The sequence below is a fragment of the Sphingomicrobium aquimarinum genome, assembly GCF_039655735.1.
Classification (GTDB): Bacteria; Pseudomonadota; Alphaproteobacteria; order Sphingomonadales; family Sphingomonadaceae; genus Sphingomicrobium; species Sphingomicrobium aquimarinum.
Genome location: NZ_JBBYXH010000002.1, coordinates 622,736 through 678,289, shown reverse-complemented (window position 1 = coordinate 678,289; position 55,554 = coordinate 622,736). Strand labels below are relative to the sequence as shown.

Annotated in this window: 56 protein-coding genes and 1 pseudogene (2 of these 57 only partly in view); 29 read left to right on the top strand and 28 right to left on the bottom strand. The window is 62.7% G+C overall.

Translation table 11 applies throughout. The features are described 5' to 3' along the window. Together WJS89_RS09470 and WJS89_RS09465 are read left to right on the top strand one after the other, a co-directional pair. Nucleotides 1-870: the 3' portion of an alpha/beta fold hydrolase gene (locus WJS89_RS09470; protein WP_346340691.1), read on the top strand. Its footprint begins 36 nt before the window's first position; 870 of the gene's 906 nt are visible here — the last part of the coding sequence; the start codon falls outside the window, past its left edge; it ends in the stop codon at nucleotides 868-870. After that, entirely contained in the window at nucleotides 867-1,361 is a 495-nt protein-coding gene (locus WJS89_RS09465) for a hotdog fold thioesterase (RefSeq protein ID WP_346340690.1), read from the top strand. The genes WJS89_RS09470 and WJS89_RS09465 overlap by 4 nt, the downstream gene beginning before the upstream one ends. Here WJS89_RS09465 and WJS89_RS09460 read toward each other — a convergent pair. The 3 genes from WJS89_RS09460 to WJS89_RS09450 are packed head-to-tail and all read right to left on the bottom strand — an operon-like array spanning nucleotide 1,291 to nucleotide 5,457. Continuing rightward, nucleotides 1,291-2,751 (bottom strand): efflux transporter outer membrane subunit, encoded by a 1,461-nt coding sequence (locus WJS89_RS09460; protein ID WP_346340689.1) that lies wholly within the window; start codon nucleotides 2,749-2,751, stop codon nucleotides 1,291-1,293. The two genes, WJS89_RS09465 and WJS89_RS09460, sit on opposite strands and share 71 nt — an antisense overlap. A 10-nt stretch (nucleotides 2,752-2,761) precedes the next feature. Further along, nucleotides 2,762-4,333, bottom strand: coding sequence for an MDR family MFS transporter (locus tag WJS89_RS09455; protein WP_160734468.1), 1,572 nt, complete (start codon nucleotides 4,331-4,333; stop codon nucleotides 2,762-2,764). Continuing rightward, on the bottom strand, nucleotides 4,330-5,457 hold the full coding sequence (locus tag WJS89_RS09450) for an HlyD family secretion protein (RefSeq protein WP_346340688.1): 1,128 nt from the start codon (nucleotides 5,455-5,457) through the stop codon (nucleotides 4,330-4,332). Before WJS89_RS09450 ends, WJS89_RS09455 begins: the two co-directional genes overlap by 4 nt. 125 nt (nucleotides 5,458-5,582) lie before the next feature. On the opposite strand from WJS89_RS09450, the gene WJS89_RS09445 reads away from it, so the two are divergent. Beyond that, entirely contained in the window at nucleotides 5,583-6,074 is a 492-nt protein-coding gene (locus WJS89_RS09445) for a MarR family winged helix-turn-helix transcriptional regulator (protein ID WP_054523095.1), read from the top strand. After that, entirely contained in the window at nucleotides 6,025-7,665 is a 1,641-nt protein-coding gene (locus WJS89_RS09440; RefSeq protein WP_346340687.1) for an ABC1 kinase family protein, read from the top strand. The genes WJS89_RS09445 and WJS89_RS09440 overlap by 50 nt, the downstream gene beginning before the upstream one ends. A gap of 399 nt (nucleotides 7,666-8,064) precedes the next feature. On the opposite strand, the gene WJS89_RS09435 is transcribed toward WJS89_RS09440, so the two are convergent. The 8 genes from WJS89_RS09435 to WJS89_RS09400 form a co-directional block, all read right to left on the bottom strand. Beyond that, nucleotides 8,065-9,012, bottom strand: a complete 948-nt coding sequence (locus WJS89_RS09435; RefSeq protein ID WP_346340686.1) for a cation diffusion facilitator family transporter — start codon at nucleotides 9,010-9,012, stop codon at nucleotides 8,065-8,067. After that, the gene (locus tag WJS89_RS09430) at nucleotides 9,009-9,647 is read right to left on the bottom strand and encodes a cation diffusion facilitator family transporter (RefSeq protein ID WP_346340685.1); all 639 of its coding nucleotides are present in this window, start codon (nucleotides 9,645-9,647) and stop codon (nucleotides 9,009-9,011) included. The genes WJS89_RS09435 and WJS89_RS09430 overlap by 4 nt, the downstream gene beginning before the upstream one ends. 1 nt (nucleotide 9,648) lies before the next feature. Next, on the bottom strand, nucleotides 9,649-10,014 hold the full coding sequence (locus WJS89_RS09425; protein ID WP_346340684.1) for a SpoIIAA family protein: 366 nt from the start codon (nucleotides 10,012-10,014) through the stop codon (nucleotides 9,649-9,651). A 22-nt stretch (nucleotides 10,015-10,036) separates the two neighbouring features. Beyond that, on the bottom strand, nucleotides 10,037-13,300 hold the full coding sequence (locus WJS89_RS09420; RefSeq protein WP_346341200.1) for an efflux RND transporter permease subunit: 3,264 nt from the start codon (nucleotides 13,298-13,300) through the stop codon (nucleotides 10,037-10,039). 58 nt (nucleotides 13,301-13,358) lie between these two features. Next, entirely contained in the window at nucleotides 13,359-14,504 is a 1,146-nt protein-coding gene (locus WJS89_RS09415) for an efflux RND transporter periplasmic adaptor subunit (RefSeq protein ID WP_346340683.1), read from the bottom strand. An 11-nt stretch (nucleotides 14,505-14,515) separates the two neighbouring features. After that, nucleotides 14,516-15,769: a TolC family protein gene (locus WJS89_RS09410; protein WP_346340682.1), complete on the bottom strand. Its 1,254-nt coding sequence runs from the start codon at nucleotides 15,767-15,769 to the stop codon at nucleotides 14,516-14,518. A gap of 486 nt (nucleotides 15,770-16,255) precedes the next feature. After that, entirely contained in the window at nucleotides 16,256-16,651 is a 396-nt protein-coding gene (locus WJS89_RS09405; RefSeq protein ID WP_346340681.1) for a DUF3703 domain-containing protein, read from the bottom strand. Next, entirely contained in the window at nucleotides 16,644-17,264 is a 621-nt protein-coding gene (locus WJS89_RS09400; protein WP_346340680.1) for a cation efflux transmembrane domain-containing protein, read from the bottom strand. Before WJS89_RS09400 ends, WJS89_RS09405 begins: the two co-directional genes overlap by 8 nt. Before the next feature lie 67 nt (nucleotides 17,265-17,331). Between WJS89_RS09400 and WJS89_RS09395 the strand changes: the two genes are divergently transcribed. Continuing rightward, entirely contained in the window at nucleotides 17,332-17,730 is a 399-nt protein-coding gene (locus WJS89_RS09395; protein ID WP_346340679.1) for a MerR family transcriptional regulator, read from the top strand. Nucleotides 17,731-18,078: 348 nt separating this feature from the next. Here WJS89_RS09395 and WJS89_RS09390 read toward each other — a convergent pair whose 3' ends face one another. Next, nucleotides 18,079-18,636: an antitoxin Xre/MbcA/ParS toxin-binding domain-containing protein gene (locus tag WJS89_RS09390; RefSeq protein ID WP_346340678.1), complete on the bottom strand. Its 558-nt coding sequence runs from the start codon at nucleotides 18,634-18,636 to the stop codon at nucleotides 18,079-18,081. Between the two features lie 173 nt (nucleotides 18,637-18,809). Further along, the gene (locus tag WJS89_RS09385; RefSeq protein ID WP_346340677.1) at nucleotides 18,810-19,106 is read right to left on the bottom strand and encodes a hypothetical protein; all 297 of its coding nucleotides are present in this window, start codon (nucleotides 19,104-19,106) and stop codon (nucleotides 18,810-18,812) included. Nucleotides 19,107-19,541: 435 nt separating this feature from the next. Between WJS89_RS09385 and WJS89_RS09380 the strand changes: the two are divergent. The 8 genes and pseudogenes from WJS89_RS09380 to WJS89_RS09345 form a co-directional block, all read left to right on the top strand. Continuing rightward, nucleotides 19,542-19,658 (top strand): annotated as a pseudogene (locus tag WJS89_RS09380) (DUF2312 domain-containing protein); the annotation flags it as partial. Between the two features lie 61 nt (nucleotides 19,659-19,719). Beyond that, nucleotides 19,720-20,040 (top strand): heavy metal-binding domain-containing protein, encoded by a 321-nt coding sequence (locus WJS89_RS09375; RefSeq protein ID WP_346340676.1) that lies wholly within the window; start codon nucleotides 19,720-19,722, stop codon nucleotides 20,038-20,040. A 74-nt stretch (nucleotides 20,041-20,114) separates the two neighbouring features. Next, nucleotides 20,115-20,867: a YebC/PmpR family DNA-binding transcriptional regulator gene (locus WJS89_RS09370; RefSeq protein ID WP_346340675.1), complete on the top strand. Its 753-nt coding sequence runs from the start codon at nucleotides 20,115-20,117 to the stop codon at nucleotides 20,865-20,867. Nucleotides 20,868-20,872: 5 nt separating this feature from the next. Further along, nucleotides 20,873-21,346, top strand: a complete 474-nt coding sequence (gene ruvC, locus WJS89_RS09365; protein WP_346340674.1) for a crossover junction endodeoxyribonuclease RuvC — start codon at nucleotides 20,873-20,875, stop codon at nucleotides 21,344-21,346. Nucleotide 21,347: 1 nt separating this feature from the next. Continuing rightward, entirely contained in the window at nucleotides 21,348-22,352 is a 1,005-nt protein-coding gene (locus tag WJS89_RS09360) for a glycerophosphodiester phosphodiesterase family protein (protein ID WP_346340673.1), read from the top strand. After that, nucleotides 22,349-22,948: a Holliday junction branch migration protein RuvA gene (ruvA, locus tag WJS89_RS09355; protein ID WP_346340672.1), complete on the top strand. Its 600-nt coding sequence runs from the start codon at nucleotides 22,349-22,351 to the stop codon at nucleotides 22,946-22,948. Before WJS89_RS09360 ends, ruvA begins: the two co-directional genes overlap by 4 nt. Further along, nucleotides 22,949-23,983 (top strand): Holliday junction branch migration DNA helicase RuvB, encoded by a 1,035-nt coding sequence (gene ruvB / locus WJS89_RS09350; protein WP_346340671.1) that lies wholly within the window; start codon nucleotides 22,949-22,951, stop codon nucleotides 23,981-23,983. Further along, nucleotides 23,983-25,119, top strand: a complete 1,137-nt coding sequence (locus tag WJS89_RS09345) for a DUF3089 domain-containing protein (protein WP_346340670.1) — start codon at nucleotides 23,983-23,985, stop codon at nucleotides 25,117-25,119. Before ruvB ends, WJS89_RS09345 begins: the two co-directional genes overlap by 1 nt. On the opposite strand, the gene WJS89_RS09340 is transcribed toward WJS89_RS09345, so the two are convergent. Genes WJS89_RS09340 through WJS89_RS09330 form a run of 3 tightly spaced genes read right to left on the bottom strand, consistent with a single transcriptional unit; the run spans nucleotide 25,116 to nucleotide 26,256 of the window. Next, on the bottom strand, nucleotides 25,116-25,322 hold the full coding sequence (locus WJS89_RS09340) for a helix-turn-helix transcriptional regulator (RefSeq protein WP_346340669.1): 207 nt from the start codon (nucleotides 25,320-25,322) through the stop codon (nucleotides 25,116-25,118). The genes WJS89_RS09345 and WJS89_RS09340 overlap by 4 nt on opposite strands. Then, on the bottom strand, nucleotides 25,319-25,798 hold the full coding sequence (locus tag WJS89_RS09335; RefSeq protein ID WP_346340668.1) for a hypothetical protein: 480 nt from the start codon (nucleotides 25,796-25,798) through the stop codon (nucleotides 25,319-25,321). Before WJS89_RS09335 ends, WJS89_RS09340 begins: the two co-directional genes overlap by 4 nt. Next, on the bottom strand, nucleotides 25,798-26,256 hold the full coding sequence (locus WJS89_RS09330) for a hypothetical protein (protein ID WP_346340667.1): 459 nt from the start codon (nucleotides 26,254-26,256) through the stop codon (nucleotides 25,798-25,800). The genes WJS89_RS09335 and WJS89_RS09330 overlap by 1 nt, the downstream gene beginning before the upstream one ends. A 186-nt stretch (nucleotides 26,257-26,442) precedes the next feature. On the opposite strand from WJS89_RS09330, the gene ybgC reads away from it, so the two are divergent. From ybgC to pal, 6 genes are read left to right on the top strand one after another with little or no spacing between them, the layout of a single operon-like run. Further along, nucleotides 26,443-26,892: a tol-pal system-associated acyl-CoA thioesterase gene (gene ybgC, locus WJS89_RS09325; RefSeq protein ID WP_346340666.1), complete on the top strand. Its 450-nt coding sequence runs from the start codon at nucleotides 26,443-26,445 to the stop codon at nucleotides 26,890-26,892. A 47-nt stretch (nucleotides 26,893-26,939) separates the two neighbouring features. Beyond that, complete coding sequence (gene tolQ, locus WJS89_RS09320; protein ID WP_346340665.1) at nucleotides 26,940-27,596, top strand: protein TolQ; 657 nt, start codon at nucleotides 26,940-26,942, stop codon at nucleotides 27,594-27,596. Continuing rightward, a complete protein-coding gene (gene tolR, locus WJS89_RS09315; RefSeq protein ID WP_346340664.1) occupies nucleotides 27,597-28,049 on the top strand; it encodes a protein TolR in 453 nt (150 codons plus the stop codon). Next, nucleotides 28,046-28,855 carry a hypothetical protein gene (locus WJS89_RS09310; protein ID WP_346340663.1) on the top strand — a complete coding sequence of 270 codons (810 nt, stop codon included), beginning with the start codon at nucleotides 28,046-28,048 and terminating at the stop codon, nucleotides 28,853-28,855. The genes tolR and WJS89_RS09310 overlap by 4 nt, the downstream gene beginning before the upstream one ends. Nucleotides 28,856-28,863: 8 nt before the next feature. Continuing rightward, complete coding sequence (gene tolB, locus WJS89_RS09305; protein ID WP_346340662.1) at nucleotides 28,864-30,201, top strand: Tol-Pal system beta propeller repeat protein TolB; 1,338 nt, start codon at nucleotides 28,864-28,866, stop codon at nucleotides 30,199-30,201. A gap of 22 nt (nucleotides 30,202-30,223) precedes the next feature. Next, entirely contained in the window at nucleotides 30,224-30,739 is a 516-nt protein-coding gene (gene pal, locus WJS89_RS09300; protein WP_346340661.1) for a peptidoglycan-associated lipoprotein Pal, read from the top strand. 58 nt (nucleotides 30,740-30,797) lie between these two features. Here the strand turns inward: pal and WJS89_RS09295 are convergent, their stop codons facing one another. Together WJS89_RS09295 and panC are read right to left on the bottom strand one after the other, a co-directional pair. Next, the gene (locus WJS89_RS09295) at nucleotides 30,798-31,109 is read right to left on the bottom strand and encodes an SEL1-like repeat protein (RefSeq protein WP_346340660.1); all 312 of its coding nucleotides are present in this window, start codon (nucleotides 31,107-31,109) and stop codon (nucleotides 30,798-30,800) included. Between the two features lie 117 nt (nucleotides 31,110-31,226). Then, nucleotides 31,227-32,060, bottom strand: coding sequence for a pantoate--beta-alanine ligase (gene panC, locus WJS89_RS09290; protein WP_346340659.1), 834 nt, complete (start codon nucleotides 32,058-32,060; stop codon nucleotides 31,227-31,229). Between the two features lie 60 nt (nucleotides 32,061-32,120). Between panC and WJS89_RS09285 the strand changes: the two genes are divergently transcribed. Then, nucleotides 32,121-32,906, top strand: a complete 786-nt coding sequence (locus WJS89_RS09285) for a division plane positioning ATPase MipZ (protein WP_346340658.1) — start codon at nucleotides 32,121-32,123, stop codon at nucleotides 32,904-32,906. Continuing rightward, nucleotides 32,906-34,273: a phosphoglucomutase/phosphomannomutase PgmG gene (pgmG, locus tag WJS89_RS09280; protein WP_346340657.1), complete on the top strand. Its 1,368-nt coding sequence runs from the start codon at nucleotides 32,906-32,908 to the stop codon at nucleotides 34,271-34,273. Before WJS89_RS09285 ends, pgmG begins: the two co-directional genes overlap by 1 nt. 4 nt (nucleotides 34,274-34,277) lie before the next feature. Here the strand turns inward: pgmG and WJS89_RS09275 are convergent, their stop codons facing one another. From WJS89_RS09275 to WJS89_RS09265, 3 genes are read right to left on the bottom strand one after another with little or no spacing between them, the layout of a single operon-like run. After that, the gene (locus tag WJS89_RS09275) at nucleotides 34,278-35,390 is read right to left on the bottom strand and encodes an NAD(P)-dependent alcohol dehydrogenase (RefSeq protein ID WP_346340656.1); all 1,113 of its coding nucleotides are present in this window, start codon (nucleotides 35,388-35,390) and stop codon (nucleotides 34,278-34,280) included. A 25-nt stretch (nucleotides 35,391-35,415) separates the two neighbouring features. After that, nucleotides 35,416-36,084, bottom strand: coding sequence for a hypothetical protein (locus tag WJS89_RS09270; protein WP_346340655.1), 669 nt, complete (start codon nucleotides 36,082-36,084; stop codon nucleotides 35,416-35,418). Further along, complete coding sequence (locus WJS89_RS09265) at nucleotides 36,084-37,085, bottom strand: ligase-associated DNA damage response exonuclease (protein ID WP_346340654.1); 1,002 nt, start codon at nucleotides 37,083-37,085, stop codon at nucleotides 36,084-36,086. The genes WJS89_RS09270 and WJS89_RS09265 overlap by 1 nt, the downstream gene beginning before the upstream one ends. 58 nt (nucleotides 37,086-37,143) lie before the next feature. On the opposite strand from WJS89_RS09265, the gene WJS89_RS09260 reads away from it, so the two are divergent. From WJS89_RS09260 to pdeM, 4 genes are read left to right on the top strand one after another with little or no spacing between them, the layout of a single operon-like run. Beyond that, nucleotides 37,144-37,329 (top strand): hypothetical protein, encoded by a 186-nt coding sequence (locus tag WJS89_RS09260; RefSeq protein WP_346340653.1) that lies wholly within the window; start codon nucleotides 37,144-37,146, stop codon nucleotides 37,327-37,329. Beyond that, nucleotides 37,326-39,740, top strand: a complete 2,415-nt coding sequence (locus WJS89_RS09255) for a ligase-associated DNA damage response DEXH box helicase (RefSeq protein ID WP_346341199.1) — start codon at nucleotides 37,326-37,328, stop codon at nucleotides 39,738-39,740. Before WJS89_RS09260 ends, WJS89_RS09255 begins: the two co-directional genes overlap by 4 nt. A gap of 11 nt (nucleotides 39,741-39,751) precedes the next feature. Further along, entirely contained in the window at nucleotides 39,752-40,207 is a 456-nt protein-coding gene (locus tag WJS89_RS09250; RefSeq protein WP_346340652.1) for a hypothetical protein, read from the top strand. 26 nt (nucleotides 40,208-40,233) lie between these two features. Next, entirely contained in the window at nucleotides 40,234-40,896 is a 663-nt protein-coding gene (gene pdeM / locus WJS89_RS09245; protein ID WP_346340651.1) for a ligase-associated DNA damage response endonuclease PdeM, read from the top strand. On the opposite strand, the gene pabB is transcribed toward pdeM, so the two are convergent. After that, nucleotides 40,873-42,654 (bottom strand): aminodeoxychorismate synthase component I, encoded by a 1,782-nt coding sequence (gene pabB, locus WJS89_RS09240; protein ID WP_346340650.1) that lies wholly within the window; start codon nucleotides 42,652-42,654, stop codon nucleotides 40,873-40,875. The genes pdeM and pabB overlap by 24 nt on opposite strands. Nucleotides 42,655-42,787: 133 nt before the next feature. Here pabB and WJS89_RS09235 point away from each other — a divergent pair, with 133 nt between their 5' ends. The 3 genes from WJS89_RS09235 (at nucleotide 42,788) to WJS89_RS09225 (ending at nucleotide 46,599) form a co-directional block, all read left to right on the top strand. After that, a complete protein-coding gene (locus WJS89_RS09235; protein WP_346340649.1) occupies nucleotides 42,788-44,728 on the top strand; it encodes a S9 family peptidase in 1,941 nt (646 codons plus the stop codon). After that, a complete protein-coding gene (locus WJS89_RS09230; protein WP_346340648.1) occupies nucleotides 44,725-45,951 on the top strand; it encodes a dipeptidase in 1,227 nt (408 codons plus the stop codon). Before WJS89_RS09235 ends, WJS89_RS09230 begins: the two co-directional genes overlap by 4 nt. A 165-nt stretch (nucleotides 45,952-46,116) precedes the next feature. After that, the gene (locus WJS89_RS09225; protein WP_346340647.1) at nucleotides 46,117-46,599 is read left to right on the top strand and encodes a hypothetical protein; all 483 of its coding nucleotides are present in this window, start codon (nucleotides 46,117-46,119) and stop codon (nucleotides 46,597-46,599) included. A gap of 144 nt (nucleotides 46,600-46,743) precedes the next feature. Here the strand turns inward: WJS89_RS09225 and WJS89_RS09220 are convergent, their stop codons facing one another. Further along, entirely contained in the window at nucleotides 46,744-47,868 is a 1,125-nt protein-coding gene (locus WJS89_RS09220) for a hypothetical protein (protein WP_346340646.1), read from the bottom strand. A 260-nt stretch (nucleotides 47,869-48,128) separates the two neighbouring features. Here WJS89_RS09220 and WJS89_RS09215 point away from each other — a divergent pair, with 260 nt between their 5' ends. After that, nucleotides 48,129-48,674: a recombinase family protein gene (locus WJS89_RS09215; protein ID WP_346340645.1), complete on the top strand. Its 546-nt coding sequence runs from the start codon at nucleotides 48,129-48,131 to the stop codon at nucleotides 48,672-48,674. A gap of 136 nt (nucleotides 48,675-48,810) precedes the next feature. On the opposite strand, the gene WJS89_RS09210 is transcribed toward WJS89_RS09215, so the two are convergent. The 5 genes from WJS89_RS09210 to WJS89_RS09190 all read right to left on the bottom strand — a co-directional run. Then, nucleotides 48,811-49,554, bottom strand: a complete 744-nt coding sequence (locus tag WJS89_RS09210) for a M48 family metallopeptidase (RefSeq protein ID WP_346340644.1) — start codon at nucleotides 49,552-49,554, stop codon at nucleotides 48,811-48,813. Further along, nucleotides 49,554-52,598: a type I restriction endonuclease subunit R gene (locus WJS89_RS09205; RefSeq protein WP_346340643.1), complete on the bottom strand. Its 3,045-nt coding sequence runs from the start codon at nucleotides 52,596-52,598 to the stop codon at nucleotides 49,554-49,556. The genes WJS89_RS09210 and WJS89_RS09205 overlap by 1 nt, the downstream gene beginning before the upstream one ends. After that, nucleotides 52,595-53,767, bottom strand: a complete 1,173-nt coding sequence (locus tag WJS89_RS09200) for a restriction endonuclease subunit S (protein ID WP_346340642.1) — start codon at nucleotides 53,765-53,767, stop codon at nucleotides 52,595-52,597. The genes WJS89_RS09205 and WJS89_RS09200 overlap by 4 nt, the downstream gene beginning before the upstream one ends. After that, nucleotides 53,757-55,256 carry a type I restriction-modification system subunit M gene (locus tag WJS89_RS09195; protein WP_346340641.1) on the bottom strand — a complete coding sequence of 500 codons (1,500 nt, stop codon included), beginning with the start codon at nucleotides 55,254-55,256 and terminating at the stop codon, nucleotides 53,757-53,759. Before WJS89_RS09195 ends, WJS89_RS09200 begins: the two co-directional genes overlap by 11 nt. Before the next feature lie 92 nt (nucleotides 55,257-55,348). Then, nucleotides 55,349-55,554, bottom strand: partial view of a recombinase family protein gene (locus WJS89_RS09190; protein WP_346340640.1) — the end only. 1,450 nt of this gene lie beyond the right edge of the window; 206 of the gene's 1,656 nt are visible here — the last part of the coding sequence; its start codon lies beyond the right edge, outside the window; the stop codon is at nucleotides 55,349-55,351.

Genomic DNA, 55,554 nt, shown 5'->3' with positions numbered 1-55,554 from the left:
GCGATTTCTCTTACAGCCGAGGCTGAGGGGGATGCCTACGCCATACCCGTCCTTCTTGCGCACGGCGGCGGGCAGACACGGCGCGCGTGGAGAAGGGTGGTCAGCGAGCTGGCTCAAGCCGGCTTTCGCGCAATCGCCTTCGACATGCGCGGTCACGGAGACAGCGATTGGTCGCCATGCGGAGCTTATGAAATGCGCGACTTCGCGGCGGATCTGGTCGCTGCAGCGTCGCGCCTGGACCAGAAGCCAGCGCTGGTCGGCGCTTCACTGGGCGGGCTCGCCGGACTGATTGCCGAAGGGGAGCTTGCTCCAGGTAGCTTTGCTTCGCTCACATTGGTCGACATTGCCCCGCTTATGGAACCCAGCGGTGTGATGCGCGTGGTTGGTTTCATGGAAGAGCATGTCGATAGCGGCTTCGCCTCACCAGAGGAGGTGGCCGACGTGATCGCTCGCTACATGCCGCATCGTCCCAGGCGGGGCGCGAGCGATGGTCTGAAAAGCTATCTGCGGCAGAAGCCGGATGGGCGCTTCTATTGGCACTGGGACCCTGTGTTTATCCGTAATATAATGTCAGCCAGACAAGGCGACCCAGACAGCCAAGAACGTCAATCGGCAATGCTGAGCCAAGCTGCGGCGAATCTCACGCTTCCGCTTCACCTCATCCGAGGCGGCTCTAGCGACCTTGTTTCCGAAGAGGCCGTTTTGCATCTGCGACAACTCGCCCCCCATGCAGAATACACCGATATTGCCGATGCCACGCACATGGTCGTGGGCGATGCGAACGATGCCTTCTCCGCCGCTATCGTCGATTTCCTAGGGCGCCATCACTCATCCGATACGGCTCAGCCACAGGGGACGAGGGAGCTATGATCGATCGAGAGCGCTTGCAGGAAATGCTGCATATCGCGCCGTTTCACCGATGGCTTGGGCTGGAGATTGCAACATGCTCCGACCAGGGAATCGAGATCACCATGCCTTGGCGCGAAGAGATCGTGTCGAACCCTATGATTGGGTCGGCGCATGGAGGGGTCCTGGCTTCACTGGTCGACCTCACCGGGCTTTATACTCTGCTTGCGGGGGGCGTCGCGGCGAGAGCGACGGCCGATCTGCATGTCGATTACCACCGTCCTGCAACCTCAGGACCTCTCACTGCTCACGGACAGATCGTGAAGATCGGGCGACAGATTTCGGTGGCGGAAACCCGGGTTCTCGAGCCCGACGGCAAGTTGGTCGCCAGCGGCAGGGGCGCTTACTTCTCGTCAACCGGATCAATTGATCAGCGCGGCGGGACTATTGATCTCGAACAGGCTCTTGCCACCCAAGGCCCAGCGACTTCTGCAGCGCAATCCACGACAGCGTAAGGGCGCCTCTTGCCCGGACGAGGTCTCCTGAGGCCTGCTGCTGTTCTCGCAGGGCCCGGTTGAGGTCAGCCTTCGAGATCGCTCCTGCGGCAAAACGTTGGCGGTTCAGGTCTGCCGCGACGTCAGCCTGCTTCTTGATTTGCATACTGGCAGCGAGCGCAACACGCTGCTGGCCGAAGCGAGCCAAGGCACGTTCGGCGTCTTGCAGTGCCAGAAGCACCGTCTGCTGGTAATTGGCGACTGCTTCGTTGCGCGCTGCCCCGGCTTGGTCGATCGCAGCGTCTACCCTGCCGAAATCCAGAAAATTCCACTGGAGGCGCGGAATCGCGAGTGCGGAGAAATCGCCGACATCGACAACGTCGTCCAACGAGGATCCGCCGAGGCCCAGGATCCCTGTGAAGGACAATTTCGGGAACCGCGCCGCCTCGGCCACCCCGATCCGCGCCGTCGACGCGGCAAGAGACCGTTCGGCCGCCCTTATGTCAGGCCGACGCGCCACCAGGTTTGCCGGATCGCCGATCGCGACCTGCTCTGGCGGCATGGGAATGGAATGCGCAGTCGTGAGCGCTGCATCAACTGATCCCGGCACCTGTCCGGTCAGTATAGCGAGTGCATCAGACAGGACTGCGATATCCGCTTCAGCTTCGGCAAGTTGTGACTTGAGCATCTGCAGTTCGGCATTCGCGGTGCCTACCGGGAAAAGCGGCAATGCACCGCGCTGATAGCGTTGGTATGTCAGCGCCAGGATCTCTTCCTGCAACGAAATCTGCGCCTCAAATTGTTCTGCGCGGAATTGGGCCTCCCGCAAATTGACGTAGGTGCTGGCCACTTGGGCAGTCAACTGGACCTTTGCGTCCTCTGCATTGGCCACCGTTGCAGCAGCTTGGGCATTGCTGGCTTCAATGCGCCTGCGCGAGCCACCGGCGAACTCCAGCTCCCAGTTGGCGTTAAGGCCCACATTGAAAAAGCTGAGCGAGTCATCGGTTTCTGCGTCGGAATTGGTTTGCTCTGACGGGGGGGGCGCCCCGCCTTGAATGTCGAGACCAGGAAGCCGGCCCTGCACGGTGGTGGCCTGTGCCCCAAGCGATGGCATTCGACCCGCACGGTCTTGCCTGATGGATGCCCGTGCCTGGGCAATGCGCGCCTGCGCTGCGGCGAGCGAAGGGTTGCCGGACAGCGCAGCCTCCACCAGCCGCGTCAACTCGGGATCGCCGAGCAGCAGCCACCATTGAGCGACAACCGGATCAGATGCGCTCACATCACTGCCAGCGCGCACAAAGCGAGTGCCCGTGTCTGCTGACACAACTTCCGGGGGGCCTGCATAATCGGGCCCTGCCGTGCATCCAGCTAGCAAGGCGATAGTGATAATCGGAGGTAGCAAGTGGCGCATCGTGTAGGGCTCAGTGCATCGAAAGGGAGACATTTTTTGGAAGCGGCCTCAGGAAGAGGACCAGCGGAACCGTCGCGAGGGTCAGAATCCCCATAACCAGGAACACATCATTGTAGGTCATTATGAACGCCTCGCGTTGGAGGGTGCGGCTCAGGACGGCCATCGCCCCCTCCATGCCGCCGAAGTTTCGCGCCAGCCCGTCGAGATAGTCCTGTAGCGAAACGCTGTTCGCATTCAGGGTCTCTTCCATCCGCCGGCTATGATGCCAGATCCGCTGGTCCTGGAACGATGCCAGTGCCGAAAGAGCGAAAGAGCCACCGAGATTGCGGGCCGCGTTGAAAATGCCCGAGGCATCGCCCGCGTCTTCCTTGGCCACCGACGCAACCGTTGCCTGATTCAGGAACATCATCGCAAGTATCATTCCGGCCCCGCGGATAAGCTGACTTTCAGTGAAGACAGCGCCGCCGGATTCGGCGGTCAGACTCGTGCTGACAAAGCAGCTGATCGCCATCAGCAGCATTCCGGTGCCGACGGCAATGCGGATGTCCACCTTGCGGATCATCAGGGGCAGAACCGGCATCAGGAGAAAGGCCGGGACACCCATCCAGAAGATGACCAGTCCCGTCTGAAAAGCATTATAGTCAGAGATGATCGCGAGGAACTGGGGGATAACGTAGGTTGAACCATACATCACCATGCCCAGGGCGAGCGCCATGATCGCGACGCTGGCGAACTGTCGATTGAACAGGAGCCGAAGTTTCAAGACCGGCTTGCGTGCTTTCACTTGTCCGTAAATCAAACAGGCAAAGCCGATAATGGTCACCATCGTTAGCAAGCGAATGAGAGAGGATTCAAACCATTCCTCGCGGTGGCCCTCCTCAAGGACGACCGTAAGTCCGCCCAGCCCCAAGATAAGCCCGACAATGCCCGCCCAATCGGCGTCCGTGAGATATTCCCACTTGGGCTTCTCGTGAGGCAGCCCGATAAACAGCAAGAGCAGCAGGATTGCGCAGACTGGCACATTGACGAAAAAGGCATAGTGCCAGCTCAGGTTCTCGGTCAGCCAGCCGCCGATCAATGGCCCCATCACGGGGCCAAGAACCACAGTCATGCCGAACAGGGCCATTCCGATTGGCTGTTGGTGCGGCGGCAATCGTTTAGCCACAATAGTCATTGCGGTCGGAATGAGGACTCCGCCCATGAAGCCCTGGCCCGTTCGGCCAATGATCATGGTCGTAAGGTCGGTGGCTACACCGCATAGCACCGAAAATGCGGTGAACGCGCTGACCGCGATGATGAGGAGGGTTCGCAGACCGAACAGCCGTTCCAGCCAAGCGCTCAGCGGAATGACGACGATTTCAGCAACGAGAAATGACGTAGCAATCCAGGTGCCTTCGGCGCCTGTGGCACCGATCTCGCCCTGAATGACGGGGAGTGCGGAATTGACGATTGATATGTCCAGCGTCGCGAGCATGGCGCCGAGCGCGCCCGCGGCCACAGCGACCCAGGCAGTCACGTCTGCGTTCTTTCGGCTCCCGGCCGGCCCGATCGAAGTGTCCTGCGCTGCCAGTATCTCGGTCATTGAGTCCGACTCGAGATCTCTTCCAATTCGCCGGCAGCATTCCGGGTGTCGACCGTAGCCACTACCGACATGCCGGGAACGAGCAGACGCCGCACTTCAGGGGGAGCATCGATAGCGATGCGGACGGGTATCCGTTGAACGATCTTGGTAAAGTTGCCGGTGGCATTTTCGGGGGGGAGGATGGAAAATTCCGCGCCCGTTCCCGGCGATATGCTGACCACTCGTCCCGCGATCTCAAGGCCTGGCAGGGCGTCAACTTCGAGCCTGACGCTCTGGCCGGCCCGGATGAGGCCGACCTGCGTTTCTTTGAAGTTCGCGGTCACGTAGATCGCGCTCACCGGAACCACCGTCATCAAACGTTGACCCGGTTGCACGAACTGGCCCACCCTCACCGAGAGATCGCCGACGCGGCCGGCCTTGCTGGCGCGCAGCAAGGTCGATTCAACCGTAAGGTCGGCTGTTTCCAGCTGAGCGCGGGCAGCGTCCGCCTGCGCCTGGGTCTGGCTGATCTGCTCGAACAGGGTCCCCCGGCGAGCGGTCGCGGCAGCCACCGCCGCCTGCGCAGCGGCGAGTTCGGCCCGCGCCTGCCGCGCCTGCGCCTCATACTGGTCTAGCTTTTCCCGCGGTTCGGCTCCTGTCGTGGCAAGGGGCCGATATCGCGCCACCTGGTCGTTCGCGAGGTCCAGTGCTGCGCGCGCGGCGGCGAGTTGGGCCCGCGCCTGGCGAATGGCTGCATCCTGTTCGGCTACCTGAGAACGGATTGTGTCGGCACCGGCCAGGGTCGCAGCGATCTGCGCGCGCGCCTGTTGCGCTTGCGCCTGATAATCCCGCAAATCCAGTTGTACGAGGGCTCCGCCGCGAGCAACCTGCTCGTTCTCCCCCACGAAGACCTCTTCGACGTATCCCGCTACCTTGGAAGAGATAACGACGCTGTCGGCAGCGACATAGGCGTTATCGGTCGACTGCATGTACTGTCCGTAGGTTACGTGCCGGTAGTACCACCAGATCCCGCCAAGCAGCACGGCAAGACCAACGATGATTAGCACGATGCGCAAGCCACGCCGCGATTGCGGTTTCGTTGGGGTTGTGCCCTCCTGCTCCGGTTGGTTGGAGTTATCGGTCATCTGACTCTTTCGGCAGCCTCAGTAAAAGGTGAACGCGTCTCGCGCCCTATGAGCCGTGAGTCAAATAGTAAAGGCATTTAGCAGTTTGCATTTGGGCATCCGAGGCTATCCGACTACACAGCGCTATGGATGAAAAACCAGATACCATGTCACGGTCTCAGCGTCGGCAGAAGGTCATCACCGATAATGACCGCATTCTCTATCTTATGGACGAGATCAGTCGCGGCGCGCGCAGAGTGTACGATGCGAGGGTCGCCAGGATCGGTCTCAATCAGACACAGTGGAGGATCATCGGACAACTTCTTCGCGATCCTGCCCTTACGCAGGCTGAAATCGCCAAGAAACTGGAACTGGAATCGGCGACCATCGGCCAGGCGGTTGCAGGTCTTTGCGCACGCGGGCTGATGAAAAGGCTTCGAGCTGAGACGGATCGGCGAGCGTGGCAGCTCATCCTCACGGAGCAGCTTGACGATCTGCTGCCCGAACTGAGAGGCTCCGCGGATAGGCTTCATGATCTGCTTTGGCGCGACATTGCCGCCGACGAGAAGCGAACGCTGCAGCAGATTCTTGAAAGGGTATCGGAAAATCTGGACCAACACCGTGCCGAGGCTGAATAAAATCATGGCATCGCCCCCGGAAAAGCCTATCGGCAGCATCGCTCGCGCCGCGGAGATTGGCCGAATCCTAATGAGGCACGGAGCGAAGAATCTCGCCGGAGCCCTCGGGTTTATTCCCTCTTCGAACAATGTCATCGACCCTCGCGAATTTCGCCCGGCCGCAGTTGTCGCGTTCCTCCGTGACATCGGGCCAGTCGGCATAAAACTGGGGCAGATCCTCGCCACCCGAAGCGATCTGTTCACCGAACACTGGATCACGGCATTCTCAACCCTGCACGATCAGGTGTCGCCAGTGCGCTTCGCAGATATCGAGCCCGTACTTGCTTCAAGCTGGGGTGAGGACTGGCGGAACGACTTTGCGCAGTTCGACGAAAAGCCTTTGGCGTCCGCCTCGATTGCACAGACCTATTCCGCCGAGCTAAGGGACGGTAGCAAGGTCATCGTGAAGGTTCGACGCCCGGGCACCGCCGCGCGGATGGAAGCCGATGTGCGTCTGCTTGTGCGTCTTGCCGAGATCGCAGAAGCACGCTCTCCTGACATCGCGCGTTACCGGCCAGTCGAGTTTCTGCGGACCTTCGGCCGCAATCTTGCCTGGGAGATGGACCTCGCTGCGGAATCCCGAGCCTGCGAGCGGATCGGCGCATATCTCGATACCATCGGCGTCAGGACCCCGGCCATCCATTGGGAACTGACCGGGCTGCGGGTGAACGTTCAGGAACGCCTGTACGGCAGGCCCGCGTCTTCGCTGGGCAGCCCATCGGGCGACCCGCGGGTGGCGGCTTTCGCTAAAAGCTATGCCAACGCTGTCCTGCGGATGATCATCCTGAACGGCGAATTTCACGGCGACCCCCATCCGGGTAACGTCTTCCTGATAGGCGAGCAGGATGTCGGCTTCATCGACTTCGGATCAGTCGGGACGCTCACCAAGGCCAGGCGCGACGAGATCGTCCGCCTCGTGCTTGCGATTGCTGGTGAGAAAACCAGCGATGTCGCGAATGTCCTGCTCGCATGGGCGGGGGAGCCGAAGGTGGATCGCGATGCGCTCGCGGTGGATCTGGATCAGTTGATCGGAGAGTTCAGGGGAACCGTGCTATCTGGCATCGAGTTCTCGCAGATTTTTTCCCGCGTTTTCGACCTGTTGCGGGATTATCGACTGGTTCTGCCACCTGATCTGGCCATTCTTCTGCGTACCTTGTTGACTGCAGAGGGCTTCGTCCGATCGCTGGCACCGGACTACAACATCGCCGAAGAGACCCGGCCGATCATGACGGAGCTTCTCGCCGAGCGGTTCTCGCTCGGCAGCGCTCGGTCGGGTTTGAAGAAACTTCGCGGTCAGCTGCTGGGGTTGTCGGCGTCCTTGCCCGACATACTCGCCACTGCGAACTCGATCGCAAAGTCAGGATATGTGCCGGTTCAGCTCGATCCGCTCAGTATCGAGCAGCTCGCTGGACTTCGCAATGAGCGGCAGTCCTTGAAAGGCCCTCTAGCTGCCGCATTGATCGTGGCTAGCGCATTGCTTGTCGATCAATCCTGGCTTCTGGCTGGCGGCGCGCTTGTGATTGCTGGGGTGGTGCTCATCCGAAAGTCATAATGGAGGAGCAACTTAATTCGTGCACGGTCACGATACGGCAAAGCCGAACTTAACGAGGATTTCATGCGCCTCACTTCAGCGACCAAGACGCATCGCGAAGAAAATTTTTCGACCTATTGCGATTGAAGGCTTATTTTCCTCAATCAGACGAAACTTTGGAACGGCAGCTTTCAGGCGTGTCCTCGCCTGACTTTATGGCCGCTATGAGGGCGCATTGCTGACTGACTGAAAAGGGGCCGACAGCTGTCTGTCCGCTCTTCGGCTCATGACTGCAGATTGCGGACACGAAATGCTTGGCATTACGCGATGCCAAACGCCTGGAATCTAGTTCTCGCCGGCAGCTTTCCGTTTTTGCGCGGAACGTCCCGTCCTACAAACTCGAGCGCCCCGTCGCCTTCCTCAGAAACTTCCAGAATGCCCGGCTTGGGCTGTCAACCCTTCGTCGCAGTCCGCTGCTAGGCAAGCTTCCAGCGTTGCATGCTCGATGTTGAAACGAGAGGAGAGGCGCGGTCGGACCGTTCGCTTCAGTTCTTCGAACCGTTCGATTGACGGGTGGGATGACACGATGTGCACTTCGAGAGCACGGCGGTGCTCCCCCAAGTTCCACACGTGCAGATGGTGGATGCTTTCGACCCCATCGATCGCCTCGAGTTCGTTCGCGATATCTCGCAGTTCGACGTCATCGGGCACTGCACCCATAAGCAGGCGGACGGTGCGCGGCATCAGCGACCCCCCCTGCCAGATCACATAAGCTGCGATGATGACAGTGATGACCAGATCGGCCACGTAGAGATCGTATAGCAGGATCAGAACCCCGGCCACGATTACCCCGACCGAGGCCATGGCATCCGACACATTGTGCAGGAACGCCGCCTTCATGTTGATGCTGTCGTTGGCGCCGCGGTGGGTGATGAAAGCGGTCACCAGATCGATCACCAATGCCACGCCCGCAACGGCGATCACCGTCCATCCTTCGATTGGTTGCGGATCGGCGAAGCGGTTTATCGCTTCCACGAGCAGATAGAAGCCGATGATGAGCAGCGTCGTCAGGTTGATGAGCGCAGCGACGACCTCGCCCTGCGCATAACCGAACGTCATCCGTCTGTCGGCGGGACGCCTGCCGATCCTACGGGCGAACCACGCGAGGCCGAGTGAGGCGGCGTCACTGAAGTTGTGAAGGGCGTCGGCAATGAGAGCGAGCGAACCCGAGACTATCCCGCCAACGATCTGAGCGAGCGTGAGCAGGACGTTGATCGCGACCGCGAAGATCAGCTGGCGATCGCTCAGGTTCTCCTCGCCGTGGCTGTGGCCGCCATCCCCGCCGCCATGATGGTGGTGGGCACTCATCGTCGGAACTGGTCGCCTTTCTCGTGCTCGGTCCCTTTCTCGTCATGGATGTCCATATGGGCATCACGCATGATCTGGATTCCGCCATATAACGCGATGCAAGCCACCGCGATGCCCACCACCAGATCGGGCCAGTTGGCGCCTGTCAGCATCACGATGATCCCCGCGATGATGATCCCGCCATTGGCGATGAAATCGTTGAAGCTGAAGGTCGTCGCCGCGCGCATATTGACGTCCTTCCCTTCCGTCTTCTGAAGCAGGCGCAGGCAGATCAGGTTCACGACCGCCGCGACCGCCGCCATCGCCAGCATCATGAAACCGCCCGGGTCCGAACCTTCCAAAAAGCGGCGGATCGCATCGAAGATCACGCCAGCGGCAAACACCAGCAGCATGATGCCGGAGAAGCGGGCCGCTCCCCGCTTCCATACACGCGAGCGGGTCAGGGCGAGGAGGCTGAGTACATAGACGATTGCATCGGATGAATTGTCGAGGCCGTTAGCCAGCAACGCGTTGGAATCCGCAAAATAGCCGACCACAAAGAAGCCGATAGCGATCGCCACGTTCAGCCAGAGGACGATCCATAGCGTCCGGCGCTTCCCCGCCGAGCCGAGGTCGATGTCGTGATTGCCGCTCATGCTATTTCCTTTCCTGATCCGCCCAGTCTTCGGCAGCCCGGCGTTCGGACGGGTCGAAGAACTTCATCTCGGCGCGGAAGAGTGGGTCGAAGATTTTCGTGCCCCATTCCTCCCACTTGCTGTCGCCGAGGATGGCGATCCGGCCGAAGCTGTCCTTATGCCGGACATCGAACTTAAGGTCGCGCCAAATCCCCCCGAGATCCCATCCGGAGAAATCGGGGGCAAGCTCGATCACCATCGGGACAGTGCCCGGCTCGCGCTCGGCGATACGTTCGAACTGGGGAACGAAGCGGTCATAGTCCTCAGTCTCGAGCCTACCTCCGGCGCGTATTCGAAGCAGTCCATTCTCTTCGTTCAATGCCAGCATCCTGTTCTCCTTTCGCTGTCAGTCATGCGATTTCCGTCAGCTCGCGGCGCTCATCGCTCGTTACGTTACGGCGCAGTCGGTCCCACCACTTCTCGCGCCAGCTTCGCTCGTCGTCGGATCGGTGCAGTACGAGCCGCGCGATCGCGGGCAGGACGAACAGCGTGAGCGCGGTCGCCGTGATCAGACCGCCAATCACGACCGTAGCCAAAGGACGCTGCACTTCGGCCCCTGTTCCCGTCGCAAGAGCCATGGGCACGAAGCCGAGCGAGGCTACCAACGCGGTCATCAACACCGGTCGCAGACGCGCGAGCGCGCCATCGGTGATCGCCTCATCGAGAGGCAGTCCCTTGTCGAGCCGCTGGCGTATCGCGGTCATCATCACGAGCCCGTTCAATACCGCGACACCCGATAGGGCGATGAAGCCCACGGCGGCGGACACCGAGAACGGCATCCCCCGTAAGGCAAGCGCGAAAACCCCGCCTGCCAACGCCATCGGGATCGCACTGAAGACCGCGAGTGCCGGAACCCACCCGCCGAGCGCCATGTATAGGAGCAGCAACACCAGCGCGAAGCAGACCGGAACGACGAGGGCGAGCCTCGCCTGCGCAGCCTGGAGGTTCTGGTATTGCCCGCCCCATTCGATGAAGGATGCGGCCGGCAGTTCGACGCTTTCGGAGACGCCTGCCCGGGCCTCCTCGACAAACGACCCGAGATCGCGTTCGCGCACGTTCGCCGACACGATCACCAATCGGCGACCCTGCTCCCGGCGAACCTCCGCGAGACCATCGACCACCTGGAAATCCGCCAGCGTGCGAAGCGGGACCGTGACCCCGCTTTCGAGGACTATAGGCAGAGCGCCGAGCTGATCGAAATCGTCCCGGGTCGCATCGGCAAGCCGCACGACGACATCGAACCGGCGGTCACCCTCGAACACCAGCCCGGCGGGGCGGCCGCCCAGCGCGATGGCCACGGACTGCGCGACCTCCTCCACGGTCAGACCATAGCGGGCAATCGTCGGTCGATCGAAGGCGATGTCTAGCGTGGGGAAGCCGGTGACCTGCTGGACCTTGACGTCGGCAGCACCCTCGACGCCGCGAAGCACCCCGGCCACTTCTCCGGCTGACCGGGTCAGCGCCGTGAGGTCGTCTCCGTAGAGCTTGACCGCTACGTCGCCGCGAACACCCGCGATCAGCTCGTTGAAGCGCAGTTCGATGGGTTGGCTGAACTCGTAGAGGTTGCCGACCAGACCGCTGAGCGATTCCTCCATCTCGGCGACGAGTTCGTCTTTCGACAGGTCGGGATCGGGCCACTCTTCGCGCGGCTTCAGGATGACGTAGGCATCGGACGCGTTCGGCGGCATCGGATCGCTCGCGACCTCGGCCGTGCCGGTGCGCGAGAAAACCAGTTCTACTTGTGGGAAAGCCTCGAGCTTGTCCTCCACCTGTCTCTGCATGGCGAGCGAGCGTTCGAGCGAGGTCGATGGTATCCGCAGCGACTGAACCGCGATGTCCCGCTCGTCGAGCTGCGGCGTGAACTCGCTGCCGAGAAAGGTAAACATCAAAGCTGCTACGGCAAACATCCCGGCACCCGCCCCGATCACCGGCCATGGGCGTGCGATGGCACGTCGCAGGGCCGGGCCATAGCGTTCCTTCGCGATCCGGACCGGCTTGACCTCCTTCTCGGTCAGCTTTCGATTGAGGAGCACCGCGATCATCGCCGGGACAAAGGTCAGCGACAGCACGAAGGCGGAGGCGAGCGCCAGCATGACCGTGATGGCCATGGGCGAGAACGTCTTGCCCTCGACCCCCGTGAAGGTGAGCAGCGGCGCATAAACCAAGAGGATGATCGCCTGACCGTAGACGGTCGGCTTGATCATCTCCTGGGCAGCCAGCCGTGTCTCCGTCAGCCGTTCGCCGAGGCTGAGCAATCGACCTTCGCGGTGCTGCCTGGCGGCGAGCCGCGCGACGCTGTTCTCGACGATGATAACTGCGCCATCGACGATTAGGCCGAAGTCCAGTGCCCCGAGGCTCATCAGGTTGCCCGAGACACCAAGCCTGTTCATTCCCACCGCAGCCATCAGCATAGACATCGGAATGACCAATGCGGCGATGATCGCTGCCCGGATATTGCCGAGCATCAGGAACAGGACGGCGATCACCAGAAGCGCGCCCTCGACGAGGTTCTTCTCGACCGTGGCGATGGTCGCATCGACCAGCGACGAGCGGTTGTAGACGATCTCGGCGACCACTCCGGCAGGGAGCGAGGCGCGGACTTCTTCCAGTCGCTCGGCCGAGGCGGCAGCCACGGTGCGGCTGTTCTCGCCGCTGCGCATCAGGACCGTGCCAACGACCGCTTCCTCGCCGTTGAGCGAGGCAGCGCCGGTTCTGAGGTCGCCGCCGATGCGCACCGAGGCGACATCCCCGATCCGGATCGGAACGCCCTCGCGGGTCGCGACCATTGCCTGTTCGATGTCCTGGGTGCCCCCAAGCCGCGCATCGACGCGGACGAGCAAAGCCTCTCCGGCACGATCGACAAAGTTGGCGCCTTCGGCGAGGTTCGCCGCTTCCAAAGCGTCGATCAGGGAGTCGAACGACAGGCCGTAGCCGGTGAGACGGGCGGGATCGGGCTGGACGAGGAACTGCTTCTCATAGCCGCCGATCGAATCCACCCCGGCAACGCCGTCAATGGAGCGCATGAGCGGAGCCACCACCCAGTCCTGCACCGTGCGAAGATAGGCTGCCTTGGCGACTTCGGTACCGAGGCGCTCGCCGCGTTCGGTGATGAAGCTCCCGTCCGCCTGCCAGCCGGTTCGACCACCCTTGGGCGCATCGCGACCTCCCGGATACTCGTATTCGATCGTATACATGAGCACTTCGCCCAGGCCCGTCGAGATCGGCCCCATCGTAGGCTCGGCGCCTTCCGGCAGGGAGGCGCCGATCGGGGCGAGCCGTTCGTTCACCTGGCTGCGTGCGAAGTAGATATCGGTGCCTTCTTCGAAGATCGCCGTGACCTGGCTGAAGCCGTTGCGCGAGATCGAGCGGGTCATCTCGAGCCCCTCGATCCCGGCAAGCCCGGTCTCGATGGGAAATGTCACCTGCGTCTCCACCTGCGACGGGGAGAGCGCGGGCGCGCTGGTGTTGATCTGCACCTGCGTGTTGGTGATGTCCGGCACCGCATCGATGGGCAGGCGCAAAAGGTTCATGGCGCCGTAGATCGCGGCGAAGACGGTGAGGACGATGACCGCCCAGCGGAACCGCACGGCGATGTCGAGGATGGCCCCGATCAAACCGTGGCGATGGCTGGCCGAACCGGTGTGGTTTCCCACTTCGGGCGTGGGCCGTGTCTCAGTGACCATGTTCGGCGCCCTCCTTCCCGAGTTCGGCCTTGAGCAGGAAGGCGTTGGCGACAGCGATCCGCCATCCCTCCTGGAGGCCGGAGAGAATTGTCACCATGCCCGTAGACCGAGTTCCGACTTGGACCTCGCGGACCTGGAACCCGGTCTTCGTCCGGACAAAAACGACATCGCGCCCCTCCACCACCTGGATAGCCTCCTCCGGCACCGCGATGCGGTCACGGTCGATCTCACCCGAAGGTCTGATCCGCGCCTGGAGAAACGCGCCCGGCTGAAGGCCAGGAATACCGCGCGACAACGACAGGACCGCAGTGGCACTGCGGCTTTCCGGATCGAGAGAAGGCGTGACCGAACGCACCCGGGCGCCAATTTCGCGGCCATCGCTGACGACCAGCACGGCCTCGTCACCAGGCTGGATGCGGGAGGCTTCAGCGGAAGGGAGCGCCACCTCGATCTGAAGCCCGTTCGGATCGACCACGCTGTAAAGCTCCTCGCCGGCGTTCACGAAGGCTCCGAGCACAATGGGTGCCGCGGTGATTCTGCCGGCCAGAGGAGAGGTGACTGCCAGCGATCGCCCATCACCGCTGACACCGGCTGCTGCTACTGCCGCCTGCGCCCGTTGCAGTTCCGAACGCGCTACGCTGAGATTGGCCTGCGCGGCTTCCAGGTCCTGGCGGGCGGTGACGTTTGCTTCGAACAACCGCCGTTCGCGTTCGTAGGCGGCCGACAGCTCGCCCACCCGCGCACGCGCGGCACTGAGCTGCGAGGCGAGAGCCGCAGCGTCCGCGCTTTCGATCCGGGCGACGGTCTCGCCGCGTGACACATAGTCGCCGAGCGTCTTGCCAACGGAGCGGACGACCCCCGAAGCGCGAGCGTCGATCCGTGCGGAAGCGGTGGGGCTTGCAGCGACCGTTGCCGGGAAGACGAGTTCGACAGCGGCTCCAGAACGCACTGCCGCCACCTCTATCCCGGCCTCGCTGATCTGCTCGTCGCTCAGCGTGACCACCCCCTCGGGTGTCTCGGCCGCCGTCTCCTCCTGCGCATGGTCGTCGACTTCGGCGGTCGGCCAGAAGATCAGCGTCAGCGCGCCCATTGCGATTACGGTTCCGACGAGGATCGCCAGCTTTTTGCGTGTCATGGATGTATCTTTCATTGTGCGGCCAGCCCGATCAGTTCGGCTGCGGCCAGGCCCCTCTGCTCGCGGGCTGCGATAAGCGCCTCGCGGATCGTGTCGCGCGTCTCGGCGGCAGCGAGAACTTCGATCAGGGGGAAACGTCCGTTTCGATATCCGATGCTCACGAGGCGTAGCGCCTCCTCCGCCTGCGGGAGCGATGTCTGCGACAGGGTCTCGACGCGCGCTTCGGCACCAAGATACTTCGCCCGGGCGCTGGCGACCTCCTGCTCGTAGTCCGCGAGGGCTACGGCTTCGCGAGCGTTCGCTGCCCGCAACCGAGCCTCGGCAGCCGCAACGTTGCCCTGGTTGCGATCCCGAAAGGGAAGCGGGATCGAAACACCCACGAGGAAGGCGTTATCGCCGCTTTCCCCGAAGCGCCGCACACCCGCGGAGACTGTCGGATCCGGAATACGCAGAGTTCGCTGCCGCTCAATTTCCGCCGCAGCAGCCGTGCTTTCGGCACGCGCGACCCTGTAGGTCAGACTTTCCGTCGCCTCGGCCATAAGGGAGGCGGGCGGGAGAACATTCGGAAATTCAGCTGGAACGAAGGGCGCTTCACCGCCCGCCCATAGAGCGGCGAGCGCAGTTCGAGCCGACAGGCTCTCCGCCTCGGCCTCGACCAGATGTGCGCGCGCTTCGGCGAGGGCTGCATCCGCTCTCAGCGCGCGCAGAGGCGGCTCGCGGCCGACTTCCACGAGGACGCCAGCTATACGCGCCAGTTCTTCATTGCGCGCGACCACATCCTGCGCAAGTTCGACCCTGGCAGTTGCGGCAACAGCCGTGAGGTATCGCTCGCGCACCAGTTGGCCGAGTTCGACCGTGGTCAGATCGGCCCTGAGGGATGCGAGTCCCGCCTGGGCTTCAGCCGCACCGACACGGGCGGAGCGTTTGCCGCCTAGTTCGAGACGCTGTCCTACAGAGAGTGTATACTCGGTCGCCTGAAGGCCGGAAAAAGCCCCGCTGCCAGCGAGGTTCTCGACCTCGAAGGACACTTCGGGATTAGGCCGGAGGCGAGCCTGATCGACTAGCGCCGCTGCCGCCTCGGATTCCGCGCGGGGACCCACGAGGCGAGGGTTGGTGTTGGCGGTATCGGCCTCAGCGGCGACCCCGCTGAGTTCGAGGGCGTCGTCGAGCGTGACGACACGCGGATCCTGCGCGCTGGCAGGTCCCGTGGACAGGGCGAGTATCAGCCCCCAGACGGGGGCTGCTCGCCACGATATGGCGAACATTGATGGGTATTCCTCTGGTGACGTTCAGTTAGCGTCGGAGAACAGGTCCGACGCGCGGCGAACGTCAGGCGCGAGGAGGGGGCGTTGCCAGTTCGGTCAGATTAGACGCAAAAGAGGGCTGGTCGCCAGCGCGCAGGCCGCTGATGACCGACCTCAAGGCAAAAGCGTCAGGCGACCGCACGACAGCCTGCGAAGCATGATGACAATGGCCATGAGCGCAGGCGCCGTGCTTCTCCGGGCCACGGTCATCATCGCCGGGCTCGTCGTGCTGCTCGAGCTGAGATGCTACCGGAGGCTCTCCCGCGCATTCAGCCGCTTCCGCCACCGGAGCCCACAGGACACCGAATGCGGTGCACAGCGTGATGAGCTGTAGCAAAAGGGAGCGGGCGAGGAGCCGGGTCATCGCGCGTTCGGTAGCAGCGGAGGCTCGGCTGCGAAAGAATTATCTCGCGAGACAGAATGTGATTTCATAACAATACCATCGATTTACGCACCGGTGTTCTTTGGCGTGCGATCATCACCACACGGCAATTGACCAAGCACACGCCTGATTTCCGGCTTTATTTCCTTCGGGGCGAATGCGCTTACATTCGAACGACCACTGTTTCCGGTTGGAAGTCTTCCGGTGATGTTGCCTATGGGGGCAAGGAAAAGCCGGAATATCTGACCGACAAGTTCGTGCAAATCACGCGTCCTCCACGCAAGCTCCAGCATACGCCAATGCGAGACGCAGTGCGGTCCCAAGCGATCTTGGGCAACCACGTGGGCCCGCTCGAGATGATGCCAGGCTTCCTCGAAATTCTGCTCGTCCGTAGCCTTCGCTGCGCGTCGGTATTCTTCTGCGAGAAATGCATACCTGCTGGGAGTGGTATTATTATCCATGGGCCAGCTCCCGTCGCGCGTGGCGGAACACCTCCGCACTACCCCTCAGGGCTAATCCGGCCATGATCGAGGCGACGAGCAGGTCGGGCCACGCGTCGCCCGTTCCAAACACGCCGAGGGCGGCGCCAAGAACCGCAACGTTTCCGATCGCGTCGTTGCGAGAGCAGATCCATACCGATCGCATGTTCGAATCGCCTTCGCGGAACCGGAAGAGCATGAGCGCGACGATCACGTTCGTCGCCAATGCCAGCGTGCCGACCACTCCCATTGTCTGGGGCTCCGGGTCCGAACCAGCGACGAGGCCGTAGATCGCGTAGCCGATTACCCACACGCCGAAAGCGAGCATGGTCGCGGCCTTCACTAGAGCGGCCTTGGCGCGCCATGCGAGCGCCATCCCTGCAACGCCGAGACTGATCGCGTAGTTCGCGGCATCCCCGAAGAAATCAAGCGCATCGGCCTGGAGCGAACGGGAATCAGCAGCTACACCAGCCATCATCTCCACCACGAACATGACTGCATTAGCGATGAGTGCGATCCACAGGACGCGGTGCCAGCGCGGATCGTTGTGCGCGGCGGTGTCAGGCTCCGGTGTCTGGCAGCAGGACTTCGCCATGCCACTCTCCTTGCAACTTTCGAGTCGCAAGAACATATGCACCTTGTAGCAACTACAAGGTCAAGCGATGCGTATCGGAGAACTTGCAAAAGCCACCGGCACAAAGGCGGAGACGATCCGCTATTATGAACGAGAAGGCATCTTGCCTGCTGCGGATCGCACAGACAGCAATTACCGCGACTATTCGGACAATCATTTGGCAGCGCTTACATTCGTTCGCCGCGCGCGCCAGCTCGGCTTCAGCATGGCGCAGGTGCGAGAACTTCTCGCGCTCTCCAACCATGAAGACAACCCGTGTCAGGATGTTGATCGACTGGTTCAGCTGCAGCTGACCGAGGTTGAGCGCAAGATCGCCGATCTAATGGCGCTACGAGACGAGCTGGGACAGATGTTACGGTCCTGCCAGGCGGATAAGATCGGTGAGTGCCAAATCATCGGCAGCATAGGGCGCCAAAGCGTCATGTGAGACCTTGATGACCGTCTGCTTATGGGTGACCCAGAGAAGCGATGGAACGGCCGACATTAGGGCGCGAAGCGGACGCCAGGCCTGTTGCGTACGACCGACGGTTCTCGGACAGACATGCGACGAGGCCGAATGATTGAGAATGGAAAGCACCGCTGATGTCAGCCACTCTCTGCAACGACGGCAGCTCCCGGATCGAAGCAAAAGGAACTGGGTTGTCGAAATATCGGTACAAAGCGACCTCCCGTGCAAATAGGAGATGGTTGCGCGATACGACGCCTTAGAGCTTGAAAGGGCTTAAAAACAGATTTCAGTTGTTTCGAATTATTCGCTTAAAAAAGTCTGATACTATTAGGCACACTGCGCATCCAGATATTGGCGGACCTCGATCAGACCACAAGCGCGATGTTCAAGGACATATGTTAGGGCGCTTTGTCCGTCGAAGGGTCGGGCTGTGTTCGGACGGCGCAGCCATTCATTTGCCGACGTAGAGTCTGAAAAAATTGTGTGCAGCGCCTTGTAAATGCCAAGGCAGCGAGAAATTCTGTCGAGGATATCGGAAGATACTAGGCCACTATCCGACATCAGAAGTTCGTATTTGCGCAAATCATTTATATCGAGGACTGCCATGCGCTCCGTTTCACTTAAGCGCCATGCGTCTGCGATATTGCGGAAAACCTTGAGGCTAGTTTTCTCGATCTCTAGCCGCGGTTCCGAGATCTGTACTGTCGACCCTTGCAGATTGCCATTCTCGTCCAGTCCCACGCCCAAATCCTTCTCCCTACGCTGCCGAAAAAACTCTCGCTCCTCGACGCTTGGCTTTGCGATTTCCCCAGCAAGACGAGCGGTAGTTTTGGAAATGCCGCTTTGCCTCGTTGATCGATCATTAATTTCGAATGGGTCTGTCATCAAATGACTTCCACGTACCTTCCGTGTTTAGGAGGGTGGTCGATTGTGAATGAAGATAGGCCCTCGTCCTAGAACCCTCAAACCGAGCTTGACGAGTAGACTCCAGAGAAACTCGACCTGCCGAGACTTTATGTTGCCTAACATTTTAAAGCGGCGCCCAAAAATGCAAAAACTCACGATTCATCAGTATCCTCAGGCTCAATATATTTTGGCGCTTGGGGCAATTCTCTATCGAACTTGCCGTTGCCGCATGTCATCCACTGCTGCGACTCTCCAATCGAAACAACAGATACGCTCACATTCGTCCCGTCATCCAAGAGCTTGACTCTCTTATTACCAGACCAAGCATCTAGATGAATGTGGACATCGTCTACGATCGTTATGTCTTGTTCAATAGTAAGAAGCAGAATTTGATCCAAAGCTCGCTTCAAATCCGTGCTATCCAGTGGTCCGTGAATTCTAAAATGCATTGCGGTTCTCCTGCTCTGGGGCGAACCGGCAAAGCCGGGTGTTGGAAACCTGAGCTTTCGCCAAGGCGCCGCCGCCTTTGGGCGAACCTTGGACATGCGCGACGGCCACCCGGCCGCCACTTTAGCGACCGGTCGAAAGCTCGAGGTTTCCACGCCCCATCGACGCTTTTCTCGCCGACGATGTGACTACTTACAGATCGCTCGGAAAGCGGCAATGGGCAACGACAGCCATTCGATAAGTAAACATGGCTGAGATGAGGTGGAGAACTCTAAGAACCCTAGCGCAGAAGCTCTTCCACAGGCGGTGCCTGCCGCCCGCTTGCCAGCCTTATGATTGGCGCTTCACGGGCGGCAGGCACCGCCTGTGGAAGAGCGAGGCTACATCGATAGAGATCAAGGGGTCCCACACATTACATTTTCTGTATGGGTCGACTTGGCTACGACACCAAGACGATGCGCGCGATCGTGCGCCTGCGGAAGATGGAGAAGCACCAGCTCGACGAGCAGGATGCGCTCCTCGAAACCTATCGCGCCGCGCTGGGGATGGCGTAGCTACCCGATACAGGGATTGTCGGTTATGGTCGGCGATGAAGAACCCAACGGGAGGCCGACCATGATCCACACCACCACCCCCTCGATCGAGGGCCGCACGATTTCCGCCTATCTTGGCATCGTCCACGGCGAGGTGATCGTCGGGGCCAACATCTTCAAGGACCTGTTCGCCGGCATCCGCGACATCGTCGGCGGCCGCTCGGGCGCCTACGAAAAGGCGCTCGACGAAGCGCGGCGCCAGGCACTCGCCGAACTGCAGGGCGAAGCTGCCGAAATGGGCGCCGATGCGGTCGTCGGGATCGACCTCGACTATGAAGTCCTCGGCCGCGAAGGCTCGATGCTGATGGTCACCGCGAGCGGCACGGCGGTAAAGCTGGCGTGATCCTCGCCTAGAAATCCGCGCCGCACGCGCTATAGGAACCCTCGATCAGTTCATTTTCGCATTCGAGGACCCTCATGGCCGGCCACAGTAAATTCGCCAACATCAAGCATCGCAAGGGCGCGCAGGACAAGAAGCGCTCGGCGCTGTTCAGCAAGCTTTCGCGCGAAATCACCGTCGCGGCCAAGATGGGCCTGCCCGATCCGGACATGAACCCGCGTCTGCGTCTCGCGGTCAATACCGCCCTCAAGCAGTCGATGCCGAAGGACAATATCAAGAAGGCGATCGACAAGGCCACCGCCAACGAGGGCGACGATTACGAAGAAATCCGCTACGAAGGCTACGGCCCCAACGGCGTCGCGCTGATCGTCGAGGCCCTCTCCGACAATCGCAACCGCACCGCGACGAGCGTGCGCACGATCTTTTCCAAGAATGGCGGCAATTTGGGCTCCACCGGCGCCGTCGCACACAGCTTCGACCGCCTCGGGCTTATCGAATATAAGGCCGATGAACTGTCGGAAGAAAAGGTGCTCGAAGCGGCGATGGAGGCGGGCGCCGACGATATCCAGTCCGATGAGGACACCCACTCCATCTGGACCGAAGCCGACCAGCTCCACGAAGTCTCCAGCCAGCTCGAGAAGAGCCTCGGCGAACCCGAGAGCGCAAAGCTCGCCTGGCGCCCGCAGATCGAGCAGGAAGTCGAGGGCAAGGACGCCGACACGCTCGTCAAGCTGATCGACGCGCTGGAGGACGATGACGACGTCCAGACCGTCTGGGGCAACTACACCTTTTCCGACGCCGAACTGGAGCGCCTCGGACAGGCGGACTAGGCGCGATGCGCATCCTCGGCCTCGACCCCGGCCTCGGCACGACCGGCTGGGGGCTGATCGAGGCCGAGGGCAATCGCCTCCGCCACCTCGCCAACGGCCAGATCAAATCCGACGCGAAGGAGCCGCTGCCCCAGCGCCTTTCGCACCTTGCCGCGCAGCTCGAAGCCCTCATCGCCGATCATGATCCGCAGGGCGCGGCGGCCGAGGAGATTTTCGTCAACAAGAACCCTCAGTCGACGCTCAAGCTCGCGCAGGCCCGCGGCGCCCTGCTCTGTGTCGCCGCCAGCCGCGGCATCATGGTTGGCGAATATGCGCCCCGCCTCGTCAAGAAGGCCGTCGTCGGCGTCGGCAATGCGGAAAAGAAACAGGTGCAGGACATGGTCCGCATCCTCCTCCCCGGCACCAAGCTCGCGGGTCCCGACGCCGCCGATGCGCTCGCGGTCGCCATCTGCCACGCGCACCACGCGCCCCGCCGCTGACATGAACCGCCGCCCGCTCCTCATCGCGCATCGCGGTGCCAGCGCGGAGCGGCCCGAACATACGCTGGAGGCCTATGCCCGCGCGATCGAACTCGGCGCCGATTTTATCGAGCCCGACCTCGTCGCGACAAAAGACGGCGCGCTCATCGCCCGCCACGAAGCCGAACTCTCGACCACCACCGACGTCGCCGACCGCGACCAATTCGCCGAACGCCGCACCACCAAGACCATCGATGGGCGTCACCTCACCGGCTGGTTTGCCGAGGACTTCACGCTGGCGGAAATCCGCACGCTCCGCGCGAAGGAACGCCTCCCCGGCTTCCGCCCCGCCAATACACGCTTCGACGGCAAGTTCGCCGTCCCCACTTTCGCCGAAATCGTCGCGCTGGCCCGCTCGGAAGGCACACGCCTCGGCCGCACCGTCGGTGTCTATCCCGAGCTCAAGCACCCCACCTTCCTCGCCCGGAAGGGCATCGACGTCACCGCGCTCATGCTCGCCGAACTCCAGCGCCTCGACCTCACCGCCGCCGACGCGCCCCTCTTCGTCCAGTGCTTCGAGGTCGGCCCGCTCGAGCGGCTCGCGCAAGCGGTCGATACGCCGCGCATCCTGCTCTTCGCTGCCGAAGGCGGCCCCGCCGACCGCCCCGACCGCACCTACGCCGACCTCGCTGAACCTGCCGCGCTCGAAAGAATTGCGTCCTACGCAACCGGCATCGGCGTCAATCTCCGCCTGCTCCTCGACGAAAACGACGCCCCCACCGCGCTCGTCGCCGACGCGCACGCTGCGGGCCTCGCGGTCCACGGCTGGACGATGCGCGCCGAAAACGCCTTCCTGCCGCCCGCCTATCGCAACAGCGACGACCTCACGCAGGTCGGCGACTATGCTTCCTACTGGCGCGCGCTCATCGCGACCGGCGCCGACGGCTTCTTCGTCGACAATCTCGCCGAATGGAACGCACTCTGGCCCTCGACTTCGCTCCCGGCGGACGGCACAACCATCCCATGATCGCCCGCCTCACCGGAACGCTCGCCGAGATCGGCACCGACACGCTCGTCCTCGATGTTAATGGCGTCGGCTATCTCGTCCATGTCTCGACCCGCACGCTCGACGCCGTCGGCGCGGTCGGCGGCGACGTCTTGCTGCTCACCGAAATGCAGGTGCGGGAGGATGCGATGACCTTGTTCGGGTTCATGAGCGCGGCCGAGAAAGCAGGCTTTACCGCGCTGACCGGCGTGCAGGGCGTTGGCGGCCGCGTCGCGCTCGCCATCCTCTCGGTGCTCGGCCCCGAGGAACTGGGCGCCGCCATCGCCAGCGGCGACAAGGCGATGGTCGCGCGCGCCAATGGCGTCGGCCCCAAGCTCGCAGCGCGCATCTGCAACGAGCTCCAAGGGAAATATGGCGACTTCGAAGGTGTCGCCGCCGCGGGCGCCGGCGTCGCGCCGCGCGGGAGCGCCGCCAAGGACGCCCTCTCCGCCCTCGCCAACTTGGGCTTCAAACCCGCCGAAGCCAGCCGCGCCGTCGCTGCCGCGCAGGAAGAAGTAGGCGCCGACGCCACCCTCGACACCCTCGTCCGCATCGCATTGAAGAAAGCGGCGAAGTAGATGGCCACCGACCCAGACCGCCTTTCCAGTCCCGAGCGCACCCTTGAGGATGCCGACGCCGCACTGCGCCCCAAGAGTCTCGCCGAATTCGTCGGACAGAAAGGCGCAAGAGAGAATCTGCGTATCTTCATCGAGGCCGCCAAGGCCCGTGGCGACGCACTCGACCATGTCCTCTTCTTCGGACCGCCGGGTCTGGGCAAGACGACGCTGGCGGGCATCGTGGCGAAAGAATTGGGCGTCGCCTTCCGGGCCACCAGCGGCCCCGTCATTGCAAAGTCCGGCGACCTTGCCGCGCTGCTGACGAACCTTGAAGAGGGCGACGTCCTCTTCATCGACGAGATCCACCGGCTCAATCCTGCGGTCGAGGAAATCCTCTATCCCGCCATGGAAGACCGCGCGCTCGACATCATGGTCGGAGAGGGTCCCTCGGCCCGCTCGGTGCGGATCGACCTGCCGCCCTTCACCCTCGTCGGTGCCACCACCCGCCAGGGCCTGCTGGCCACGCCGCTGCGCGACCGGTTCGGCATTCCCGTCCGCCTCAATTTCTACGAAGTGGGCGAGCTCGAGCAGGTCGTCTCCCGCGCCGCCCGCCTGCTCGGTGCGCCACTCGCCGCCGACGGCGCCCACGAAATCGCCAAGCGATCGAGAGGCACCCCCCGCGTCGCCGGCCGCCTCCTGCGCCGCGTCAGGGATTTCGCCCAGGCCGAAGGGGCGGACAGCATCGATGCCGCCTGCGCCGACCGCGCGCTCACCCGTCTCGAAATCGACGCGCTCGGCCTCGACGCCATGGACCGCCGCTACCTCGTCATGATCGCCGATCTGTACGGCGGCGGCCCCGTCGGCGTCGAAACACTCGCCGCCGGCTTGTCCGAACCGCGCGACACGATCGAGGACGTCATCGAGCCCTACCTCATTCAGCTTGGCCTCATCGCCCGCACGGCACGAGGACGCCAACTCAACGGTCGTGGCTGGACCCATCTGGGGCTCACGCCGCCCACGACCGCGCAAACCGATTTGTTCGACGGAGACAAGTGATGAGTATCGCTCTTGCCGCGCTTAGCGTCGCCACCGCCCAGCCCGCTCTCGATCGCCCTGACTATGGCCTCGAGCAGAACTGGCTATGCCTGCCCGGCGAGGACGATGTCTGCTCTCGTCCAGTCGCCGCCCATCGCTTGGAGCCGACCGGCTGGGGCGCGCGGCAGATCAGCCGCCCCGATCCCGCCGCGCCGATCGATTGCTTCTACGTCTATCCCACCGTCTCGTCCGACAGCGGCATGAACAGCGACCTCGTTCCCGGTAACGGCGAGGAAAAGCTTTTCGCCCAGGTCCAGTTCGCGCGCTTCTCGAGCGTCTGCAAGCCCTTCGCCCCCATGTATCGGCAGATGACCACCAGCTCGATCGCGCTTGCCGCAACGGGCGCGGACATGACGCAGTTTCTCGAAATCGCCTATGCCGACGTCCGCAATGCGTGGCGCGACTATATGGCGAACCGTAACCACGGGCGCCCCTTCGTCCTCATCGGCCACAGCCAGGGCTCGATCATGCTCGAACGGCTGATCGCTGAGGAAATCGACGGAAAACCGGCCCAAAAGCAGATGGTCCGTGCGCTGCTGCCGGGCTGGAATGTCACCGTGCGGCAGGGCGAGCGTACCGGCGGGAGCTTCCGTTCGGTCCCCGCCTGCGCCAGCGCCGACGATACGGGGTGTGTCGTCAGCTGGTCGACGTACGGCGCAGGGACCGCGCCGGGTGCCAGTGCCATCTTCGGCTACGCCCAAGCGCCCAACCGCCAGCCGATCTGCAACCTTACCGAGGCGCTGGGCGCCAAGAAGGGCAACTGGGCCGCGCTCGACGGCTTCTACTTCGCCAAATCCTCCTATCCGGTGAAGGGCGGCCCCGTCCGCTGGTCGTCGAAAGGCCCGCCGCCCGGAAACTACGCGACCAGCGAAAATCTCGTGCAGGGCCGCTGCATCACCGATGGCCCGCGCGGTTATCTGCAGGTGCGTCTCGTCCGCGACGAAGGCGACACCCGCACCGACCGCATCGGCGGCGAAGTGGGGATGGGCGGCTTCTTCCTTCCCGGCTGGGGCAAGCACCTCATGGACATGCAGATCGCGCAGGACGATCTCATCGCCATGGTCGACCGCCTCGGGGACGAAACCCGCCCCGACTAATCCTCCAGCCAGAAAATCTCCTCGACCGGGCGAGCGAACACGGCCGCGATCTTCAGCGCCAGCACCGTCGAGGGAATGAAGACGCCATTCTCCACCGTGTTGATGGTCTTGCGGCTGACGTTGCACGCCGAGGCGAGGTCGGCCTGCGTCAACCCCGCCTCGGTGCGGTAATGCTTGATATGGTTGCCGAGCCCCTCGCTCATTCCTCCGCGTCTCCATCGTCGCGTTCGAGCAGCGCGAACCGCAGTGAGGTGACGGTCAAGGCGGTAAGGATGAGCACCTGTACTGTCTCACGTGCATCGAGATTGCCGTAGGGCGCGATGAAATAAAGGACGAGCGCCATCAGGATCGTCGCCACCATCCCCCATTGCAGGCTGATGGCGCGGTGGTGGCGGGCGAGTTCGTCCTCCAGCACCGCCGCCTGCTCCTTGTAGGCCTTGGGCGTGAACCAACGCGTCATCGCTCCCGTCAGCGTCAGCAGCACGGTCAGCACGAACGCCGCCCACATGATTTCCAGCGCCACCTTGGCGATCGCCGAGCTATCCTCGCGCGCCATGTTCGTCATGGTGATGAGCAGCCAGACCGGCGTCATCGCGAGGATGAGCGTGCGCTGCTTGCGCATGTCGTTGGCGGGGGGAAGATGGTTGGGGTCGAAATTGTCATTGTGACGATAGGCCATCAGGCGAACTCCTCTTCCTCTGGCTCTTCGAGGCCTTCGAGCAGGGCGAAGCGCAGGCAGGCGGTAACGAGCGCGGCGAGCAGGACGCACATCCCGGCCTCGCGGACGTCCAGCGCGACATAGGGGGCGGCGAGAATGAGGAAGACCGCGGTCACGATGGCGGCGACGAAGCCCCAGCGGTAGGCGATCGCCTGGTGGTGGCGACCCAGCTCGTCGTCGAGAATCGCGACCTCTTCCCTCGCCCAGAGTTTGTAACCCCAGCCCATCAGGATGCCGAACTCGAGGAGGAGATAGGCGACCCAGGCGATCTGGATGAAGATCGAAGGATCGTCCTTCAGCATCTGCATCGAGATGACGAGGAAGAACGGCACCAGCGTGAGATTGAGGCGCCGATGCCGCCGCAGGTCCTCCGCATTCATCTGGTATTTGGGATCATACGTCGATTTTCGATACGCCATCGAGCGGCACTCCATTCGTGTAACCTTGGCGTTACTAGTAACCCACAGGTTACACGTGTCAAGCGTAACCTTCAGGTTACATCGCGCGCCGCGGAAATCTGCCGTTCGTCGCGGCGGCGACTCGGCTCGCCGAGCCATGCAGATGAATGCTTTCGCGGCGAATCGAGCCGCGTTAAGAGGCGCGTCATGACGCTCACCCCCGCTTCCGGTGCCTTCGAAGGCAAAACGCATCGCTTTCCGGTGCGCGTCTATTTCGAGGACACCGATTTGTCGGGAATCGTCTATCACGCCAACTATCTGCGCTATTTCGAGCGCGCGCGTTCCGACATGCTCCGGCAGGTCGGCATCGACCAGCGCGCCGCGCACGACGAGGGGTTGGGCTCCTATGCGGTCACGCATATGGACATCGACTGGAAGGCGCCTGCGAAGCTCGACGACGCGCTGATCGTCGAGAGCATTGTCCGCACGGTACGCGCCGCCAGCTGCCTTATTCAGCAGCGAGTCATGCGCGACGATGAACTTCTGGCGCAAGCGAAGGTCACCGCCGCGTTTCTATCACCAGGTGGGAGGCCGCGACGGCAACCTCCCCAATGGATCGAGAAATTCCGCGCCGTCGAAGAAGGGAATGACGTTTGAACGCTGCCGGCCTCACGATCGCGAGCCTCACACCATCCGAAAACCTGATGAGCCCGCTCACGCTGTTCCTCCACGCCGACATCGTGGTCAAAGCCGTCATGCTGGGCCTGCTGATCGCAAGCGTCTGGACGTGGGGGATCATCTTCACCCACGCCTCGCGCCTGTCGAGCGCGCGCAAGGCCTCGCGCAAGACCGCCGAGGACTTCTGGAAGACCAAGAATATCGATGATTTCCTCGAGCAGCACCGCAACGACAAGACCGTCGCGGCGCGGATCCTGCGTGCCGGTACCGATGAATTCCATCGTTCGACCCGTGCGGGCGCGGTCGATCGACCCGCCGTGCGCGAACGGATCGCCGTCGCCACCGAAGATGCGATGGCGGGCGAACTCGAGAAGCTTTCGGATCGCCTGAACTTTCTCGCCACCGTCGGCTCGGTCGCGCCCTTCGTCGGGCTGTTCGGCACCGTCTGGGGCATCATGCGCTCCTTCACCGCGATCGCGGGGGCAAACAACACCTCGCTGGCGGTCGTCGCGCCGGGCATCGCGGAAGCGCTGTTCGCGACTGCTATCGGCCTGTTCGCCGCCATCCCCGCGGTCATCGCCTACAACCGCCTCACCCACCGCCTCGACACGTTCGAGAACGAGCTGGTGCGCTTCTCCGACCGGTTCCAGGCAACGCTCAGCCGCCAGCTGGAGCGCGCCTGAATGGCGATGGGCGTCGCCACTTCCGGCAAGCGCGGACGGCGCGGTCGCGGTCGGCGGGCGCCGATGGCCGAGATCAACGTCACGCCGCTCGTCGATGTCATGCTCGTGCTGCTGATCATCTTCATGGTCACCGCGCCCCTGCTGGTCGCCGGGGTCGCGGTGGATCTTCCCGAAAGCCGCGCCGAGACGCTCGACCAGAATAACGAACCCGTCCAGCTGTCGATCGACGGCGAGGGAGTCATTTCGATCGATGACGAGACGGTCGCGGACGACGAGCTTTCCGCGCGCCTCGCCGCCATCGCTGCGGAACCCGCGCCCGAGGAAGGCCGCCGCGTCTACCTGCGCGCCGACCGCACGCTCGACTATGGCCGCGTCATGCGCGTGATGGGCGAGCTCAATGCCGCGGGCCTCAATCGCGTCGCGCTCGTCTCGGTCGGAGAGGGAGAGCGGTGAAGCTGGACGTCGGCGAATGGGGCGGCAACGCCATGGCGCTGACCCTGCACGTCGCGCTGGTCGCGGCCCTTAGCCTGTCGCTCGCCAAACCAGCGCCGATGGTCGAAAGCGCGCCCGTCTTCGTCGAGTTCGTCGACGAGGTCGGGCTGCAGGCGTCCGCTCCCTCCCCGATCCCGCAGGAAGCGGCTCGTTCGCAGACGACCGACCCGGTCGAGGACGTGCCCTTGCCGCCCGAACCGCTCCCCGAACCGGCCCGTATCGAACCGACGCCCGCGCCGAGCCCGCGCCCGACGCCGACGCCGCGCCCGCGCGAGGCCGCGCCCACGACGGCACGCACCCCCGAGCGCCCGGCTCCGACGCGCCCGTCGCGACCGGCGCGGCGCAATCCCGGCCTTGAAGACATTCTCGACGGCGTTCCCGACGGCAACAGCCGCCGCGGCCAGGCGTCCAACCCCACGCCCGCCGCACCGACCTATAGCGCCGCGGCGCAGGCCAATGTCGCCAGCGTCATCGCCCGCCAGGTGCAGCCCTGCGCCAACCGCCAGATCGACCCCGGCCCCGGTGCCAACCAGATCAAGGTGACGCTCGATCTGCGTCTCGATCGGTCGGGGCGGCTGGCGGGCTCGCCCCGCGTCATCTCGACGACCGGCGTCAACGGCGACAACAGCCGCTACGAACAGCGGGTCAAGGATCTCGCCATCGCCGCCTATCAGGGTTGCGCACCCTACGACGGCCTGCCCGCCGATCTCTACGATACGCCATCGGGCGGCTGGAAACAGGTCCGCGCCAGCTATAGACTTCCGTGACAGGAGACATGATGCACAAGCTCATCCGATTGATCGCCGTTCTCGCGCTGCTGGCCCCGCTGCCCGCGGCCGCGCAGGATACAGGCCCCGTGGAAGTCGATGTCGTCGGCGGCCAGCAGGCGGCACAGCCCGTCGCGGTGCCGCAGTTCGCCGCGCGCGGTCCCGCCTCGGGGCCCGTCGGCAATATCGACACGCTCTCGAACAACGTGGCGGTCGTGATCTCCAACCAATTGCGCCGCACGGGTATCATCACGCCCATCGGCCCGGTCGGCATCCGGCGTCTGCGTAACGAGGAAGTGACCGCGCCCGACTTCAACGACTGGCGTCGCTCGGGCGCAAGCGCGCTGGTGACAGGTTATACCGAATATACCGGCGATGGTCGCCTGACGGTCGCCTGCTACCTGTTCGACGCCGTCACGGGCCGCGAACTGGTGCGGCAGGGTTATGCCGTCGCGCCGTCGGACTGGCGCCGCGCCGCCACGAAGTGCGCCGATGCCATCTATTCGCGCCTTTCCGGCGAGGAGCCGTTCCTCGACACGCGCGTCGTCTATGTCGCCGAGACGGGCGGCAAGGCCAACCGCACCAAGCGCATCGCCATCATGGATTCGGACGGCGAGAACCACCGCTATCTGACCGAGGGCCTCGAGACGGTGCTGACGCCGCGCTTCAGCCCGACCGGCCGCCAGCTCGTCTACATGAGCTACAAGGGCCGTCGCCCGCGCAGCTACGTGCTCGATCTCGACACGGGCCAGTCGCGCCTTCTCGTGCCCGGCACCGCCTTCACCTTCGCACCGAGCTATTCGCCCGACGGTCGCCAGATCGTCTTTTCGATGGCCGAGGACGGCAATACCGACATCTATGTCGTGGGCGCGAATGGCGGAACGCCGCGGCGGCTGACCACGATGCAGGGCGTCGATACCGCACCCAGCTTCTCGCCCGACGGCCGCCAGATCGTTTTCGAAAGCGATCGCTCGGGTTCGCAGCAGCTCTACGTGATGAACGCCGACGGCTCGAACCAGAAGCGCATCAGCTTCGGCGGCGGCCAATATGCCTCGCCCGCCTGGAGCCCGCAGGGTAACCGCATCGCCTTCACCAAGATCGGCGGCGGCCAGTTCCGCATCGGCGTGATGAGCCCGAGCGGGGGCGGCGAGCGGCTGCTGACGAGTGCCTGGCAGGACGAGGGCGCCAGCTGGGCGCCCAACGGCCAGTTCGTGATGTTCCATCGTACCGACCGCGGTTCGGGCGATGCGACCCTCTATGCCGTTCCCGTGAACGGGGGTAGACCGCGTATCATGCCGACTCCGCTCGGGGGATCCGACCCCAGCTGGTCGCCGTTGCAAAACTGATTGTTGAACAGGAGTTCCTGCTATGAAGAAACTGCTACTCGTGACGGCGGCCTGCGCCGTACTCGCCGCCTGCGGCTCGAAAGATGACGACGTCGTCTCCGCATCGGGCGATATAGTCGAGGATACGACCCCGTCGAATACTGTGGCCGATGATGATCTCGATCTGGTCGAACTTCCGGGCGCGCAGGCGGACCTCATCGCCGCCGCCGGGTCCGACACCATCTATTTCATGACCGACCAGTACAATCTGGAGAGCGATGCGCGCGCCACCTTGGAAGCGCAGGCGCGCTGGATGATCGCCAATCCGAGCGTCAATGCCTCGATCGAAGGCCACGCCGACGAGCGCGGCACGCGCGAATACAACCTCGCGCTCGGCGAGCAGCGCGCCAACGCGGCGCGCGAATATCTCGTCTCGATGGGGGTTCCCAACAACCGCTTGACCACGGTCAGCTGGGGAAAGGAACGGCCGGTCGCGCTTGGCTCCGACGAACAGGCCTGGGCGCAGAACCGTCGCAGCGTGACGGTCGTCGTCCGCTAACGGCCGACCCGTTTGAAAGCGAGGGGCGCTCGGGAAACCGGCGCCCCTTTTTTATGGTCTACGCGGCGTAGCGGTTGGCAGCGCCCGCGCCACCCATGCTGAGGAACGCCCGCGCGCTCTTCTGCGCTTCGGCGATCTCGCGGGCGGTCATTTCGACGCTGATCTCGGCACGGCACTGCTGCGAGCGCGTGTCGCCATTGAGGGCGCCGAGGTTGAACCACTTGTGCGCCTCGATGAGGTCGACGGCGCAGCCGCCGCGGCCCGTCGAATAAGCGACGCCCAGTTCGAAAAGCGCGTCGACGTCCCCGTGCATCGCATCGTCGATGCGGCGTTCGATCATGAGGTCGGCGGTTGCCTGATGGATTGCCATGTCGTCGTCTCCCTGTTGCCGGCAGCGACCTTCCCCGCCGCTTCCGATGCACCAGTGATCGCGATTCGATGCTGACAAATGGTTAACGCGGCAAAAACTTGGCCCGCACCGCCAAATTCATCCTGCAATATTATCGATGAGACGGACGTTGCCGAGCGTGGCCGCGGCTATCAGGCGCGAGTCTTGCGACGCGGTTTCCAAGGGTTCGAGCGTGTCGGGATCGACATAGGCAAGATAGTCGATCGGCGCGAAGCCCGCCTTCTCGAGTTCGCCCCGTGCCATGGTCAGCGCTGCCTCGACGGGGTCGCCGACCCGGATCGCATCGCGCGCCTGCATGAGCGAGCGCGCCAGCTGGGGCGCCGCTTCCCGCTGGGCCTCGGACAGTAAGGCATTGCGCGACGACAGCGCCAACCCATCCTCGGCGCGTACGGTTTCCAACCCCACGATCTGTACGCCGAGATCAAGATCGGCATTGAGACGGCGGATGAGCGCCAATTGCTGGAAATCCTTTTCGCCGAAAACGGCCGCGTCGGGCCGCACGTTGGTGAACAGCTTCGTCACGACCGTCGCGACGCCGTCGAAATGGCCGGGGCGATGCGCGCCTTCCCACCGGCCGGTGATGCCCGCAACATGGACGCTGGTGGCGAACCCCGGCGGATAGAGCGCCTCGGGCGTCGGTAGCCAGACCAGGTCACAGCCCGCGCCTTCCAGCATGGCGGCATCGGCCGCCTCGTCGCGCGGATAGCGTTCCAGATCGCCCGCATCGTTGAACTGCAGCGGATTGACGAAGATCGATGCGATGACCGTATCGGCGGTCTCGCGCGCGGCATTGACGAGCGCCAGGTGGCCCTCGTGCAGCGCGCCCATCGTCGGGACGAGCGCGACCGTTCCGCGCGCCCTTGCCTCCGCCAGTGCCTCGTTCAATTCGTGTTTGTCCCGAATGATTTGCACGCGCCCTGCCCCTCCGATAAGGCTTGAAAAACAGGAATTCTTCTAAGGGGCAGCGAGGCCATGGGCCAGCCGCATTTCATTATCTTCGCCAATGAGAAGGGCGGCACCGGCAAGTCCACGACCGCCGTTCATACCGCCATCGCGCTCGCCGCGTCCGGCTACAAGGTCGGCGCGCTCGATCTCGACCAGCGCCAGCGCACCATGACGCGCTATCTGGAAAACCGTGCGGCGACGGCCAAGCGCATGGACGCCGATCTGCCCATGATCGCCTATGAGGTCCTCGAGGAACGGACCGACGAGGCATTCGACGCCGCGCTCTCGCGGGTCGCCACCGGCGCGGACTTCGTGATCGTCGACACGCCGGGACGCGACGACGACATGGCGCGCACCGCCATCCTGTTCGCCGACACGCTCGTCACACCGATCAACGACAGTTTCGTCGATCTCGACCTCATCGGGCAAGTCGATCCCGACACCTATGCGGTCACCAAACCCAGCTTCTACGCGGACCTTATCTGGCAATCGCGCCAGCGCCGCGCCAAGGAGCTCGGCCGCAGCGTCGACTGGGTGGTGCTGCGAAACCGCCTTCAGCATGTCGAGAGCCACAACAAGGAGCGGATGGGCCAGGCCCTCTCGCAGCTTGCCCCGCGCGTCGGCTTCCGCGTCATTCCCGGACTCGCCGAGCGCGTCATCTTTCGCGAACTGTTTCCAAAAGGATTGACGCTCCTCGATTTCCCGCACCTCACCGGCGTCGGCATCGCTCATGTCGCCGCTCGGCAGGAATTGCGCGAGATGGTCTCGGGTTTGGGCCTCACCGATCCCGCCGAAAAGAAGAAAGCCAGCTGATGACCCATCGCTTCGACCCGTCGATCCTGCGCCAGTACGATATCCGTGGGGTGGTCGGCGATACCCTGAGCGAAGACGATGCGCGCTTGCTCGGCCGGGCCTTCGCCACGAAGGCCTCGCAGCACGGCGTCACGCGGCTCGCGGTCGGACGCGACGGGCGGGACCATGGACCGGCGATGCAAAGTGCGCTGATCGAGGGTCTTCGTGAAGGAGGGATCGACGTCGTCGACGTCGGCATGGGTCCCTCGCCGATGCTCTATTATGCGGTCGAGACGCTCGACGTGGGCGGCGGCATCCAGGTCACCGGCAGCCACAACCCCTCCGACTATAACGGCTTCAAGATGCTCTTGGGCGGCGGCTCGATCCATGGCGAAGCGATCCAGGAATTGGGCCGTATCGCCGAGGGAGGCGACTGGAATTCAGGCAGCGGTTCGCTCGGACAGGCCGACGTTCTCGACGATTATGTCGCGCGGCTGACGCATGATTTCCAGGGCGGCGCTTTCCGGATCGGCTGGGACGCGGGCAACGGGGCGGCGGGTCCGGCCCTCGAACAGCTGATTGCGGCGCTACCGGGCGAACATCACGCCATCTACACCGAGGTCGACGGCGCTTTCCCAAATCACCATCCCGACCCGACGGTCGAGAAGAATCTGGAAGATCTGAAGGCGCTCGTTGCCGAGAAGGACCTCGACTTCGGTATCGCCTTCGACGGTGATGGCGACCGTATCGGCGCGGTCGACGGAAAGGGCCGGGTAGTCTGGGGCGACCAGATCCTGATGCTACTCGCGGCCCCCGTGCTCGAAGCGCATCCCGGCGCGACGATCATCGCGGACGTCAAGGCGTCCAAGACCTTCTTCGAGCGGGTCGCGGATCTGGGCGGCGAACCCTTGATGTGGAAGACGGGCCACAGCCTCATCAAGGCGAAGATGAAGGAAACCGGCGCGCCGCTGGCAGGCGAGATGAGCGGGCATATCTTCTTCAAGCACCGCTGGTACGGCTTCGACGATGCGCTCTATGCGGCGGTCCGCCTCATCGAGGCGATCGCGGCCTCGGGGAAGAGCCTGACCGAACTGGTCGATGCGATGCCCAGAAGCGTGGCGACGCCCGAGATGCGGTTCGAGGTCGGTGGAAAAGACAAGTTCGCCGTCGTTGATGCGCTGCTCGCCAATCTGCGCGCGCAAGGTGCGGACATCGACGACACCGATGGTGCCCGGGTCACCACGCAGGACGGCTGGTGGCTCATCCGCGCCTCGAACACGCAGGACGTTCTTGCGGCGCGCGCGGAGGCAGACGACGAAGCGGCGCTGGAACGACTGGTGGCGATGATCGACGCCGAACTCTCCAAACTCGGCGTCGAACGCAGCTAGCCGCCTACTCGCGCCCGACGACCTCGCCGCGCACCGGCTGTTCCAGCTTCTCGTCGCCATCGGCGGCCTTCAGCAGGCTCATGTCGATGACGTGGCGGAAGCGGACATTTTCGTTCTTCATCCGGTCGAACGCCTCGTTGATGTCTTCGGGCGCGATGAGGGTAACGTCGGGCTTGATGCCGTGCTCGGCGTAGAAATCGAGGATTTCCTGCGTGTCCTCGACCCCGCCGATGAGGCTGCCGGCCAGCTGGATGCGGTTGAAGACGAGCGGCGCCATGTTGATGTCGTCGAACCCGATGATGTTGCCGACGATCGCGATCGTCGTGTTCTTCTTCATGAGGCCGACATAGGGGTTGATGTCGTGCTTGTAGGGAATGGTCGAGAGGAGGAAGTCGAGGCTCATCGCGGCCTTCTTCATTGCCTCCTTGTCGCTCATCACGATGACCTCGTCGGCGCCGAGATCGCCCAGGATCTCGTCCTTCTTTTCCGGTGAAGTGGTGAGCGCTACGACATGGGCGCCCAGCGCCTTGGCGGTCTCGATCGCGAGGTGCCCGAGGCCGCCGATGCCCGCGATGCCGACGCGGTCGCCCATCTTGACGCCCCAATGCTTCATCGGCTGGTAGGTGGTGATGCCCGCGCACAGGATCGGCGCGGCTTCCTCGGGCTTGAGGCCGTCGGGGATCTTCACCACGAATTCCTCGCGCACGATGATGCCGTCCGAATAGCCGCCGTAGCTGTTGGTGCCGTCGGGGTTGGCGGGGCCGTTATAGGTCGCGGTGAACCCCTTCGGGCCGGTGCAATATTGCTCCTCGCCCGCGGTGCAATTGGCGCATTCCTGGCAGCTGTTGACCATGCAGCCGACGCCGACCTTGTCACCCTTGGCGAATTTCTCGACGCCCTCGCCGACCTCGGTGACGGTGCCGACGATCTCGTGGCCGGGAACGCAGGGGTAGACGCTGTTCTTCCAGTCGTTGTTTACCTGATGAAGGTCCGAATGACACACGCCGCAATGCGAGATCTCGATCGCCACCTCGCCCGCGCGCAGCGCTTCGCGCTCGAATTGGACCGGGATCATCTTCGCGCCGGCCTTGAGCGCGCCATAGCCATGTACCTTCATGTTCGTCTCCTTTTGCAACTTTCTATCAAGCGTCGGGAGACGCGGGTCGTTCCGAGCCGTCGAGACAATCGGAAAGTTGCTCGCGGTCGGCGAGCTTTCGGGCGGCGACATTCTGACCGGGGCCCGGCGGCACCGTGCCGATCAGGCAGACGGGTCCGTCGAGGCGCACGACACCCAGGACCGAACGATCGGCGCTCATCGGGTCGGGCTGGGCGACGTTCATCCGCACGATCATCGCACGGGGATCGCTAGAGCCCTCGGCCGACCGCCACTCGACGGTGCGCCCGAGATCGTTGAACGCGCCCTTGGCGATCTGTTCGGAGAGCGCCAGTTCATGCTCGGTCCCCTCGGCATCGATGAGAACGAGATTTTCGCGCAGGTCGGACTGGGTGTAAGTCAGCTTCCAGCCGCTAGGCCCCTCGCAGCTCTCTTCGAAGCCGCCGCCTTCCTCGTAGAGCCGGACCGTCGTGCAATCGCCAAGGTCGCTATATTCACTGTTCGAGGGCGCCGGATCGCGCACCATCGCGCCGTTTTCATCGAGCCGCACTTCGGCATCGCCCTCGGGTACCGTTTCGGCATCGCTGCCGGCGGGCGCCGTCGCGTCGGTATCGCTCTCGACGGTTTCACTCTCGACATCGCCGCTGCCGCAAGCGGCGAGCAGCAGCGCGCCGCCGATGACCATCAGTTCACGCATCAATCGTCCTCCTCTTCACGGCCCAACAACCGAAGTTCCCGGGCCTTGATCTGTCGTGTCAGGCACCAGTGCTTGAGCGCATCCTCGCGACCGTGGGTGATCCATACCTCGCGCGGCGCCACCTCGCGGATCGTCGTGGTCAGCTCGTCCCAGTCCGCATGATCCGAAATGATCAGCGGCAGCTCGACATTGCGCTGGCGGGCGCGCTGGCGGACACGCATCCACCCCGACGCCATCGCGGTCACCGGATCGGGGAGCCGCCGCGCCCAGCGGTCGTTGAGCTGGCCCGGTGGGCAAATGATGATGCGGTCTCTGAGCTCGTCCTTCGGCGCGCCCGTCGCGGGGCGCAGTTCGCCAAGATCGACGCCAAGCTCTTCATATAGGTTGCACAATCGCTCCATCGCACCGTGATAGTAGATGGGGGCGTCATGGCCGCGCAGCCGCAACTCCTTCACGACCCGCTGCGCCTTCCCGAGCGCATAGGCACCGACCAGCACGCAGCGCCCCGGTTCGTCGTGGAGACGCTTCAACAGACGATCCACTTCCGCCCCGGTGTCGGGATGACGGAAGACGGGCAATCCGAAGGTCGCCTCGGTAATGAAGATGTCGCAAGGCGTGACGACGAAAGGCTCACAGGTCGGATCGCTCCGGCGCTTGTAGTCGCCCGACACCACCACCCGCTCGCCCTGATAGTCGAGCACAATCTGCGCCGAGCCCAGCACATGGCCGGCGGGCACGAAACTGACGTCCACCTCGCCCACGCGCTGCGTCTCTCCATATTGGACGGGCTTCTCGGTCTGCTCGCCGTAACGCACGCCCATGATCGCCAGCGTCTCGGGCGTCGCCCAGACCGCGCCATGCCCGCCACGCGCATGGTCGGCATGGCCGTGCGTCACCAGCGCCTTGTCCTTGGGCTGCATGGGATCGACCCACGCGTCGGCGGGCTTCACGTAGATACCTTCGGGGAAAGGCTCGATCCAGGAACCCAAACGCGTGCTCATGCCGTTATAGCAAGCGAGACGCCGGTTCGTTCCGGCGAGCAATCGAAAGGAAATTCTTATGCCCGAGGGACTTGGCTACATCGCCATCATCGGTGCGGCGCTGATCGCGATCGTCATTCTCTATGCCATGAGCCGTAACAAGGCGAAGGACAGTTCCGCCGACGTGGCGCATACTGAGCGTGCGACGCACGAGCTTTACGAGGAAGAACACCGGGCCGCCGAACGCCGCGACGGTGAGGTCTGAGCGCAGCGCTTCCTGACACGGTAAAAAACTGGTTCGCGCGTCGCGACTGGCGGCTGCGCGACCATCAGGCAGGTATGCTCGATGCCGCGCGCGCGGGCGAGCATGCGCTGCTCGTCGCGGCGACGGGAGCGGGCAAGACGCTGGCGGGATTCCTGCCGAGCATCGTCGACCTCATTGAAACGCCCACCGACGGGCTCCACACTCTCTACATCTCCCCGCTGAAAGCGCTGGCGGTCGACGTCCAGCGCAACCTGTTGACGCCGATCGAGGAGATGGATCTCCCCATCCGCGTCGAGACGCGCTCGGGCGACACCCCGTCCAACCGCAAGCAGCGCCAGCGCACCCGCCCCCCGCAGATGCTGCTGACGACGCCCGAGAGCCTGTCGCTGCTCCTCACCTACCCCGACGCCGAACGGATGTTCGCCGGCCTCAAGACGATCATCGTCGACGAGATCCACGCATTCGCCAAGGAAAAGCGTGGTGACTTGCTCAGTCTCGCGATGGCGCGCTTGCAGAAGCTGTCGCCCGCTGTCCGCCGCGTCGGCCTGTCCGCCACCATCGCCGACCCCGATGCCTATCGCGCCTGGCTCGCCCCCTATGGCGACATCGACGCGGTGCGGCTCGTCGAAGGCAAACCCGGCGCCCCCGCCGACCTCTCGATCCTCATTCCCGAGGAGCGCGTCCCATGGTCGGGCCATTCGGGGCGCTATGCCGCTGCCCAAGTCCTCGACCTCATCGACCAGCACGGCGCGAGCATCATCTTCTGCAACACGCGCTCGCTTTGCGAGCTGATCTTCCAGGACTTGTGGAGCGCGAACGACAAGCAGCTTCCGATCGGCGTCCATCACGGATCGCTCTCGAAAGAAGCGCGGCGAAAGGTCGAACTGGCGATGGCCGACGGGCGATTGCGCGGACTCGTCGCCACCGCCAGCCTCGACATGGGATTGGACTGGGGCAACGTCGATCTCGTCGCACAGATGGGCGCGCCAAAAGGTTCGAGCCGCCTGCTCCAGCGCGTCGGCCGCGCCAATCACCGGTTGAACGAGCCATCGAAGGGCATGATCGTCCCCGGCAACCGGTTCGAATATCTCGAAGCACGCGCCTGTCTCGACGCCATTGCCGATGACGAACTCGACCCCGAGGACTTCCGGCCCGGCACCCTCGACGTCCTTGCCCAGCACGTCATGGGCATCGCCTGCGCAGGGCCGTTCGACAGCGCCGAACTGCTCGACGAGGTGCGTTCCGCCGCGCCCTATGCGGGTCTCACCGAAGAGGTATGGGAGCGCATCCTCCACCTCAATTCGACCGGTGGCTACGCGCTCAAGGCCTATGACAAATATCAGCGGCTGACCGAGGATGCGCCGGGAAAATGGCGCATCACCAAGCCGATCGTCGCGCAGAAGCATCGCCTCAATGCAGGCGTCATCGTCGACAATGTCATGATGGACGTGCGCTTTCGCAACGGGCGCAAGATCGGGCGGGTGGAAGAAACGTTCGGCGCGACGCTCACCGTCGGCGACGCGTTCTTCTTCTCGGGCCTCAGCCTCGAAGTCGAAGGCTTCAAGGACGCCGACATCATCGTGCGCGCCTCGACCAAGAACGGAAGGATCGTCAGCTATGGCGGTCAGCGGATGAGCATGTCGACGCATCTCGCCGCTCGCGTCCGCGGCTTCCTCGCCGACCGCTCGCAATGGTCGCGCTTTCCCGATGACGTGCGCGAATGGCTCGACGTCCAGTCGCGCCGCTCGGTCCTGCCCGAACCGCACGAACTGCTTGTGGAAACCTTCCCGCACGAGGGGCGCCATTTCATGGTCGCCTACAGTTTCGACGGCTGGAACGCGCACCAGAGCCTCGGCATGCTGCTCACCAACCGCATGGACCGCGCGGGCCTCAAACCCTTGAACTGGGTCGCCAACGATTATGCCATCGCGGTCTCGAGCCTCGAACCCGTCACCGATCCGCAGACGCTCTTTTCCGCCGACATTCTTGAGGACGAATTCAAGGAATGGGTCGAGGAATCGCATCTTTTGAAACGTGCCTTTCGCGAAGTCGCGGTGATCGGCGGCCTCGTCGAACGCCAGCACCCCGGCCAGCGCAAGACCGGCAAGCAGGTGAGCTTCTCGACCGATCTCATCTACGACGTCCTCAAGAAATACGAGCCCGACCACCTGCTGATGCGGGCGGCGTGGGACGATGCGCGCGCGCGGATGACCGAACTGGGGCGTCTCGTCCGCCTTGTCGAGCGGGCGAGCGACACGATGGTTCACGTCACCGCCGAGCGCGTTACGCCGATGGCGGTGCCGCTGATGGTCGTGATCGGCCGCGAACAGGCCCCCGGCGGCGCGGCCGACGAAGCGCTTCTGGTCGAGGCGGAACAGGCGCTTATCGACGCCGCGATGCGGCTCGATTAGGACGTCAGGCCATGCGCTATTTCTGCGACACCGAATATGACGGCTTCGGCGGAAGGCTGATCAGCCTGGCGCTCGTGCCCGAAGACGGGGGCGAGGAATTTTATACCGTCATCGCGCCGGCAGAGGCGCAAAGCGAATGGGTCCAACGCCACGTCGTTCCCTACCTCTTCACCGTTCCCGAAGCGCTGAAGGACGGCCCCGTCTCCCGCGAACAAGCCGCCCGCGCCCTCGCTTATTATCTCGCGCACGACCCCGAACCCGAAATCCTTGCCGACTGGCCCGAAGACCTTGCGCATCTCGCCATGCTCCCCGTCATCGGCCCGGGCGAGATGATCACCATACCGCCGCTCACGCTCAAGTTGATGAACCTGTCGGGCTTCTCGACCGCCGCGAACAGCGCCGTCCCCCACAACGCGCTTCACGATGCGCGCGCGCTACGCGAGCATGTCACAAATCACTTGGCGTGAATCGCTCGGCCTGATTATGAGGGGGTATGGTTCCCCTTTCGTTCTCTGGTCGTAACTTTAGCGTGCTCCCGTCGGGCGCGCTCTATTGGCCTGAGCAAGGTGCGCTGCTGCTCGCCGATCTGCACTTGGAAAAAGGCAGCTGGTTCGCGCGCTTCGGGCAGATGCTCCCGCCGTACGACAGCCAGGCGACGATCCAGTGGGTCGACGACGACATCGCCGCCACGGGCGCGCGGGCCGTCTATTGCCTCGGCGACAGTTTCCACGACAGTTTCGGCTGCGACCGGTTGCCCACGGCAGCGCGCGAGCATCTCACGCGGCTGACGGGCAGTGTCGATTGGGTGTGGATCACCGGCAACCACGACGCCGGCATGATCGATCATTGCGGCGGGCGGATCGAGGTGGAGATGGTCGTCGAGGGACTGGTGCTCCGCCACGAGGCCGAGGCGCACGAGACGCGCCCCGAATTGTCGGGCCATTTCCACCCCAAGCTTCGCCTCAAGGCCCGCGGTCGCCGGGTGTCGCGCCGCTGTTTCGTGGCCACCGAGACCAAGATGATCCTGCCCGCTTATGGCGCCTTTACCGGCGGTCTCGACGCGAACCATCCGGAAATCCTGAAGGCCATGGGCGGCGATGCCAGCGCGCTGGTGCCGATCTCGGACCGCGTCCTACGCTTCCCGCTCGCTGCCTGAGCCGGCCACCAACCGCGCTTTCATCAACCCGCGCGCCGAATTGCCGATGCAGAATTTGCTCGCGTTGCGAAGATCCTCGACCCGCACGTCGCCTTCGATTGCCTTGCCTTCGTCGATCAGCTTCTGCCGCAGCACGCCGGGTAGCAACCCGCGCGAAAGCGGCGGGGTCACGAGCATTCCGTCCTGCTCGACGAACAGGTTGGTGAAGCTCCCTTCGGTGAGAAAGCCGTCGGGATCCACGAACAGGGTTTCGAACGCGACGTCGGGCTCGCGCGCCGCGTCGTAGAAGGATCGCGCGCTCGTCTTGTAGCGCAGCCGCATGTCGCCCGGATCGACCGGAAGCGGCTTCACCTGGACACTGACCGGCTCGGTCGGCGGCGCGTCCTTCGGGCGAATCTCGATGGCGATCGCGCCGGTCTTGCTGGCCAGCAACCGCATCATCGCTTCTTCGCGATGTCCGAAGGTCGCGGCCTGCAATTCGTTGCGGGCGTCGTGACGATCGAACGCGAAGCCGAGGTCGGCCGCTGTCTCCTTCAGGCGCAGCAGATGCCGCTCGAGTTCAACCACCCCTTCCATGGGGTCGTACCCCATCGTCTCGATCAGATCGAACTCGTTCGCCGCCCCGTTCACGAATACCCCTTTAAGCAAACATTCGTCCCACTCATCGCTGGGGACGGAATCGACCACAAGCCCCGATCCCAATCCGAGCACGGCCTGTGGCCTGCCCGCTACAATCTCGATAGTACGGATCAACACGTTAAACGCCGCATCCCCAGCGCCATCTTTACCGGGCGGTGCGATCCACCCCATCGATCCCGTGTAGGCACCGCGCGGGTGCGGCTCGAGATCGTGGAGCGCGCGCATCGCGGCGATCTTGGGGGCGCCCGTCACCGATCCACAGGGGAAAAGCGCTTCGAGCACGTCGACGGCATCGAGACCCTCGCGAAGTCGCGAGGTGATGCGGCTGACCATCTGATGGACGGTCGGATAGGTCTCCACCGCGAACAGTTCGGGCACCTCGACGCTGCCCGTCTCGGACACCCGCGCCATGTCGTTGCGCAACAGATCGACGATCATGAGATTCTCGGCGCGCTGTTTTTCATCGCTGCGCAGCCGCTCGATCTCCCTGCGATCGGCGGAATCATCGCGGCGGCGGCGCGCGGTGCCTTTCATCGGACGCGTGGAAAGCAGGCCGCCTTCGATCTTGAAGAACTGTTCGGGAGACAAGGAGACGAGCGCACCGTCCGCGTGCACCATCACGCCCCCCCAGCCGCCGCCCCCGCGCGCGGCCAGGCGCGCGTAGAGCGCCAGCGGATCGCCTCCCACATGTAGGCGCGCGGGAAAGGTCAGATTGGCCTGATAATAGTCGCCCGCGAACAGCGCCTCGCGAACGGTTGCGGCGGCGGCGAGATAATCCGCACGGTCGATCGCGGGCCTCGCCGCCGACCAGACCGCGGGGCCGGCAGCATCGAGAAACGATCCGCGCCCAACACGCGTGGGCGCATCGAAGACACCGAAGCAGACCAGCGGACCCTCGCCGCATCGCTCGAGGTCTGCCGTCGCGGGGTCGAGCGCATAGCCGGCCTCGTAGGCGAGATATCCAGCGACATGATGACCCTTCGCGAGGGCGCCGCGAAGCCGGTCGAGCGACGCCGGGACGTCCGTCACGCTACGTGCGACGATCGTCTCGTGCGGCGCATCGAACAGCAATGCCTCGCCCTCGGCCGGCATGCGGGCATCGTCGAACAGGATCCACATACGGCAATGCCATGCGCGCCGCGGACGCGACGTTCAACCCGCCCTCGCGCGCCTTGCCTCGCGCCGCGCCCTCTGCTTGTCTGTTCGACACACAGACATGAAGCAGGGGAGCTCTCACACAATGCGTCATCTGATGACCGCCACCACCGCCCTTTCCGCGCTCGCACTGGCGACGCCCGCTACCGCACAGAGCGCGCCCAAACCCGCAGAACTGACCACCAGCGGCATTCCCGACATTCCCATCGCGCTCGTCGAAGCGACCCGCCCCTATCAGGAATATCGCACCGCGGGCTTTGGCGGTTGGGACGCGAGCGACCGCTCGATGCTGATCTCGACCCGCTTCGGCAATGTCTCGCAGCTCCACCGGGTCGCCAGACCGCTCGGGATGCGCGAACAGCTGACCTTCGAGAACGAGCCCGTGAACGGCACCATTTCCGAGGACGGCGAAACGATCGTCATTTCCAAGGACGCGGGCGGCAACGAATTCTCGCAGCTCTATCGCTGGGAAGACGGCAAGCTCGTGCTGCTCACCGACGGCACTTCCCGCAACGGCTTTGGCGGCTTCAACGAGGCGGGCGACCGGATCGTCTTCTCCTCGACCAAGCGCAACGGACGCGACGGGGACATCTACATCATGGATCCGAACGAGCCCTCGAGCGCACGGATGATCCTCGAGGCGCCGGGCGTCGGCTGGTTCCCCGGCGGTTTCAACAATGCCGAGACCCATGTCTCGATCATCAAATATACCTCGATCACCGACATGGATCTCTACACGCTCGATCTCGCGACGGGCGCGCTCGAAGCGGTGCGCGATCCCGATGGCGAGGACTGGTCGTTCGGCGGCGCGGCGGAAGCCGACGACGGAACGCTCTACATCGCCGCCGACATCGGCAGCGACATCAAGCGCCTAGGCACGCTCGACCTCGACACCGGCGCCTTCAATCCGATCGGCGAATTCGGCGGGTGGGAAGTGACCAGCCTCGACATCAGCGAGGACAACAGCATGCTCGCGGTCGTCACCAACGAGCAGGGATCGAGCCAGCTGTGGTTCTACGACATCGCGACCGGTGCCGAACGCAAGGTCGATACGCTGCCCCCCGGCCTCATCGGCGGTGTCAGCTTCGCGCCGTGGGGGCCGCTCGGCTTCACGTTAACGAGCGCGACCAGCCCATCGGATGCCTATTCGATCGACCCGCGGACATTTGAGGTAACGCGCTGGACCCGGTCGGAAACAGGCGGTCTCGACCCCGAGATGAACGTCGATGCCGAACTGGTCGAGGTGGAAAGCTTCGACGGCGAAAAGGTCACGGGCTGGCTCTACCGCCCCGACCCCGCGAGATTCCCCGGACCGCGCCCGCTCCTCATGAGCATCCATGGCGGGCCGGAAGGCCAGTACCGCCCCGGCTTCCTCGGCAGCCGAAACTATTATCTCAACGAGCTTGGTATCGCGCAATTCTTCCCCAACGTCCGCGGCTCGGCGGGCTTCGGGAAGCGTTTCGTGAGCCTCGACAACGGGCCGTTCAAACGCGAGGATTCGGTCAAGGACATCGGCGCCTTCCTCGATACGCTCGCGGCCGATCCGGCAATCGACGGCGACAGGATGGGCGTGCGCGGCGGCAGTTACGGCGGCTACATGTGCTACGCCTCGATCCTGCGATTCAAAGATCAGCTGGTCGGCGCGGAATGCAACGTCGCCATCTCCAACTTCGTCACCTTCCTCGAAAATACGCAGGACTACCGCCGCGACCTTCGCCGTGCCGAATATGGCGACGAGCGCGATCCCGCCCAGCGCGCGAAGCTCGAGGAGATCTCGCCCTTGAACCGAATCGAGGAGATCGAGGATCCGCTCTTCGTCATCCAGGGCGCCAACGATCCGCGTGTGCCGCAGTCGGAAGCCGACCAGCTCGTCGAGCGCGTCCGCGCCAACGGGCAGGACGTGTGGTACATGGTCGGCGAGAACGAGGGACACGGTTTCGCCAAGAAGGAAAACAGCGACTATTACGGCTGGACCGCGGTTGCTTTCTGGCAGGACCTGTTGCTCGGCGACGACGCGGTCGCCGGAGGCAGCGAATGATGCTCTCGCTCCTTGCGACCCTCGCCGTCGCGCAGCCCGCCGAACCCATCGAGGCGCGGATCGAGCGCATCCTGACCGCGACGCCCCTGATCGACGGCCACAACGACCTGCCCATCCGTCTGCGCGGAGTCGACGGGCGCTCGGTCGCCGGGATCGAGGAAGGCACCGACTACATGACCGACCTTGCGCGGATGCGCGAGGGACATGTCGGCGCGCAGATGTGGTCGGTCTATATCAGCGCCAATACCACGGGCGACGAGGCGCTGCGCACCACCCTTGAACAGATCGATATCGTCGATCGCATGGTGCACGCCTATCCGCGCGACCTGGCCTGGGCGACCACCGCCGACGAGGTGGTGGCGGTGCATCGGAGCGGGCGGATCGGGGCGATGGCGGGGGTCGAGGGCGGCCACCAGATCGGCAACGGCAACCTCGCCGCGCTGCGCCAGTTCAAGCGGCTCGGGGTCGCCTACATGACGCTCACGCACAGCAAGACGACCGGGTGGGCCGACAGCGCGACCGACGAGGCTGTGCATGGCGGGCTTTCGGACTTCGGCAAGTCCGTCGTGCGCGAGATGAATCGCATCGGGATGCTGGTGGATCTCAGTCACGTCACGCCCGACGCGATGCACGATGCCCTGGACGTCAGCGCCGCGCCCGTCATCTTCTCCCATTCCTCCGCACGCGGCGTGACCGACCATGTCCGCAACGTGCCCGACGACGTGCTGCGCCGCCTGCCCGACAATGGCGGCGTCGTCATGGTCACGTTCGTGCCGCAATTCGTGAATGCCGACGTCAACGCCTGGAGCGAGACGCGCGAGGCCGAGATGGAGCGACTGATGGCGCGCTACCCGATGGTCGATGGCGAGCCGAGCGCGGAAGGACGCGCTGCCTACGAGGCGTGGGTGGCGGCCAACCCCGCCCCGCAAGCCAGACTCTCCGACGTCGCCGACCATATCGACCATGTCGCGCGCGTCGCGGGACACGATCATGTCGGCATCGGCGGCGACCTCGACGGCATCTCGATGACGGTGAACGGCCTCGATTCGGTCGACGACTATCCCGACCTGTTCGCCGAACTGGCGCGGCGCGGCTGGTCCGACGACAATCTCGCCAAGCTCGCGGGCGGCAACGTGTTGCGGGTCATGCGGACGGCCGAGGCCGTGGCAACCGACCTGCTCGGCGCCCCCGCCAACCTCGACACCGCACCGCTCGAGGACTAGACGCCAAACCCATGTTCTCCTCCCCCGAGCCGCCGCTGAAAGCCGCGATCATCCCGGTCACGCCCTTGCAGCAGAATTGCACGCAGTAATGGGCGAGTAAATAGCATCCAAAACCCGAAGAATCATATCGTTCTGGCAGCGATGTGATGGTATAAATAGATAGTGTTGAAGATCAAACTCCGAAGTGCGTGGATCGAGTTTTTTGTCGAGCAGGGATATAGCCATGCTATTACCTTAAAGCCGAATGACGAACTTCGCTTCCGATCTGTCGAAGGTTTACATCAACTTTTCGCGAAAACTCACATGATGGTTGATAGGGCTCTACTAGGGCCGCGGTTCACAAAGCCCACACGAGCAAGCCGCAGATCTCACGCAGTTGCTATTGTCGAGGGCTTACCAGCTTCGGGGCATCTTCATGGTGCATTTCGTATCGCGCCTGAAAAACACGAACAGTTCGAGCGGTTATTTGCAGATGGACCGACCTTAGCTGAAAGAAATGGACTGTGGCGAAAGATACTCTCCGGAGGAACCTGTCACATCGAGAAGATGAAGGACCCTGAAGGTTGGTACGACTACATTTTCAAGGATATCTGGAATGTCGATGACACTGATCGCCTTGTCTTCATGCCCCCCCAAAGGGGGTTCTAGAGCGCCTCATACTGAACCCGCTGTTGCAACCAACGCGGGTGTGTGTGATGCGGATAGTGTCTGCATATTTGACCCAGCACTGATGGGTAATGGGTGTTTATGTCGATTTCAGACGTATTCCTAGGCGGACAATACTTATCTCGATCAGTCAGCCTGAGTGTAGCCGCTTTCATTCGAACCGTCGCCTCGATCATAATCGATGACCGCCGACTTTCCTTCACATCGAAGAATTGCGTTCAAAGCACCGGGTGAACGCATAAGGTGGATTTCTTCGCCGCCAACCATTTCCCAACTCAGCGTCCCGCGCAGGTCACTCTCAACATACTCCTCCGCGCTTAACCGAACATCAAGCGTATCGTGGTCCTGACCTTCGGTGGCTTCGATCAATGAACCCCAGCTCTTACCCTTAGCGGATTTAAAGACTGATCCGTGCAACTGATTATCATAATCTCCTGCAGGCCAGTATGTTCTCAGGTGCACTGTCGGATCCTTGTGCACCGAACCGGCATTTTCCAGCCGCATCACGACTCCGAATTTGCTGACGGGCAGTGAATAATGGATGGTTTCTTCGCGGGTCTGGACCGCAACCGCAAAGCAGGTCCCGTCGCCTGCTCGATGAATTTCGAAATCTCGTAGATCCGCAACGTCGATAGTGTTCTGGGTCGCGCTCCCATTCACGGCTTCCTTGTTTTCGAGCGTACCGCCCTTCTCCGACGCTGACACAGACGGCTCGATGCCAAGAAGTTTGGGATGGCAAACTGAATGCATGGACTGATTGCGCGACTTAGCCGTGCCCCCTTTTCCAGCTGGGTCAATCAAAAATGTGTAGTACTTTCGCATCGCGTCAGTGCAACGCGTGTCATTAATACCATATTTTTGAACTGCGGATGCTTCGATCCATTCCACCGCTTTAGGGCAATGCCGCTTTATCATACCTCCAAAGACCGAGAGATCGGTTTTATAATACTCGAATAGTCCCTTCACCTGCGCACTTATTGCTTCCGCTTCGGAAAGAGTCCTTGCGGGTCTAGAAGTCAATTCTTTGTGGTCTTCGTACAAGCGCATTGAGGTTACGAACTTTCCCCGCATACCAAACACGCACTCTCGAACGTCAAAGTTTTCTGTGGCCGCCACTGCAAGTTCTTCGGATTGCTTTGCAGAAAGTAAGGCAGACCGAAGTTCTCGATCTTTGGGTGATGGTGTGGTTTTCTCTCCAGTGCAACTACCTAGGGACACCCCAAGGACTACCCAAATCGTAAGTCTGCGCATTTTCTCTTCCCCATAAGAAAATTTTTGTCCCCTTTAAATTAGATCACCATTCATTGGCCGTGTAAATCATGTCAGTCCTGCCTACAGGCGACTGGCCGATTTTAGTTCCCCAGAGTGCGAAGCGTGCTGGCCCGCCGTCAATTGAGTACACTCTGACGAGACAGCGGTGACGAGACGCGAGGGCTGTCTCAATAAAATTAATCGACAGATCTGAGAGTTGTGAGAGTATGGGCCTAGGTTCTAACGAGACAGGATGGTCGATGCTGGTTGGCTATGCACGGGTAAGTTCAACAGGACAGTCGCTCGAAATTCAGAATGAGGCCTTGGCCCGTGGAGGATGCGAGAAGGTTTTCTCTGAAAGCATGTCAGGGCGCTCGGCCGAAGATCGCGCCGAACTGGCCCATGCCATCGACTACGTTCGGGAAGGTGACACCTTGGTAGTGACTAGGCTCGACAGACTGGCAAGAAGCGTCGTGGACCTTCACCGCATCATCGAAACACTAAACGAAAAGAAGGTGGGCTTCCGCTGCTTGAATCAGTCAGGCGTCGATACCGACAGTTCGACGGGACGCCTGATGCTGGCAATCCTCGGGGCTGTCGCGGCGTTTGAGAATGATATCCGACTCGAACGTCAAAGAGAAGGGATCGCTAAAGCCAAACTGGCCGGGAAGTATCGCGGCCGTAAACCGTCCATTGATCCGCACCACGTCATTCGCCTCAGAGCCATGGGGATGGGCGCGACGCAAATCGCCAAGGACCTCAAGATCAGTAGGGCCAGCGTTTATCGGGCGCTGGCGCTCGCCTAAAAGCTCCTCTAGCCGACGTCGAGGACGTCATCATGATGACTTAGGCCGACGCCCTATAAATGGAGGGGGTGACGTCCAATCGGCCGTCGACCGGCAAACCCGTCAAGGAGTGAGCATCTACGCAAATCCATTTGCATCAGAAATGCTCTCCTTCCAGAAATCCAGCAGAGAGCTCGCCTTCGTTCTTCTTTAGCCACGCCTTAGATTCTTCAAACGTGGGATGAATCTGAGAAAGGTGTCGCCAAAATGCGGCGTCATGGTTTCGATGGCGGAGGTGTGCCAATTCGTGCGCGACCACATATTCCAGCACTCTTTTCGGGGCGAAAATCAGCTGCCAGTTTATAAGCACGTTCCCTTCTCGTCCGCATGACCCCCAGCCGTTGACGAAATCAGCCACCCGAATGGACCGCGGAGTCAGACCAAAGCGTTTGCTATACGCGGTGACCATTTCCTTTACGTCGCGGCGTGCGCGACACTTGAGCCAATGCTTAAGCTCGCTGGCTACAAGCGGGTCGGCATTTGGCCCAGCCCAGCGCGGCAAATCGACAACGAAGCCGTTGCGGTAATCTACTTTCGCCCGCTCGTTATTGGTGCGGCGAACGGTGAGAGGCATTTTACGCCCGCGGTACGGTATTTTTGATCCAGTCATGAACTGGGGCACGGCGTGGCGGTTGGCGGTGATCCTCTCCATTTCGCGCACGGTGTTGAACAGCCATTGGCGCTTGCGGTCGAGAAAGCCTGCCACGGCCTCTTCGTCATCATTGGTGAGCGCCAGCACCTCGACATGGCCGGGCGTCACCGTGATGCGACGCTCGGACGCCGTGGCGCTCCGGCGAAGCTCGTAGGGTATTTCTGTCCGGCCTATCTGGAGCGTGGGCATTAGTGGCCATCCCCATAAGTGTGGATGGCGAAGTCCTCGACCTTCTCGCGGATGGTTTGGGTCTCTCCGATGCCATGCTCGGTCAGGATGCGGCGGACATCACGGCGAAGCCTGCGCAGGTAATCGTCCATGTGGGTGAACGCGGGTTGTGTGCGGGCGGCGTCGGCGTAGACCGCCCCAATGGCGATGGCAGCGTCCTGCAAGATCGAATGGCCCACATCAGGCACGATGGCTTCGATAATGCGGAGGATCGAGAAGGCGTGCTCGTCCATACCAAGCTCGGCATGTGCGCCCTGTTCGGTCTGTATGTCGCCGGTCAGCCCCTCGAAGTCGCGCAGGCCATCAGCGGCGGCGAGCTGGCCTTCCTCGAAGCGGCGGATGATTTCCAGGACCCGCTCAGAGAAACGGCCAAATTGCGCCGGGTTCTTGTCCACCAGTTCGCGGGTCACGCGGCGAAGTTCGGCGGACTTGCGCACGAAGGCTTCCTGAAGTTCTGCCTCGCTCTTCTCGCCTGTGTCGAAGTCGTCGGCGAAGTTCGGATCGGTGATGTTGCGTAGGCGGATCGTAGTGGAAAGACCCGTGGCGTGCACGTGCTGCTCCAGCATGTCCCTGATCTTGCCCGAGTAGCTGCGATGGTCGAGGCTTTCGTCCTTGCTAATAGCTTGCGTCGCCAAGCGCAGGAACGCCGCTGCCCATTTCACCTCGGCGGTAAACTCCAGAATCGCCGGATCGGGTGACAGGTCCGCATAGACCTTGATGAAAGTGCGGGTCAGGCGCTGGAACTCGAACCAGTCATCCTCCTGCCCGTCTGCCACCAACTTGGCGGCAGCATAGGCGGCTGCTTTTTCGTCCAGCCCGTCTAGCTTCATCGCCCGCTTCTGCGAACGGTAGCGGGCGTGCGCTTCCTTGAGGCCGTTCCGCAGGATGTCGATGTCGCGCATGGCGTGCTCGACATCCTCGGAGCGGTAGGATTTCAGCGCCTCATCGAGATGGTTGGTGACGCCGATGTAATCGACGATCCGGCCATTGGGCTTCTCGATGGTGCCGCCATCGTCATCGGTGAAGGCGTGGGTGCGGTTGGTCCGGGCGATGGCTTGGAGCAGGTTGTGCTCCTTCAGCGGCTTGTCGAGATACATTACGTGTTCGATGGGGGCATCGAACCCGGTCAGCAGCTTGTCGCACACGATCAGGAAGCTGGGTTCCTGCCCCCGCGCCTTGAACCGCTTCTTCACGTCCTTCTCGGCCTCGTCGTCGAGATAGAACGCCTCCAGCCCGGCGCGCAGCGCGGCAACGTCCGGGTTCTCACTTGGCTTGTTGTCCTCTTGGCTCTTGGAATAGACGCAGGCGATCATGGCGTCGGCCTTTACCTGTGCTTCATCGGCATCTATCCCGCCGCGTTCCAGATCGGCGGCGATCACGTTGGACAGCGCGGCGCGGTAGAGGATCACCGCCTCCCGATCCACGGCCACGATCTGCGCCTTGTAGCCGTCCGGCTGGCATACGGCCTTGAAGTGTTCCCAGATGTCGAGCGCGATCAGGCGCACACGCTCCGGGTGCTTGGCGATGGTGGCGAGGGTCAGCCCTTTGCGCTTCAGTTCCTCGCGCTTGTCATCCGGCAGGTCTACGAACCAGCGGTCGAACAGGATGTCGATCTCGGCTTCATTGATTGCCCAATCGGTCTTGCGGCCTTCGTAAAGGATCGGGACGGTCGCGCCGTCGCGCACGGCATCGTCGATCCCGTATTTATCGAGGTAGCCTTCTCCGGCGATGCTGAACCGGGCGTAGGTATCCTTGTCGGTCGATTTGATCGGCGTGCCGGTGAAGCCGTAGAAATGGGCGTCGGGCAGGGTCGCTTGCAGGAACGAACCTAAATCCTTTTCCTGCGTGCGGTGGCACTCGTCCACTAGGACGATCCAATTTGCGGAGTTCGGTATGGGGTCTTTCGATCCGGCGAACTTGAAGATGGTGGACAGCAGGATTTGCCCGTTGCCGCCCCGGTTCACCGCCTCGCGCAGCGCCGCCACTGATCCGCACTGCGTCGGGTTGGGCAGGCCGCAGGCGACGAAGGTGCGGCTGATCTGATCGTCAAGGTCGATGCGGTCGGTCAGCACGAGGATGTTGGGATTGGCGAGCGTCGGCGCATCCAACGTCAGGTGGGTTTTCAACTTCAGGGCAAGGAACACCATCGTCAGGCTCTTGCCGCTGCCCTGCGTATGCCAGATCAGCCCCTTGCGGTGCTCTCCCGCTGCAACCCGTTGCACAGCCTTGTTGACCGCACGGAACTGCTGGTAACGGCAGATTTTCTTGATCTTGCTTCCCCGCTCCGGGTCCACCTCGAACACGATGAAATGCGCCAGCAGGTCTAGCAGGCGGGACGGCTCGCACAGGCACCACAGGTCCTTGGAAACCGCATCGGGGAAGTCGTCGCGGCTGCGCGGCCATGCGTCGGGCCACGGTCCATAGAACTGCGCTGGAGAGCCTGTGGCCCCGTATTCGGTCCTCATCCCGTCAGTGAGGATATTGAAGGCGTTGGGGTAGAACAGCCGGGGGATGTCCCGCTCATACTGGCGGATTTGTTCGTGCGCTTCGGTGCCAGTGGCGGTGCCCTTCATCGGAGACTTGGCCTCGATCACCACCAGCGGGATGCCGTTCACGAACAGAACGATGTCCGGGATGCGCGAGCGTTGCGCCTGCACCTTGAACTGGTTGGTGACGTGGAAGGCGTTGCGGCTGGGGTCTTTGAAGTCGATCAGTGCGATAGGGCTATCGCGCTTCTCGCCGGACAGGCGGCGCGAATAGCCGCCGCGCAGCTTGCGCTGCCATTCCTCGTTGTCGGACAGGGTGGCAAGATCGTTGTAGATCGCGTCGGCATCTTCCGCGCCGATGCCGTTGAGGGTCCGCAGCGCGTCGATCAGCACGGGCTTGAGGATGACGCGGTTTTCCTCCTCGCGCATCGCCAGCGCCTGCGCCGGGGACAGTATTTGCCAGCCCAGTGCCGCCAGCGCGTCGAGCGCGGGTTTCTCGGCTAGGCGGTATTCGCTCATTCAGGCACCAGCACGCGACCGGAGAGGAGGTCGGACATGAGGGTCGACTTAATCTGGAGCGCTTGTTTTAATGCGTTCAGCCTAGCCATAGCGGCTTGTTCGAACACCCGCAGTGCCTCGGCGATCCGTTGCTGCTCCCTGAATGGTGGTAGCGAAACTTCAACCTTTGCAAGTTGATTGCCGGGTAAATGCTGGATGCCGCTTCCGGTCATGTACTCATCATATGCGCCAGAACGAACGCCGTTCACGAGTGCATAGTAGAGATAATAACTGTCAACACCTTCCTGCGGACGGATACGATGCAATGCCTTCTGGATCATCATATCTGAACTTTCATCAATCCAAAGGGCACACCTCCCCGGCTCACCACCTTCACACATTACAATATCCCCGCAGCGGAGGCCGTATCGCTCTAGCTCGCGTTCTTCAAACCGCATATGGCGAAGGTCGGCCATATCAAATGCGCCCCACCTTACGTTGATATTCGCAAGGTAGGGCCTCAACTCTCCCTTGTTCTTTTCCTTATCGAGCATTTTGCCCAAAGTTAGGTCGGCGATTTGCGCAAGTTTCACCGTCTCCCAGTTTGCGGGAGCATTGCCGATCAGTTGAGCCAGCGCAGCCCGGAAGGCACGACCCGACTGAACGGCGACTGCCTCATTTGCCGCAATCGCCTCATCCACCGACCGCAGCACCTCGACGATCCGCCGCTGCTCGTCGAGGGGTGGGAGGCTAATAGAAACCTTCGAGAACGTCGTCTTATTGATTATGGGGACAGCAGTCGTCCCCGCCAGATCAAGTATGTCCCCTACACGCACCTGTAGCGCGTTGTAGAGAAAATACGCATCGACTTGCTCTGAAGGGACGCACGCATTGATCTGCTGATTAAAGGTCGAGACCTCGTGTGTAATGCAAGACTTACCGATGGACCCGATACAGGCGAAAAGGACCGATCCCGCCGGAACCAAAGACGAGTATTTCATACCATCATTAGACACGTGCCGCTCGACATGACGAAGCCACGGGCTGTCTGTAATGTCCGAGGGTGTCACGAATGGGATGTCACCACCCCAATAACGCGGCTCCTTGGTGCTGGGCGTCTTACCAGTTACAATTCGGGCAACATCACCAATTTGGGCTTCGCGCCAGCCAACTGGCAAATCATTGGACATAGCCAAGCCTCTGGAGGTGACTGAACATCACGGCTTCCGCCTCGTTCCTCTTGGCAATGAGGTCTTGCAGCTTGGCGACCTCCGCCGCGACATCGACCGCCTCGGCATCCGCGCCGGTCTGGACATAGCGGCTGATATTGAGGTTGTTGCCATTGGCGGCGATCTCCTCGACCGGAACAACGCGGGCCAGTTTCTCGATATCGGTGAAGGCGTGGACTGTCTCGGCCAGCGTGCGGACATGATCGTCGGTCAGGAAGTTCTGCGCCTTGCCCGGCTGGAAGGTTGCATCGCCGTTGACGATCAGCACCTTGCCGCGCCACTCGGCAGGCTTGTTCTTCCGGCACACCAGCAAGGCGGCAGGGATGCCCGCGCCGTAGAACAGATTGGGCGCAAGGCCCACCACCGCCTCGATCACGTCTGCAGCCAGCATGGCCTCCCTGATCCGCCCCTCGGCCCCGCCACGGAACAGGACGCCGTGCGGCACCACCACCGCCAGCATCCCGTCATCCTTCAGGCTGGCAAGCATATGCTGGACGAACGCCAAATCGCCGTATCCCTTGGGCGGGCAGCCATAGCTATCGCGCCCGAACGGATCGCCGTTCTGCCAGACATCGTAGCCCCACACCTTTTCCGAGAAAGGCGGGTTGGCCAGCACCCGGTCATAGGCCCCGATGCCCTCCACGAACTCTCGGGCCTTGGGGTCATACCGCTTGGGCGAGAGGATCGTGTCGCCCTTGGCGATGAAGGCATCATCGACGTTGTGCAGGAACAGGTTGATCTCGGCGATGCCCCACGTGGCGAAGTTCTTCTCCTGCCCATAGAGCGACAGGGTGCGCGCATCCTCACCCCGGTCCTTCAGATACTGCACCGCCTCCAGCAACATACCCCCAGAACCGCAGGTGGGATCATAGATCGACATGCCGGGGCGCGGTTCGACGATTTCGACCATCAGGCGAACGATCTGCCGGGGTGTGTAGAACTCGCCGCCCTTCTTGCCCGCGCCTTCTGCGAACATCTTTATGAGGTAGAGATAGGCATCGCCCAGCATGTCGGCTGGCACTTCGGCATTGCGCAGGTGGTGCTTCTCGAAATGGGTGAGCAGCCTTTCCAGCAACGCATCGGAAAAGCGGTCCTGATTGGCGAAGTCCACATCGCCGAACACGCCACGCAACCGCAGGTTGGCATCTTCGATGGCCGCCAGCGCATTGTTGAGCCGCTGGCCGATCTGCGTCGATTGCTGTCGCACGGCATCCCAGCGATGCTCTGCGGGAACGTGAAAGCGGTGTTCGTCTGGGTCGGCGGCTTCGGCCTTGTCACCGGTCTCTTCCAGCAGTGCCTCGTATTCCTCCTGCCACACGTCGCAGAGCCGTTTGTAGAATAGAAGGCCGAAGATGTATTGCTTGTAGTCGGCGGCATCGACCGTGCCGCGGAGGATGTCGGCCGCGCCCCAAAGATGGTGCTCGAGATCTTTTTGCTCCAGTTTTGCCACGACGCCCTCTCAAATTAAGGCGCCCAATTTCCACACCTCAGTTCGCGTCGTCTAGTCTTTCGTGTGGATGGGGTGGTGAAGCTCACACTGGATCAAGCCGCTGCTGGCTCTGGGCGTTCTAAGAATACGCCATCTCTTCCACGATGCTTCTTGAGGTATTCTCTCATCCCGCGCACGATAGCTTCCGTTGAGGGGTCGCCGGGGGAGGGAACTAGTCCGCCGTTGAGCGTGACAATGCCCCTGCGTTTTGCGACGTCCCCGCTAAGGTCGAGAGTGAACTCCAGCCGGCCATCGGCAA

Bases quoted from the DNA above. Each gene is read 5' to 3' on its own strand.
- WJS89_RS09285 (WP_346340658.1), top strand. From the start codon at position 32,121: ATGGGCCAGCCGCATTTCATTATCTTCGCCAATGAGAAGGGCGGCACC.
- WJS89_RS09445 (WP_054523095.1), top strand. From the start codon at position 5,583: ATGGATGAAAAACCAGATACCATGTCACGGTCTCAGCGTCGGCAGAAG.
- ruvB (WP_346340671.1), top strand. From the start codon at position 22,949: ATGGCCACCGACCCAGACCGCCTTTCCAGTCCCGAGCGCACCCTTGAG.
- WJS89_RS09235 (WP_346340649.1), top strand. From the start codon at position 42,788: ATGACCGCCACCACCGCCCTTTCCGCGCTCGCACTGGCGACGCCCGCT.
- tolB (WP_346340662.1), top strand. From the start codon at position 28,864: ATGATGCACAAGCTCATCCGATTGATCGCCGTTCTCGCGCTGCTGGCC.
- ruvA (WP_346340672.1), top strand. From the start codon at position 22,349: ATGATCGCCCGCCTCACCGGAACGCTCGCCGAGATCGGCACCGACACG.
- WJS89_RS09265 (WP_346340654.1), bottom strand. From the start codon at position 37,085: ATGAGCACGCGTTTGGGTTCCTGGATCGAGCCTTTCCCCGAAGGTATC.
- WJS89_RS09230 (WP_346340648.1), top strand. From the start codon at position 44,725: ATGATGCTCTCGCTCCTTGCGACCCTCGCCGTCGCGCAGCCCGCCGAA.
- WJS89_RS09215 (WP_346340645.1), top strand. From the start codon at position 48,129: ATGCTGGTTGGCTATGCACGGGTAAGTTCAACAGGACAGTCGCTCGAA.
- WJS89_RS09375 (WP_346340676.1), top strand. From the start codon at position 19,720: ATGATCCACACCACCACCCCCTCGATCGAGGGCCGCACGATTTCCGCC.
- WJS89_RS09360 (WP_346340673.1), top strand. From the start codon at position 21,348: ATGAACCGCCGCCCGCTCCTCATCGCGCATCGCGGTGCCAGCGCGGAG.
- WJS89_RS09340 (WP_346340669.1), bottom strand. From the start codon at position 25,322: ATGAGCGAGGGGCTCGGCAACCATATCAAGCATTACCGCACCGAGGCG.
- WJS89_RS09220 (WP_346340646.1), bottom strand. From the start codon at position 47,868: ATGCGCAGACTTACGATTTGGGTAGTCCTTGGGGTGTCCCTAGGTAGT.
- WJS89_RS09205 (WP_346340643.1), bottom strand. From the start codon at position 52,598: ATGAGCGAATACCGCCTAGCCGAGAAACCCGCGCTCGACGCGCTGGCG.
- pabB (WP_346340650.1), bottom strand. From the start codon at position 42,654: ATGTGGATCCTGTTCGACGATGCCCGCATGCCGGCCGAGGGCGAGGCA.
- WJS89_RS09450 (WP_346340688.1), bottom strand. From the start codon at position 5,457: ATGACCGATAACTCCAACCAACCGGAGCAGGAGGGCACAACCCCAACG.
- ybgC (WP_346340666.1), top strand. From the start codon at position 26,443: ATGACGCTCACCCCCGCTTCCGGTGCCTTCGAAGGCAAAACGCATCGC.
- WJS89_RS09250 (WP_346340652.1), top strand. From the start codon at position 39,752: ATGCGCTATTTCTGCGACACCGAATATGACGGCTTCGGCGGAAGGCTG.
- WJS89_RS09405 (WP_346340681.1), bottom strand. From the start codon at position 16,651: ATGGATAATAATACCACTCCCAGCAGGTATGCATTTCTCGCAGAAGAA.
- WJS89_RS09385 (WP_346340677.1), bottom strand. From the start codon at position 19,106: ATGCATTTTAGAATTCACGGACCACTGGATAGCACGGATTTGAAGCGA.
- WJS89_RS09330 (WP_346340667.1), bottom strand. From the start codon at position 26,256: ATGGCGTATCGAAAATCGACGTATGATCCCAAATACCAGATGAATGCG.
- WJS89_RS09395 (WP_346340679.1), top strand. From the start codon at position 17,332: ATGCGTATCGGAGAACTTGCAAAAGCCACCGGCACAAAGGCGGAGACG.
- pgmG (WP_346340657.1), top strand. From the start codon at position 32,906: ATGACCCATCGCTTCGACCCGTCGATCCTGCGCCAGTACGATATCCGT.
- tolR (WP_346340664.1), top strand. From the start codon at position 27,597: ATGGCGATGGGCGTCGCCACTTCCGGCAAGCGCGGACGGCGCGGTCGC.
- WJS89_RS09465 (WP_346340690.1), top strand. From the start codon at position 867: ATGATCGATCGAGAGCGCTTGCAGGAAATGCTGCATATCGCGCCGTTT.
- WJS89_RS09345 (WP_346340670.1), top strand. From the start codon at position 23,983: ATGAGTATCGCTCTTGCCGCGCTTAGCGTCGCCACCGCCCAGCCCGCT.
- pdeM (WP_346340651.1), top strand. From the start codon at position 40,234: ATGGTTCCCCTTTCGTTCTCTGGTCGTAACTTTAGCGTGCTCCCGTCG.
- ruvC (WP_346340674.1), top strand. From the start codon at position 20,873: ATGCGCATCCTCGGCCTCGACCCCGGCCTCGGCACGACCGGCTGGGGG.
- WJS89_RS09275 (WP_346340656.1), bottom strand. From the start codon at position 35,390: ATGAAGGTACATGGCTATGGCGCGCTCAAGGCCGGCGCGAAGATGATC.
- WJS89_RS09455 (WP_160734468.1), bottom strand. From the start codon at position 4,333: ATGACCGAGATACTGGCAGCGCAGGACACTTCGATCGGGCCGGCCGGG.
- WJS89_RS09260 (WP_346340653.1), top strand. From the start codon at position 37,144: ATGCCCGAGGGACTTGGCTACATCGCCATCATCGGTGCGGCGCTGATC.
- WJS89_RS09370 (WP_346340675.1), top strand. From the start codon at position 20,115: ATGGCCGGCCACAGTAAATTCGCCAACATCAAGCATCGCAAGGGCGCG.
- WJS89_RS09390 (WP_346340678.1), bottom strand. From the start codon at position 18,636: ATGACAGACCCATTCGAAATTAATGATCGATCAACGAGGCAAAGCGGC.
- WJS89_RS09295 (WP_346340660.1), bottom strand. From the start codon at position 31,109: ATGGCAATCCATCAGGCAACCGCCGACCTCATGATCGAACGCCGCATC.
- WJS89_RS09435 (WP_346340686.1), bottom strand. From the start codon at position 9,012: ATGAGTGCCCACCACCATCATGGCGGCGGGGATGGCGGCCACAGCCAC.
- WJS89_RS09270 (WP_346340655.1), bottom strand. From the start codon at position 36,084: ATGCGTGAACTGATGGTCATCGGCGGCGCGCTGCTGCTCGCCGCTTGC.
- tolQ (WP_346340665.1), top strand. From the start codon at position 26,940: ATGAGCCCGCTCACGCTGTTCCTCCACGCCGACATCGTGGTCAAAGCC.
- WJS89_RS09430 (WP_346340685.1), bottom strand. From the start codon at position 9,647: ATGAGCGGCAATCACGACATCGACCTCGGCTCGGCGGGGAAGCGCCGG.
- WJS89_RS09460 (WP_346340689.1), bottom strand. From the start codon at position 2,751: ATGCGCCACTTGCTACCTCCGATTATCACTATCGCCTTGCTAGCTGGA.
- WJS89_RS09210 (WP_346340644.1), bottom strand. From the start codon at position 49,554: ATGCCCACGCTCCAGATAGGCCGGACAGAAATACCCTACGAGCTTCGC.
- WJS89_RS09200 (WP_346340642.1), bottom strand. From the start codon at position 53,767: ATGTCCAATGATTTGCCAGTTGGCTGGCGCGAAGCCCAAATTGGTGAT.
- pal (WP_346340661.1), top strand. From the start codon at position 30,224: ATGAAGAAACTGCTACTCGTGACGGCGGCCTGCGCCGTACTCGCCGCC.
- WJS89_RS09425 (WP_346340684.1), bottom strand. From the start codon at position 10,014: ATGCTGGCATTGAACGAAGAGAATGGACTGCTTCGAATACGCGCCGGA.
- WJS89_RS09410 (WP_346340682.1), bottom strand. From the start codon at position 15,769: ATGTTCGCCATATCGTGGCGAGCAGCCCCCGTCTGGGGGCTGATACTC.
- WJS89_RS09335 (WP_346340668.1), bottom strand. From the start codon at position 25,798: ATGGCCTATCGTCACAATGACAATTTCGACCCCAACCATCTTCCCCCC.
- WJS89_RS09415 (WP_346340683.1), bottom strand. From the start codon at position 14,504: ATGACACGCAAAAAGCTGGCGATCCTCGTCGGAACCGTAATCGCAATG.
- WJS89_RS09400 (WP_346340680.1), bottom strand. From the start codon at position 17,264: ATGGCGAAGTCCTGCTGCCAGACACCGGAGCCTGACACCGCCGCGCAC.